The following is a 56,476-nucleotide window of genomic DNA, read 5'->3' as shown; positions in this document are numbered from 1 at the left end:
TTTTATCAAAAAACACAAACGAAAAGGCGATTGCAATACCAATAGCAAGATTGGTTCCCATACCACCACGACGTTTCATAGACGAAACCGCTACGGCAATAATTGTCAGGATAAAAGCAGAAACCGGTACACTGTATTTTTTATAAAGTACTACTAAATAAGTATTGATATTTCCTGAACCTCTTTTGCGTTCCTTTTCGATAAAATCAATTAATTTCCCTAACGGAAGCGTCTCAGCAATATAAACTACCGGAGTTAAATCCGCCAGTTCAAACTTAAAAGCCACATTCTTTTCAGGTACTTTTTCTATTTTATCGTTCAGTTCTCCAAGTGTTCTTTTTGTATAATCGTACAAAATATAGACCTTCTTTTTAGGATCCCATTTAATACGACTTGCAGTAATTTTATACGTTAACTGATCTTTTTCAAAATGCTCCAGCGTAAAATTAAAAGCCGTTTTAGACTCTTCGTTAAAGCTATTTACAAAAATAAAATCATTGTCGTTAAGCTGTCTGTACACGTTTGTATTTTCCCCACGCATCAGCTGTTTTCCGTTTCCTTTTAAGTAAGTATACCTAAAATTATTAAAACCTTCACTGGCTGCCGGAACAATAAAAAATCCCATTAAAAGCACAAAAACCGAAACGATAGAAGCACCAATAATATAAGGTCGTAAAAAACGCGTAAACGAAATCCCCGAACTTAAAATCGCAATAATCTCAGTATTATTTGCCAATTTTGAGGTAAACCAAATTACCGATAAAAACAAAAATATCGGAAACAGAGAATTCGCAAAATAAATCGTAAAATTATAATAATAGACCGCGATTGCCGTAAAAGGAATCTTGTTTTCAAGCATTTTATTCACCTTTTCAGAGACGTCAATTACAATTCCAATCGGAATAAATAATAAGATCATCACCGAGAAAGTGGCTAAATATCTTTTTAAAATATACTTATCAATTATTGTTAACATAGTAAAGTTTAATCGATTATTTGTTTAATCGTTTAACCGAATAAACGATTAAACAAATCAACATATTTTAAAGTCTTTGACTCATGTTTTTAACCATCATTTCTTTCCATGGTCTAAAATCTCCTGCTAAGATATGTTTTCTGGCTTCACGAACCAACCACATATAAAAACCAAGATTATGAATCGTTGCAATTTGTTTACCTAAATATTCATTAGCCGCAAATAAGTGGCGTAAATATGCCTTCGTATATTCAGTATCAACAAAAGTATGCCCCATTTCGTCGATTGGCGAAAAATCAGCTTCCCACTTTTTGTTTTTAATATTGATCGTTCCGTTTGCTGTAAACAACATTCCGTTTCTTGCATTACGAGTTGGCATAACACAATCAAACATATCAATACCTAACGCAATATTTTCCAAAATATTAATCGGAGTTCCAACACCCATTAGATAACGAGGTTTATCTTCCGGCAAAATTTCGCAAACCACTTCAGTCATCGCATACATTTCCTCCGCAGGTTCCCCTACTGATAATCCACCAATAGCATTACCCTGTTGTCCTGCATTTGCAATATATTCAGCTGATTGCTGACGTAAATCTTTATAAGTACTTCCCTGAACAATCGGGAAAAAAGTTTGCTCATACCCATATTTATAAGGCACTTTATCCAAATGGTTGATACAACGATCTAACCAACGGTGCGTCATGTGCATCGAGCGTTGCGCATATCTGTAATCACAAGGATAAGGCGTACATTCATCAAAAGCCATGATAATATCAGCCCCAATCGTACGCTGAATTTCCATCACACTTTCTGGTGAAAAAAAGTGATACGAACCATCAATATGCGATTTAAACTTTACTCCTTCTTCCTTAATTTTTCTGTTATTCGAAAGAGAATATACCTGATAACCACCAGAATCTGTCAAAATATTACGATCCCAATTCATGAATTTATGCAATCCACCTGCTTTTTCAAGAATTTCAGTCTGCGGACGTAAATATAAATGGTAGGTATTTCCCAGAATAATATCCGGATTAATATCATCTTTAAGCTCACGTTGGTGTACCCCTTTTACAGATGCAACCGTCCCAACAGGCATAAAAATAGGCGTTTCGATTACGCCATGATCTGTAGTAATACTTCCCGCTCTCGCTTTAGATTGCGGATCTTTTTTCAATAAATCAAACTTCATCTGTTTCTTTTTTCAGTCGGCAAAGATAGTCTAATTTCAGGGAAATTTAATTAATTAGAAAATTTGTCAATTAGAAAATTAGATAATGATTATCCCAACCACCAGTTTGGAGTTTGGACTCCAGCGCTAGCGAACAGGCAAAGCAATTTCAAAAAATTGGAATTTAAATATTTTGGGCGTTCCCTTCGGTCGCGCTATCCGCTGCAAGTCCTCGCACTTCCTTCGTCAGGCTGTGGGCCATCCGCTTCTATCCCTAACGCAAAAAGACGTGAGAGTTCCAAAAGAAATTTTTAAATTTGAATAAACCTTACTGTCAGGCTGAGCGGAGTCGAAGCCCGCGTGCCAACAACACAAACAAAATAAAATGAACTTAGCTCAAAAACTTGGATATCCTGAAAATGCAAAACTACTAATCATTCATGCCGACGATGCCGGATTATCACATTCCGAAAATCAAGCCACCATTCAAACCCTTCAAAACGGATTTGTAAACTCTTATAGTATAATGGTACCTTGTCCGTGGTTTTATGAAATGGCAACCTTTGCCAAAAACAATCTCAATTACGATTGCGGAATTCACTTAACCCTAACTTGCGAATGGGAAAATTATAAATTTGGTCCGGTTCTTCCCATTTCCGAAGTTTCAAGTTTAACAGATCAAAACGGATATTTTTATAAAACCAGAAAAGATTTTAAAGAACACGCAAAACCATCTGAAATAAAAAAAGAACTCACCGCCCAAATCGAAAAAGCATTACAATTTGGCATCCAGCCCACCCATCTCGATTCGCACATGTGCAGCGTTGGCGTAACTCCTGAAATTTTAGAAATCTACAAAGAATTAGATAGAACCTACAATTTACCAGTTTTCATCAATAAAGATTTTGTACAATCGATTAGTTTATCAGACGAAAAATACAATTTCGAAAACACACTTTTAGCCGACAATCTTTTAATTGGCTATTTTTCTGATTTCGAAAAAGGAGAACTAAGATCTTCTTATGCAAAAGCTTTAGACAATGTTCAACCAGGTTTCAATGTCTTTTTACTTCATCCTGCTTTTGATGATCGCGAAATGCAAGGCATCACGATCAATCATCCTAATTTTGGTTCAGCCTGGCGCCAAATCGATTTTGACTTTTTCACCAGCGAAGAATGCCAATCAAAACTAAAAGAAAACAATATTCAAATGATTACCTGGCGAGATATTCAGAGGTTTAAATAATTAAATAATTTGTCCATTAGAAAATGAGATAATTATCGAGATACAAAATCAATCTCCTTTAATTCCAATTTGGAATTTGGAATTTGAGATTAGAGATTTTGTATTTAAAATTGATGTGAATACTGCAATATCCTGATTCTAAAAATATAACATTTTGAAACAATTGATTTCGTAACTTTATAAAACACTTAAAATCAGAGATCATGATAAATTCAGAAGAAAAAAATCCTGTAGATTTAGATCAAATTAAAGATGATCAAATCGAGAAAAATCTGGAGAACTTAGATTATCCTTCCAACGAAGACATTTACAATCAGGAAGAAAAACTAGAAGACATAGATCCGGAAGGAATTTCCGGCGAAAGAACTATAAATCCAGACAACAACAATAACGAATGGAAACAAAATAGCGATAAACTCGGAAACGATTTAGACATTCCAGGTTCAGAACTTGACGACGAACAGGAAGAAATTGGTTCTGAAGACGAAGAAAACAATTTTTATAGCGAAGGCGATACTGAATAAACCCTTTTTACCCCCTTTTTTTATAAATTGATTTTTTGCCATAGATTATAAGACTTGTAATGATTTTAAATCACTCAATCTTTTAATCTGTGGCATTTTTTTAGACTAACCCCTCTTTTTATCATCAATAAAATCCATTTTCAAAGATTCTTCAAATCAATTCAATCATTTTATCGGGATTGTTATCTATAGTCGAAAACCTGTTTCACTAAACAAGATTCCTTTTTTTTCAAATTCAGTAAAAAAAAGCTTCAAAATTTAACAATTACACCAAACTAAAGCTAAAAATCATTTGTCAGCCCGCAAAATAACGATTACTTTTGCATCAGTTTAACTTTTACAAATAAAATGAAGCCTAACACACAACAATTAAGCGATTTAACTATCCAAGTAAGAAGAGATATCCTTCGAATGGTACATGCTGTCAACTCAGGCCACCCAGGTGGTTCACTAGGTTGTACTGAATTTTTGGTTACTTTATACCAAAATATTATGGAGCGTAAAGAAGGTTTTGATATGGACGGAATTGGAGAAGATCTTTTCTTCCTTTCAAACGGGCATATTTCTCCTGTATTTTATAGCGTATTAGCACGTAGTGGTTATTTCCCTGTTTCAGAACTTGCAACTTTCAGACTATTAAACTCCCGTTTACAAGGACATCCAACAACTCACGAAGGATTACCTGGAGTTCGTATTGCTTCTGGTTCATTAGGACAAGGTTTATCTGTAGCTCTTGGTGCTGCTCAGGCAAAAAAATTAAATGGTGATAATCACATCATTTACAGTTTACACGGAGATGGTGAATTACAAGAAGGTCAAAACTGGGAAGCGATCATGTATGCTTCTGCTAAAAAAGTAGATAACATTATCTCGACTATTGACCTTAACGGAAAACAAATCGATGGTACTACTGACGAAGTTTTACCAATGGGAAGTATTCGTGCTAAATTTGAAGCTTTTGACTGGGACGTTCTTGAAATTAAAGAAGGAAACAATATCGATGCTATACTTGCAGGTTTAAATGATGCTAAATCAAGAACAGGAAAAGGAAAACCAGTTTGTATCTTATTACATACTGAAATGGGTAACGGAGTTGACTTTATGATGCATACACATGCATGGCACGGTAAAGCACCAAGCAACGATCAGTTGGCAAACGCTTTAGCTCAAAACACCTCAACTTTAGCAGACTATTAAAAATTAGCTTTAAGCCTTAAGCAGTAAGCCTTACGCCTATTGCCTACAGCCTATTGCGTATAGCAAAAAAAACAAAATGAAAAAATACGAAAATACAGGAAGTAAAGATACCCGTTCTGGTTTTGGAGCAGGAATGACTGAATTAGGTCAAAAAAACGAAAATGTTGTAGCACTTTGTGCGGATTTAATTGGTTCATTAAAATTTGATGATTTCAAGAAAAATCACCCGGAGCGTTTTTTCCAAATCGGAATTGCTGAAGCAAATATGATTGGTATTGCTGCAGGTTTAACTATTGGAGGAAAAATTCCTTTTACAGGAACTTTCGCTAACTTCTCTACAGGAAGAGTTTACGATCAAATTCGTCAATCTGTTGCTTACTCTGATAAAAATGTAAAAATTTGTGCTTCTCACGCTGGTTTAACACTTGGTGAAGATGGTGCAACACACCAAATATTAGAGGATATCGGATTAATGAAAATGTTGCCTGGAATGACTGTAATCAACACTTGTGATTACAACCAAACTAAAGCTGCAACTCTTGCATTAGCTGATCATCATGGTCCTGCTTATTTACGTTTCGGTCGTCCGGTTGTACCTAACTTTACTCCTGCTGACGAACCATTCGTAATTGGAAAAGCAATTTTATTAAACGAAGGAACTGATGTTACAATCGTAGCAACAGGACACTTAGTTTGGGAAGCTCTTATTGCTGCTGAAGCATTAGAAGCAAAAGGAATTTCTGCTGAAGTAATCAACATTCACACAATTAAACCTCTTGACGAAGAAGCGATTCTTAAATCGGTTGCTAAAACGAGATGTATAGTTACTGCCGAAGAGCACAACTACCTTGGAGGTCTTGGAGAAAGTGTTTCTGGAGTATTAGCCCTAAACAACCCAACTCCGCAAGAATTTGTAGCTGTAAACGATAGTTTTGGTGAATCTGGAACTCCAGAGCAATTAATGGAAAAATACAAATTAAACAATCAGGCGATTGTTGAAGCTGTAGAAAGAGTTATCAAAAGAAAATAACATTTAATTTTCTTACTTTATATCAAAAACCCCGAAATCACTTTCGGGGTTTTTAGTTTGTACCAACAAGAAACATCAGTACAATATAAAGATCAGAAGAAAAACAGCTATCGGATTCGAACCTGAATGAACCAAATTCGACACCAGATAAATCTGAACCTCTATAACTTCAGAGGCTGAACGAATAATGGATGATACCCCCCAAGCACATCCTTATAAGTTAAATAAAAACCACTACTCAATCTACTTAGATTTATAGCTTCTTTCTATTAGCAGCCTCCTTGACTGATCCTTAATTTCAACAAAAGTCCTACTAAACTCTTGTTGCTTTTTTTTCAAGATTCGATCATTATTCCTACAAACCTACCATTTTGATTTAGATATTCATTACGGGAAAGCGTAAACCGATAAATTAATTTCTAAAATTTACACAGATTTAACACATGAGCTTTTTCCGACCACAAAAAAACCCCGAAATTACTTTCGGGGTTTTAATTATTATTAAATCAAAAAGTTAGTTCTTTTTAATTGGATATGTTTTATCAAGATGAATTCTTAATCTTCCTTGAGCTGTATAATCCTCTTCTGTAAAAGTTCCATTTACACCTGTTGGTTTTCTAGGAATTCCTCTAGGCTCAAATTCATTTACATTTGGAGTATTCGGGTTATCTGCAGTTGGATCCCATGGATAATACAATCTTGCTCCATAATTAAAAGGCTGTCCATTTAATGTTCCAAAACCAATTTCATTTGTTGGTTTCGTAAGTTCAAATCTTGTAGTAAAACCATCACCATCATCATCAAAATCTACAAAGTCAGCTACTCCATCTCCATCAGTATCATCAATCAATTCTTTCGGTGGTTTCGGATATTTAGTTGTATTTCTAAAATCATAAACGTAACCATCACCGTTTACGTCTTCTAGATAATCAGGAACACCATCTCCTAAAATAACAATTCCGCCTGTCGATGAAGAAATAGTATATTCATTATCCATTCTTTGCAGATCAAACAACTTAAAACTAAATACTATAGATGTATAAGCCGGAATAGTTCCTTTTCCTGACGCATAATAGGCTAAACCCGAAGGTATAAACATAACTCCCGCACCATAATTATCGTAAGTAATTACACCAGTTTCTGCATTCGTTGTAGAAGTACCTGTTCTAAATTGAGGAAAAATCTCAGACCAACCCTCAATTACACTACCTTCAGGCGAATATGCAAATAAGTTAAAAGTCCCTGCGCTTCCGTAAGAGCTATCAAACACAGTTCCGTTTAATAAATTACCTGAATAAGAAGCAACGATTTTATCCGTATTCATTGGCTTGCTTCCTGTTCCTTCTCTTAAACTTAAAAAATAAACTTCGTAATTAACATCATTACTATAAACAGGTCTGGTCTTCAAAGGATATTCCGTTTGATCCCAAATTGAAACATTTCCATCACCAGGAACTATTTTTTTTATCACGACATCCAGATCCTGCGGAGTTCCAGGAGCATGTATAACGGTCATATAATTACTCTTTAAATACTTAACAATAGAATCATTATCTGCTTTGTATTGTTCTTTATAGTCCCTTAGCGGCACAGTCACAGCATCGTCATCATCACTTTTATTACAAGACACAATAGCTATACCTGCAAGTAATAAAATAAAATAATATTTAAATTTATTCATTATTGTTAATTTTTTAGGTGCGCAAGATACAATATTGATTTATTTTTGTAAAGAATTTAACTTTGAATTTAGAAAAATTATGCGAATAGATAAATACTTATGGTGCGTACGTTATTACAAAACCAGAAATATGGTTACTGAAGCTTGCAAAAAAAACCATATTACAGTAAATGGGCAGGTTGCCAAACCTTCGAAAGAAGTCTTTCCAACTGATAAAATCACTTTTAGAAAAGATCAGATTACACAAATTATAACGGTTCTTGACATCCCTGAAAGCCGTGTTGGTGCAAAATTGGTAGATATATACCGAAAAAATGAAACGCCGGCCGAAGCTTATGCGCATTTAGAGCTATTAAAACTATCTAAAGAGCATTACAGAAAAACCGGAACCGGAAGACCAACAAAAAAAGACAGAAGAGATATCGACGAATACGGAAATGATATTATTGAGGAAGAAGAAACGGAATAAATTTCAATTCTCAAAACCCAAATTCCAAATTCTAAAATCAACAAATAATAAAACCTCAACATCTTTTTAAATTTCAGAGAATTAAAATCTAACATTGGAGTTTATAATTTGAAATTTAGATTTTTCACTATTGACATTTCCTTTTCAAATTTGGAATTTGGATTTTTTATATTGGACTTTTATTTAGTTATATTAGCAAAAAAATAAATCATGAGCAAAAACATCATCTTAACCAATCAGGAAATCGAACATAAAATAAAACGTATCGCTTATCAGATATACGAAACTTTTGTTGACGAGGAAGAAGTTGTGATTGCAGGAATCGCTTCTAACGGATCTATTTTTGCTCAAAAAATTGCTTTGGCCTTAAGCACGATTTCGACACTTAAGGTTTCTCTTTGCGAGGTTAAAGTCGACAAACAAAATCCGCAATTGCCTATCCAAACTTCTTTAACGAAAGAAGAATACGCAAACAAAGGATTGGTACTTGTAGACGACGTCCTGAACTCGGGCACTACATTAATCTATGCTGTTCGTCATTTCTTAGACGTTCCGTTAAAGAAATTCAAAACAGCAGTGCTTGTAGACCGAAATCATAAAAAATACCCTGTAAAGGCCGATTTTAAAGGAATTTCCTTATCGACATCTTTACTAGAGCATGTTCAGGTTGTTTTTGATGACAATGGCGACGATTATGCTTTTTTAAGCTAAAATTTCAAGAATATCCTGAACTGTTTCTTCGACAGCTTTATCATCAACCGAAACTTTATGTTGCGCATGGTTGTAATAATAGCTTCTGTCGAACAAATGCTTTGCGATAAATTCTCTCATCTCCTCTTCATTCATATTAGCGATTAACGGGCGTTTGCTTTTGTTATGAATTAATCTATTATATAAAGTATCTATTGATGCCTTTAAATAAATCGAAGTAACATCGTCTCTTTTTAATAATTCATGATTATTGGCATAACAAGGTGTCCCTCCACCTAAACCTATGATACTATTTTCTGAAGACTGAAGTAATTCTACAAACATTTCGTGTTCTAATTTTCTAAAATGGATCTCTCCAAACTGCTCGAAAATCTCATTTATAGATAAATTTGCTTTATTTTCAATGCATTTATCTAAATCTAAAAATGGAATATTTGTAATTTTTGACAAGTTTTGGGCAATTGTTGACTTTCCGCAACCCATATATCCTAATAATATAATCTTTTTCATTTTAATAAGAACCTAAAAATTAAGGTGTTGTAAATTTTGATTAAAAAAAGACAAATTTATAATAAATAAGCTTGCAAATATCAAAAATAACTCCTTATATTTGCACCCGCATTCAAGGAAAGAATATGACTCGATAGCTCAGTTGGTAGAGCACATCACTTTTAATGATGGGGTCCTGGGTTCGAGCCCCAGTCGGGTCACAAAATTTGTGATTAAACAAAATACTTTTCTTGATAGCATGACTCGATAGCTCAGTTGGTAGAGCACATCACTTTTAATGATGGGGTCCTGGGTTCGAGCCCCAGTCGGGTCACAAAAGGTCGAGTATTCATTTACTTGACCTTTTTTTATTTAAGGCCACGTGGAGAAACGGTAGACTTGCCATCTTGAGGGGGTGGTGCTCGTAAGGGCGTGTGGGTTCAAATCCCACCGTGGTCACTTAAAAAAGAAAAAGCCTGAGAATTTAGATTCTCAGGCTTTTTTTATTTTTAGCCTTCCAACTAACATATCATTTAAATATTTCACACTTAATAAAACCTCTATTAATCCTTTTTAAGTTAAAAACAATATATTTGAATTTAAACGAATCACAAAAAAATGGGATTAGATTACGACTACCGAATATACATCAAGAAAGAAAAACTTAAGAAGGCTCTAAAATTTGTTTATGAACATTCACAAAAAGAAAGAGTGTCATTTGAAATAGCTAATGACCAATTATATAAAATCGACAAATATGCTAATGGACAAACATCAGCTACTTTACTTGATAACTTTGGAATAAATCAAAGAATAGACACATGTATTGTAGTGGACGAAGACAATAGCATAATTGAATATTATTTATATGATTTAACTCAATATTATCAACCAGACTTTGCAGATGAATCTGACTTTATTGACTATTATAAGTGTATGAATAATAAATGGTGGATAGGCAATATTGAAATTCACATTAAAGATTACTCTTCAAAAATGGAGAATTACATAGAACTTCAATTCTGGGCAGTTACAAGCGATATGAGCAGACTTTTTGCTAAGTCACCTTCAATTGACAAATATTTTAAAGAATTATGCAGATCTATAGAAGCTGATTACGGATGCATTTACATGGAGGATAATGGATACAGACTTATATGGGCAAAAGGAAAAGAATATAATCTAACTGTTCCCATTCTTTGGAATAGTTTTGAAGAATATGGATTTATCAAAGTAATTAGCGACATTTTAAAAATATAAAAAGTCTTAAATCGGATTGACAATGCTCTTCCAGAAACTTTAAACACTCCCAAATCCCACATCATCCCATCACAAAAAAATAAAAACACATAAAAAACACATTTTAACATTTGTGTTTTCCCCTCTATTTCAATTCGTTAATCCAAAACAATACTTTTACATTAAATTAACTTTAAAAAAGGTAGTGATATATCTAAAATAACTCCTTATATTTGCACCCGCGTTCAAGAAAACATTATGACTCGATAGCTCAGTTGGTAGAGCACATCACTTTTAATGATGGGGTCCTGGGTTCGAGCCCCAGTCGGGTCACAAAAAAGGTCAAGTATTCATTTACTTGACCTTTTTTTATTTTAGGATCCTTCCAGAAGTGACAGACTTTCTGAAATATTTCTTTTTCAATTAAAATAAACCTCTTATCATATTTATTAATAATACTCGAAATATTGTTCGGCTATTTGATTAATTTCTCCTTTGTCATTATAAGAAGTACGCAGCAACCAATTACCATTACTATCATATTTATAAGTATAAGTGGTCGTTTCTTTACGACTAGAATTGATTTTCATTATAGGATTACCAAATTCATCATTTTTATACGTAACTACACTTTTAAGTATTGGTTGATCTAAATATCCCGGAGGACTAACACTCCAAAATGATTCTTTTATTCTATAATTATTAGCATCATATTCATAATGTTTTTCCATATTCAACTCTTCATCCTTACCATAATTCAGATGTCCAACTAAATTCCCTTTCTCATCACGAATGAAAACTGTTTTCGACTGCAAGACACTTCCCTCATAAAACCAATAACTTACTTCATTTTTGGCGGTATCCTGTTTTACAGTGACAAGAAGGGATTGGCTCATTTTTGTTGCCGGATAATAATAGTCAGACGCATTAAGAACACCATCTGTACCATAATAATATTTTATTTCAAGTACTTTAGCATTATAAGAAACAGAATTGAATGAAAGAAGAAAGCCTTTTTCATTATACGTATTACCAATTCCCATTTGACATATTTTATTATTATCTTTAGGTGAGATCAAAAGACCTTCGAGAAAACATTGACCAAATGTTTTTACATTCCCCTTCAGATTAACATCTTTTAAATCATTATGATTGGTTTGCGCCAATGCTATATTAAAAGTAAAAAACAGAAGACAGGTTGTTGTAAAGAATGTTTGCATTTTTATTATTAAGATTTCTAAGTGAGACCAAAATAAACAATCTCAAGTAAATCAAACCTATTCTGTAACTTTTTATGATTTATTTCTTCTAATAGAATAAGAGCAAAATTCTTTATGTATTAATTTAGAGTACATTTAGAACCATCTAAAATACCTCAGCACATTAAAAAAATAATGCTATTAATATGAAACATCTGCAAAGAGGCACATTTTACGGGCAAACCAATGAAACTATTTTACTAGACGGAATAACCTTAACAGATACGGTTTACACGCACAGTAAAGTCGATTGGCATTATCATGAAAACGCTTATTTTACTTTTATTCTGGAGGGAAATGTTATTGAGGGAAATAAAAAAGAGGTCTACAATTGTAATCCCGGAAGTTTGCTTTTTCATAATTGGCAGGAACCTCATTATAATATAAAACCTGACGGATTTACCAGAGGTTTTCATCTCGAAATCGAAAAACATTGGTTTGACACGATAGCACTATCAGACGACAATTTACAAGGAAGCATCAACATCGCAAAACCGGAAATTAAGTTTTTAATGTATAAAGTTTTCAGAGCGGCAAAAATTGAAGGTTCTGCTGTAGATTTTTCTACACAAACATTACTGATCGAAATCTTATCAAAACTAAGCGCTCATCGCGATTCATTATTATATAAAAACCCAAAATGGGTGCAAATTATTGATGAAATTCTTCACGACCAGATTGGAGATACTATTTCATTGGATTATTTATCTAAAATAGCCGGAATACACCCGGTGCATCTTTCAAGAGATTTTTCTAAATACTTTCATTGCACTTTAAGCGAATACATGAGAAAACTAAAGGTAGAAAAGGCACTTTCGCTTCTCTCTTTACAAAAACAATCCTTAACTGAAATTGCTTACGAATGTGGATTTTCTGATCAGAGTCATTTTACCAGATGCTTTAAAGAGGTAAACGGATTAAATCCTTCTGCACATTTAAAATTACTTTTAATGAAATAATGCCAAATGTTAATCTTGTACAATTTTTAATGCTGCGGGCAGAATAATTTTACACCTCAATCAAATCAATCAAAAAAAAATGACACGAACATTATTTCTATTTGCAATCAACTTATTGTGCTTTATTGGCTTTAGCCAAAATGCTGATCTTTTTAAAACTGAAGGAATCACGGGAGAACTGCACAAATCAAACATCGGCAAGGTTACTTTTATGAATGGCAACATTCCGTTAGACCAATATAAAAAATCTGATTTTCTTGAATCTTTTAAACTTGAATACAAATCAAACCTCAACATCAGGATTTTTCTGGACAACTCGATAACAAACTATTTACATCAATTAGCTCCTGATTTATCCGCCGAACAACTTATAGAAATGGGCAATCTTCAGTTTGCCTTTTATATTGATAACAAATTTATTTATAAAGATAATATTAACCCAGGCTGCAATTTTGGATACGGCAGCAGCAAAGACACCTCCACAACATTAAGAATTCCGCTTACCAGCTCAAAAGCCGAAAATCTTTGGGCATTGCATATGTGGGAACGTTTTAATCTTAATGGCGGCGAAAAAGCATTAACAAACGGAACTCACAATCTAAGAATTGAAGTTAGACCTTACATCATAACGAATAAAAGTAGCGACGCTATAGTGGGAAATTTAATGGCCAAAGGGCAAGTTAAATTAATAATAAAGACGCCGGAAGTAACTGCCAAACAAATGGAGATACAACCAATAGCACCAAACAGCGAATGGAAAGTTTCTGATTTTCAGTTTGACAAAAAGAAAATCGAATTGCTGAATAAAGAAATTGCTTCTTATAATCTAAAGGAAATCACAAGTGTTGTAGCGATTTATGATGACAAACTTTTGATAGAAGAATATTTTAATGACGCCAATAGAACTACCCTGCATGACACTCGTTCGGCAGGAAAATCTTTTGCCTCGACACTTATGGGAATTGCTATAAATGACGGATATATCAAAAACGAGAATCAAACCCTTAGTTCTTTTTACAACTTAAAAGAATACGCCAATTACGACATCAAAAAAGATAGCGTAAAAATAAAAGACCTGCTCACGATGAGTTCTTCTTTTGAAGGTTCAGATGCGCATAGTGAATCCCCTGGAAATGAAGAAAACATGTACCCTACAGAAAACTGGGTAAAATTCACATTGGATTTACCTACAGATCCTGCCAAAACCAATGGTGGCAAATGGGATTATTTTACAGCCGGCACTATTGTTTTAGGAGACATTCTGGATAAGAGTGTACCTAAAGGATTAGACAAATATGCCGATGAAAAGCTTTTTAAACCATTGAACATTACCAATTATCAATGGCAATATACTCCACAAAAAGTACCTAATACGGCTGGTAGCCTACAAATGACTTCATTAGATTATGCAAAATATGCGCAATTGTATAAAAACGATGGTGTATGGAATGGTAAACAAATACTTCCTGTAAACTGGGTAAAAAAGACGCTAACAAAGCAAATTCAGATTCCTGAACGCGACAATCAATTCTACAGTTATTTATTTTGGAATAAAACTGTTACTTATAAGGGAAAAAATTACGAAACTTATTACTGTGCTGGAAATGGCGGAAACCAGTTTATAATTTTCAAAGACTTACCACTTGTCGTAATCATTACCTCAAAAGCTTTTAATAAACCTTACGGACATCCGCAGGCAGATAAAATAGTTCACGATTACTTATTGCCGGCAATTTTGAAATAATTCTTAAGCCATTTTAAAAGCAATCATCAAAAAGGTAAAATACATTTTGTGTATTTTACCTTTTTTTAGCGCTAAACTTATTTTTACCTTTACTTAAATTAGATTAAAAGTTAAAAAAAATGAGCACAAACCTTACTTTCAGACTTGCTAAAATCGAAGACTTACCTGAAATTATAAGCATGCTTGCAGATGATATTTACGGGGCATCAAGAGAAAATGCATCAACTATACTTTCTAAGAAATACCTTCAGGCTTTTAGAAAAATTCAGGAAGATCCCAATCAGGAACTTACAGTTGCTGAGATTAACGGAGATATAGTCGCTACGTTTCAATTGACTTTTATTCAGTATCTTAATTTCGAAGGTACGTTACGCGCACAAATCGAAGCTGTAAGAACTCGTTCTGATTACCGCGGACAAGGAATTGGCACTAAGGTTTTAACCTACGCCATTAATCGTGCAAAAGAAAAAGGCTGTAGTTTAGTCCAGCTAACATCAGACAAAAGACGAACTGAAGCTCTAAAATTCTACGAAAAATTGGGTTTTAAAGCCAGTCACGAAGGTTTCAAATTAAAACTAGACTGATTGAAATCTCATAAAAAACCTCAGCTTACAACATTAATCCTGTTTGAATGATTTCAGGGTTCCATCACTATTAAATTGTATCGAATATCTCTCTCTGCTTCCGTTAATCGTTGTAGGATACCAATGCATTTCATTATCCCGAATAGAAACATAAGCACTTGTAAGCGGCTTAGCTCCTTCTATCTCTGCTGCCTTCTTATTATAAATTGCAGTGAGATTAGCAACATTCGAAAATTTAATTTTATCAAGCGGAATCAAACGTTTCTGGACCTCATCCCTAACGGATAACTGCAAAGGTTTAGGCTCAGACCATTTACCCTCTTTATATTCATATGTATCAACATATTTAGGATTTTCAGGATGCTGAAGCATAATATTGATGGTTCCATAATCATAAAAATAAAGAATCGAATACACAAAAATCTCTTTTCCGGCATATTGAGGCAATTTTCGCAAAGCCTGTTCTGCCTTTTCTAATTCGTTTGTATTTGTTAAAAAATCGAGAATCTTACCTTCAGTATGCGTATGGGTTTCTGAATGTGTTTCAATTGTAGTTTGTTCAACATTACTTTGAGTACTAACGGTTGTTTCAGGAGCTGCTTTTTCTTTCTGAACTATTGTATCATTGGGTTTTAATGTCTCATTGATACTTTTATTGATCTGCTCACAGCTTACAAAAAGCGAAAAGCAAATTAGCAGGATGATTCGTTTTTTCATTATTATTCAGAAGTATTTAAATCGCTGGCAAAAGCAATTTGATTGGGGTTTTCCGGCAGATAAAAAATCTCTATTTGTTCTTGTTTGGTAATATCAAGTTCCAGAAGTCTGATCACTTTTTTGAGACTATTGCGATGAACATGATGCTTATTATCGGTGTATTCGAGTTCAAAACGAACCTCCGGCTGATCATTAATATAAGTTCCTGTTTGACTTACTTTGATCAGTTTTGCCCAGGTTTTTATGCCTTTAAACTTAATCATAGACGAATCGCCACCTAAGCCTGCTAGTTTACTATAAATAAATTTCAGAAGAAATCTAATAAACAAAAGTACCATCGGACACACAATTAGCGGATGTCCAAAACTTATAAAACGCCAGCCCATACCATAACTTTCGGTTTGATACGCATAGATATAATAACCAATTACTGCGGCTACGAATAATAACCAACCCAAGATAATAAGCGCCACTCTTTTTATATCTATTCCTACTTCTGTAGTAGCGATAATAAAATGCGGAGCTTCTTTTGACTCTCGATCAAGTATTAAACTTAATTTTTTTCCAACTTCAAAACGACGTTGATGAGGTTTAGCATCGGTTACAATTGTTTTATTTGTGATTTCTGTATCTGCGAGGTTTTTAAACGAAAGTTCCAGTTCATACGTATTCAATTTGGCAGTAGGCTTGGATATTTTTACCGCTCTTAAAATTTTTGCTTCGCGTGATATTCCTCCCAATTTTAGTTTTTCTATCTTTCTTTTTGAAATAAAAATTTGAAGAATCCATTTGCGGAAATAGCCAATTAAAACAATTAACCAGAGAATTATCGAAATTGAAAGTATCGCCAAAGCTAACCACGGATCTTTGTCTTTCAGCGTATTTACATCAAATTCGCTATTTACAGCATAATAAATTATCATGGGAAAGGGAATTGCAAAAAACAGCACATAAAGCGCGCCAAAAGCAATTGCAAAATATTTTTTCATTTCTTTTAATTATTATTTGGGGTTACTAATTAAAATTTCTTCTTTAGAAAAAGTATTGTTTTTTTTTTCGAATATATCTTTAACTATAACATTGTTTTACAAAGAGATACTAATCAAATTTACACAAAATATTTTTGCATAACAGAAGTTAGAATAAAATATCCGTTAAGAAACTGATCCGTTTTGCCATAAAATTGCCCTTTCATTAAAACAAAAAGAGAAACCCTAAATCACATTTTACTTACATTAACTTATAAATTTTGTAACTAAAATCAATTAATTACGTCTTATTTTTAAACCCTGTAAACTCTTTTTAAATAGGTTTTCTAAAAATACTAAGAGTAATTATTTTTCGTTTGACATCGTAATGAAATTATATTTTTATTTTTCTCTCTTTTTTATCTTTCCGTATTTCTGCCAGGGGCAGATCGACACGACCTACATTAAACCATTTGAAAACAAACTTTCTCTACGAACTTATCTTTCGACAAAATTCATTTTGATGGAAAAAGAAGTCGACGGAAAAGTCAAAAATTTCACACCCAATACTCCTATGAGTTTAGGTTTTGGAGTTTCAATCAACAATACGATAATTAATTTGAGTTATGGTTATGGTTTAAACTTCATGAAAGATGACGATAAAGGACGAACAAAAGCGCTCGATTTTCAGATTCACAATTATGGACGAAAATTCATAATCGATCTTTTCATTCAAAAATATCATGGATTTTATACTTCTGATGATTCAGACAAAAACATAAAATTATATCCGGATTTAAACATTCAGCAATATGGTGCTTTCGGGCAATATGTTTTTAATAACAAAAAATTCTCTTATAAAGCGGCTTTCAATCAAAACGAAAGACAACTTAAATCAGCCGGAAGTTTTTTACTTGGCGGAGGGGTTTATTTTACTAAAATAGGTTCTGATAGTTCTTTCGTACACAAATCTAAAAATTCATTACGCAACTTTCAATTCGGAGTCAGCGGAGGCTATGCCTACACCTGGGCAATTAACCAAAGATGGTTTACCAGCGGATCTGCCACCATGGGAGTTAATCTTGGTACCGAAAGAATAAACGATTTTGGCAAAAGAAAAATAGAAGTCTACCCTACATTCTTCCCTAGAATATCGGTCGGTTATAATAAAGAAAATTGGTCTCTTGGTTTATCTTATATCAACAACCTTATATTTTCTTCTTTTACAGATAACAATACAGGAAATATTGGTTTAGCTTCCGGAAATTTACAAATTGGTTATATCTGGAGATTAAATTCTAATCCTTTTTCAGGCAAGAAAAGTTCAACTGAAACAATTCCTCCAGAGCATTAGACATTCTCTTTATTTAATCGTTAATAAATATTTTGCCACAGCATCATAAGCCGGCAAAGAATAAGGATCATTTACAGCATTACTCGCAAGAGGATTAGAGGCAAAACGCACAATCACCATATCTGCTTTTGGATCTACGTAAACAACCTGTCCGTGAACTCCGCGAGCACAAAAAGCACCATGATCGTTATTGGTAATCCACCACATATCGCGATAACTCCAACCTTTTAAAAGAGGATAACCTCCTTTGGCAAACGCTTTTTTACTTCCTCCTTTTCTAATATCATCAATGGCAGCTTTAGGAATAATTTGTTGCGTGCCTGATTTTCCATTATTCAAAATTAGCTGGCCAAAGCGAGCCATATCCCGTAATCCAAGATTAAGTCCACCACCAGCAAAAGGTGTTCCCACAGCATCTACAGAATAATAAGCATCTTGCTCTACTCCTAACTTTCTCCATATTTTTTCAGACAAAACCTCGTTTATTGTTTTTCCGGTAACTCTAGCTATAATCCATCCTAAAACATCTGAGTTTACGGTTTTATAACCAAAAGCTTCTCCGTGAACTCCATTTTTTTTAACCGTAGGAAGATATTCATAATAGGTTTTTGGTCCATCATAATCTTTGGGCTTCGGCAACGGATTACCAGCTGCAGAGAATTTCCATATTTCAGCATTCGGATCGGCATAATCTTCGCTAAACTGTAACGCGGTTGTCATATCCATCACTTGTCTTACCGTGGCGTCTCCAAAAGCCGAATTCTTAAGCTCCGGAATGTAATGAGAAACTAATTTTGTGGTATCAATCAAACCTTCTTTCACCAACATAATCCCTAAAGTTCCGGTAAACGACTTCGTAACCGACATTGCGCCGTGCTGTCCGTCAGGCGTTAATGCACCAAAATATTTCTCATAAACAATTTTTCCGTGATGCATAACAATTACACCATCAGCATAAACTTTTTGCAAAGATTCTTTCCACGTAATTGGTTTCGTTTCACCAAGAGAAACAAACTTAACATCATCGATTTTTTTAGTATCGTTTGTGATTAAAGCAACTGAATTCCCCAATCCGCGAGAAACATTTATAGTAGGCATAAGCTGGCGCATATGAGCAACACTCCATCTAAGAGCGGGAAACTGAAAAAAACTTCCATCATCAAAACGGGCAATTCGATCAGCTTGCGGCGGAGAACCAACCATCCAGCCCATTTTTACAGGATCACTTTGTTCCGCATCTAAATACTTTGGTTTTTCCTGCGCTTTTAAATTATTCCAGCATAATATCAAACAGAAAAACAATTGAGAATAAGAATAGACTTGTTTCATATTATTTTAATTTATGTTAATGACTAAATGAAGAGTAAATTTTCGAGAAGATATTCGTTCAACTATTAATTTATTGATCGAAAAATATAAGATTTTAGCTAAGTTAAGAACTTAAATCCGAATGAGTTACTATTATTAAAAATATAACAGAATAAAAAGAACAGAAAAATAATAGTAATTTCACAAAAGAACTTTACTTACAAAACAAAACTTTGCTAAATTCGTTTCCAGAATAAATTAACCTACTAACCTAATCCCAAATTGGTTTATGAAACACTTTTTAATCTTATCATTTATTATGATAACCTGCTCTACATGGGCACAATCTGCAACGGCCTATTTTGACAAAGCACTGAAAAAAGCCGAAGCCGGCAACACAAAAGGCGCAATCGCCGATTACACAAAAGCCATTAGTATGAATTCTAAATTTGTAGAAGCCTACCAAAACAGAGGCGTTGCAAAAGTAAAACTCAACGATCTAAAAGGTGCTCAGGCTGATTTTAGCAAAACAATAGAACTGGACAGCATGAATGCAGATGCTTTTACAGGACGAGCAAACGTAAATTACAAGTTAAACAACTTTAAGGAAACTATCGACGATTGCACCTCATCACTTGGCTTAAACCCAAAAGATTATATTGCTTACAATCTAAGAGCTTTGGCTTATAATAAATTGGGAGACAAAAAAAATGCCTGCAAAGATTTCTCTAAAGCAATCGAATTAGGCAGCCAGAGCGCCATAAAAAACAGAGCCACTTTTTGTAAATAAAGCGACATTAAAGTATTCAATATTAAAGCAATTTGTAAACATCGTTTTTACAAATTGCTTTTTTTTATTCCAAAAAATTCGATGTAATTTCATCTCAAAGTTATCCTTACATTTGTCCTCTAATCCAAACTTTAATGGCACTCTTAAAAAAGATAAACCAAAAAGCACAAACTGATAAAAATTCCGGTTTTGGTGTTAATGCAAACAGTTACGGAGGAAGATTTGTAAACAAAGACGGAACTCCTAATATCGAGAAAAGAGGTATGCACTTCTTTCGTCGCATAAGTTGGTACCATACTATGATCGACTTGCCTAATTGGAAATTCATGTCGATTTTGTTTATTTTTTACATTGTACTCAATTTTATATTTGCCGTTATTTATTACGCCATTGGTATTGAACATCTCGATGGAATAGAACAATCTCAAAGCGTTTTAACTCAATTTGGTCAGGCCTATTTTTTCAGCGCGCAAACCTTTACCACCGTTGGTTACGGGCATATTAGTCCAACCGGATTTTTAACCAGCGCACTATCAGCTGCCGAAGCTTTAATTGGATTATTAAGTTTTGCCATCGCAACAGGTTTATTCTTTGGAAGATTCAGCAAACCAACGGCCTTTTTAAAATTTGCAGACAATGCCTTAATTGGCCCTTACGGAGAAAACAAAGGATTAATGATACGTCTTGTACCTTTTAAAAATACCAACTTTACAGATGCCACAGCAAAAATGACATTAGGAATGAGTATAGAAGAAAATGGCGTACAAACCAATAAATTTTACAGCTTAGAACTCGAGTTAGATCGAATAAATGCACTTTCGTTAAGCTGGACTCTCGTACATCCTATTACCGAAGACAGCCCTTTATATAATTTTACCAAAGAAGATTTCGAGAAAATACAAGGAGAAATATTAGTATTCATAACCACATTTGATAATATGTACAGCAATACTGTTGCCGCCAGAACATCGTATACTTTTAATGAAATTATTTACGGAGCCAAATTCGAAACCATGTACAACCGAAGTAACGACAGCTCTAAAACAATTTTGCATTTAGACAAATTAAATAAATTCTCCAACATCAAATTCGAGTAATTCTCTAATCTTAAGAAGATTTTAAGACAAATCTCGGATTTTATTTTATTTTTGTTCACCAAATAGCCAGTAATGATAAACAATATTAAGACTGTTTTCAGCATAAAAGACCTCGAAAACTTATCAGGAATAAAAGCACACACCATTCGTATCTGGGAGAAAAGATACAATATCCTAGAGCCAATGCGTACTGATACCAATATTAGGCTCTATAATCTTCAAAATTTACAAAAGCTTTTAAACATTACTTTATTACACGAATACGGATATAAAATTTCTAAAATTGCAACATATCCTGAAGAAAAGATTCCGCAATTAGTACGTGAAATCATTTCCAAGAAAAATTCTCAGAATTACGCCATAACTTCATTCAAGATGGCGATGATGAATTTTGACCAGGAAATATTCTTCAATACATTCGATTGGTTAATTTCTGAAAAATCATTCAAAGAAGTTTTCAAAGATCATTTCCTTCCTCTATTAAAAGAGCTGGGATTATTATGGCAATCCGAAACCATAACGCCTGCAAATGAACATTTCATGAGTCATTTGATCAAGCAAAAAATATTAATCTATACAGAAAGCCTTCAAATATTAAGACCAAGCAAAACCAATAGAATCTTTGTGCTTTCGTTACCGCTTAATGAAATTCACCAGATAGGTTTATTATATCTGCAATATGAAATTTTATCGCACGGCTATAAAACCATCTATCTTGGCGAAAGTATGCCCATCGAAAACCTTCAGGATTTAACCAAACATTTCGAGAACATTACCTTTGTCTCTTTCATGACGGTTCAGCCAGATCGTAGTGTTATCAATCAGTATGTAAAATCTATGGGGCAAAAACTACTTCAAAAAAACAACGAAATTTGGCTTATGGGAAATATGGTCGAAAACATTGACCAGAAAATGCTACCCGAAAGAATACGAATTTTCGATTCTATGGAAGAAACAATTAGCATGCTATAATTCATTTTGTTTAAAGTTTTTGTACATTTGTTAAACAAATGAAAAAAACAATCGCAATAATAGGATCAGGCTTCTCTGCATTAGCCGCTTCATGTTACTTGTCACAGCAAGGAAACAAAGTAACTATTTATGAAAAAAACGAAACCATTGGCGGCAGAGCGCGGCAGTTTAAAGCAAATGGTTTTACCTTCGATATGGGACCAAGCTGGTATTGGATGCCAGATGTTTTCGAACGTTTTTTTCAGGATTTTGATAAAAAAACAACCGACTATTACGAGCTTATAAAACTAAATCCTGCGTACAGGGTATATTTTGGAGTAGATGATTTTATTTCGATCTACGATAATCTCGAAGAAATAAAAACCACTTTTGAAACTATAGAAAAAGGAAGTGGTCACGAACTCGAAACTTTCATCAATCAAGCCAAAAGCAATTATGATATTGCCATTAAAGATTTGGTGTACCGCCCCGGAGTTTCTCCATTAGAATTAATTACGCTCGAAACGACCAAAAAACTCGATCAGTTTTTTAGTACTGTGAGTACAGATATTCGCAAGAAATTCAAAAACGAAAGACTAATACAAATTCTGGAATTTCCCGTTTTGTTTTTGGGCGCAAAACCTACCAAAACACCTTCGTTTTATAATTTCATGAATTATGCCGATTTTGGCCTAGGAACCTGGCATCCCAAAACCGGAATGTTCGACGTTGTTCGCGGCATCGAAAAACTAGCTATCGAACTTGGAGTCAAGATTGAGACTAATTCATCTATCGAAAAAATAATAGTAGAAAACAAAACCGCGACTGCAATTGTCATTAACGGAAAAACAATACAAGCCGATATTATTTTAAGCGGAGCCGATTATCATCATACCGAAACTTTACTAGACACAGAACATCGTGCCTATTCAGAGAAATATTGGGAGAGTCGTGTTTTAGCGCCCTCTTCACTCCTATTCTTTGTTGGGTTCAATAAAAAAATGGAGAACATTTCGCATCACGCTTTATTTTTTGATGTCGATTTTAATCAACACGCAGCAGATATTTATGATGAACCAAAGTGGCCTGACGCACCTTTGTTTTACGCCAACTTTCCATCAAAAACAGATCACACTGCAGCGCCCGAAGGTCAGGAAAGCGGATTTTTCCTCATTCCTTTAGCACCCGGAATAAATGACAGCGAAGCACTTAGAGAAGAATATTTCGAAAAAATCATTACTCGTTTTGAGCAACTTACAAAACAAGAGATTAAAAATAATATTATCTTTAAGAGATCATTCTGCAAAAATGACTTTGTAACCGATTATAACGCTTACAAAGGAAACGCTTACGGAATGGCCAATACCTTATTGCAAACGGCTTTTTTACGACCAAAACTGAAAAGTAAAAAAGTGCGTAATTTATATTTCACAGGACAATTAACAGTTCCTGGCCCAGGTGTTCCGCCTGCTTTAATTTCAGGAAAACTAGTAGCCGAGTTAATTCAAAAATCTTTTAGATCTTAAAAAATGAAATCACTATTCGACACCGTTTCTTTCAAATGTAGCAAATTGGTCACCCAAAACTACAGCACCTCTTTTTCGCTAGCGGTAAAAATGCTTTCTCCAAGCATTCGCGAAGCGATTTACAGTATTTACGGATTCGTTCGTTTTGCTGACGAAATTGTCGATTCATTTCAGGATTACGACAAAGAAAATCTCATCAATGATTTCGAGAAAGAATATTATAAATCGATAGAATATGGCATTAGTCTAAATCCTATTCTCAATTCGTTTCAGCATACTGTAAAGCAATACAACATTACAGACGATCTTGTTCAGGCATTTCTAAAAAGCATGAAACTAGACCTCATCAAATCTACATACAACTCTCAAACCGAATACGAAGATTATATTTACGGTTCTGCCGATGTTGTGGGTTTAATGTGTCTCAAAGTTTTCGTAAAAGGAAACGAGCACAAATACGAGCAACTCAAAAACGAAGCTATGCGATTAGGATCGGCCTTTCAGAAAGTCAATTTCCTGAGAGATCTCAAAGACGATAATTTGGTTTTAAACCGAAATTATTTTCCGGGAGTAGATCTTAATTCTTTCGACGAAAATGCCAAAACCACTATCATCAACGAGATCGAAGAAGATTTTAGAGTTGCTTATCAGGGAATTGTAAAATTACCTATCGAAGCACAATTTGGCGTTTACACTGCATACGTGTATTACAAAAAACTGCTAAAAAAACTAAAAAACACCCCGTATTACGAAATTGGAAGTTCAAGAATCAGAGTTTCAAATTACACCAAAGCCGGGCTTTTAGCGCAATCTTTTGTAACTTACAAGTTAAAGTTGGTTTAGATTTACCCGCAATGTTTTGTCATTGCGAGGAACGAAGCAACCGAATTTGCTAAATCAAACTTTACGTCTTACGATAGTAAGATTCCTCAAGAACAAACGATTATCATAATAATTCAAAACATAAAAAATGATTTCTTTTTTAATCTTTTTAGGCGTTTTTCTCTTCATGGAATGTGTAACCTGGCTTACGCACAAATACATCATGCACGGACTTATGTGGTATTTTCACGCAGATCACCACCAACCCAAATACGAACATACATTTGAGCGCAACGACATTTTCTTCGTCATATTTGCCATTCCAAGTATTGTGCTTTTTTATTTTGGCGTTCAGGGCGGATTCAATTATTTGTTTTTCATCGCTTGCGGAGTCACGACTTACGGCGCTTGTTACTTTTTAATTCACGACGTTTTAATTCACCAACGCTTTAAATGGTTCAAAAACACCAAAAATAAATACCTGATTGGTTTACGAAAAGCGCACAAAATTCACCACAAACATTTAGGAAAAGAACACGGCGAATGTTTCGGAATGTTATTCGTGCCCTTTAAATATTATAAAATGTAGCATTATTTGGGCGTTACCCAAGGGTCGGGCTTTCCGTTCCCGCTTCCCGATGAAAAATCGGGAGAGCTCCACTGCAATCCCTAACGCAAACGCATCTTAGAACCGGCTGTAATAATCGATTTTATGAAAGTATATAAACTAGAAACCGTACAACACTTAAACGCGAGTATCGAAAAATGTTGGGACTTTTTCTCGAGTCCGCAAAACCTTAAAACGATCACACCCGACGATATGAGTTTCGTTATTCAGGATTTCGATGGCAAACGCATGTATCCCGGACAAGTGATTACCTATACTTTAAAACCACTTTTGGGCATTACTATCAACTGGATGACGATTATAACCGTTTCTTCAGAAAACCAATATTTTGTAGACGAACAACGTTTTGGTCCCTATGCTCTATGGCATCACAAACATTTTTTTGAATCCACAGAAAACGGTACAAAAATGACCGACGTGGTACATTATGCTTTACCCTTTGGTATCTTAGGACAACTCGCCAATAAAATAATGGTCAAAAATAAACTAAAATCCATTTTCGAATATCGTCACAAAAAAATCGAAGAAATATTCAATTCAAAAGCATAATTATAAAAATATTTCGCCACAGATTAAAAGATTAAACAGATTAAGAAATCCTTTAAAAATCTTTTAATCTGTGGCAAAAACAGAATCCATTATAATGACAAAACAAAAAGCAACCTTTTTCTGGTTTCGACGTGATTTACGTCTTGATGATAATATCGGGTTATTCAATGCCCTGCAATCTGATTTTCCGGTAATTCCGTTATTTATTTTCGACGAAGATATCTTAGAGAATCTTCCTAAAGATGATGCACGTGTTAGTTTTATCTACGATTCACTTCAAAAAATAAACGAAGAATTAAATACAATCGATTCTTCCATCCTAATCAAAAAAGGAAAAACTTTCGACGTTTGGAAATCACTCACAGAAGAATTCGACATTCAAACCGTTTTCTTTAATAAAGATTATGAACCATACGCCATAAAACGCGACATGGCCATTGTCGACTTATTACAACAAAATAATATCAAAGTCACTTCATTCAAAGATCATGTAATCTTCGAAGAAAAAGAAATCACAAAAGCTGATGGACTTCCGTACACGATTTATACGCCATACAAAAACAAATGGCTCGAAAAATACCATCTTTCAGGTCAGGCTCTGGAATATGATACAAAACCTGTGCTTGTAAATTTTGCCAAAAACAATTTCAAGTTTCCTGAATTGCCTCAAATTGGTTTTGAAAGAAGTACCATAAAAGTGCTTCCGCACAACTTAACTCAAATTGGCAATTATAAAGAAATACGCGACTTTCCTGCTTTAGATGGCACATCCTATCTTTCGCCACATTTACGTTTTGGGACTGTGAGTATTCGAAAATTAGTCAATTGGGCGAATAAGAAAAACCAAACTTTTTTAAGCGAATTAATCTGGAGAGAGTTTTTTATCCAGATCCTGTTTAGCTTTCCTAATTGTGTCAATCACAATTTTAAGTCAGCTTACGACGGAATTCAATGGCGTAATAACGAAGATGATTTTAAGCGCTGGTGTTCCGGAACTACCGGTTACCCAATGGTCGACGCCGGAATGCGCCAACTTAACGAAACCGGATACATGCACAATCGTGTGCGTATGGTTGTTGCAAGTTTCTTGTGCAAACATTTATTGATCAACTGGCAATGGGGCGAAGCTTATTTTGCCGAGAAATTACTAGATTTCGAATTAGCATCAAACGTAGGAAACTGGCAATGGGCAGCAGGAACAGGTTGTGATGCCGCGCCCTATTTCAGGGTTTTTAATCCCGAAATTCAACAAAAGAAATTCGACGAAAAAGCAATCTACATCCGCAAATGGATTCCTGAATTTGATTTGGGATATAACGAACCAATGGTCGATCACGCTTTTGCAAGAGATCGCGCAATTGCAACTTATAAGGCGGGAATAATTAAATAAAATTCCAAAAATTTAAATCCCAAATTCCAATGTTTTTCGAAACGTTTAACCACAATTTTGTCATCCTGAGAAACGAAGGATCACACTAGAAATTCCATTCCTAAAAGTAAACCCGGCAGGTTTAAAAAACCTGTCGGGTTTGTTATTTTAATAAAGAAAAATTTATACCGCTCAATCTTTGTCGAGTTACGAGTGTGATCCTTCCTCCGTCAGGAGGACAAGATTGCGAGTACGCTTTGTAAGTAAATAATAAAATCCGTATTAATCCGTGTTTTCGCGAAGCGAATCCGTGTCATCCGCGTGCCATATGCGTCCTAAACCTACTTAATCAATTTATTAAGCATTCCGTTGAAGATAAAACCATGAAACGGCAAAACGGAGTACCAGTACAATTTTCCTAAAATACCTTTGGGCTTAAAGGTTGCTGCCTGATATAACGTATTATGAATGATCTTGAATTCTAACCAGGCTTCACCGGGTAATTTCATTTCGGCGTATAGAATTAATTTCCCTTCTTGCTTGTTAGCGTACAAAACACGCCAAAAGTCTAACGCATCTCCGGAATGTATATCATGTTTATTGGTTCGGCCACGGCGAGAACCTACTCCGCCGAATAGTTTATCGATAAAGCCACGTAAACTCCATAGCCAATCGCCATAATACCAACCGGTTTCACCACCAATAGACCAAATTCGATCAATAGTATATTCGCGGTTTTCAATTTCTTTTTTTCTGCGATCGATGTAGCAATCTTTTTTTGGAACTTTTAAATGTTTTGAAATGTTGCGAGTAAAACGTCCGCTAATCAAAGAATCTTTCCAACTTGAAGCTACTTTATCTTCTTCTACTTTTATCAATGCCCTCGAAAGTGCTTGCTTGTAAGTCATTGGTTTTACACTTAAAAGTTCGTTGATGCGATGATCGTTACAAATAACTTCGACTTTCATGCTGCTCACTAAAGCTGACGCCAGTTTATACGAAGTCGAAGTAACAAAATAAAGCCAATACGACGACAATTTTGGTGTCATGATCGGAATGGTAAAAATGTACCGTTTGAGTTTTTTTGCTTCGGCGAAAGACAATAACATTTCTTTGTAAGTAAGGATGTCCGGGCCGCCAATATCAAAACTCTCATTGTAAGTAACGGGATTTAAAAGTGATTTTGACAAAAACTCTAAAACATCGTTTATCGCAATAGGCTGGCATTTTGTATTGAGCCATTTAGGCGTAATCATTACCGGAAGTTTATTGACCAGATCCCGAATAATTTCGAAAGATGCACTCCCCGATCCTACAATGATTCCGGCCCTTAAAGTGGTAAGCTCTACTTTTGATTTCGCTAAAATACTTTCTACATTTTTGCGGGACGCCAAATGTTTAGAAAGTGATTTATCATTTACGATTCCGCTTAAATAGAGGATTTGCTGTGCTTCTGTCTCATTTATTCTTTCGATAAAATTAGTCGCCGAAATACTTTCGAGTTCATCATAATTGGTATCAGAACCGGACATGGAATGAATAAGGTAAAAAGCGGCATCAATATCTGAAGGAATTGCCTCTAAAGTTTCTTTTTCTAAAAAATCAACTTCGATAACCTGCACTTTTTGCTGAAAATCTTCTGGTATATAAAATCTATTTTTATCTCTTACACAACAAATAACCTGATGTCCTTGCGCTACTAAAATGGGCAAAAGACGTTTGCCAATGTAACCTGTTGCACCTGTTAAGAGGATCTTCATAGTGTCTAGATTTTAAAAGTCACCAATCCATAATCCATTTCAAAAATTTGACCTGAAATAGAATTCGCTTTTTCAGAAATCAGAAAATCTACCATATTAGCAACTTCCTGAGGTTTTAAATAGCTTTTTAGAGGATGGCGGTCGATCATGTTTTCTTTCATGCGATCGTTTCGTAAAATCGAAGCCGAAAGAGATGTCTCGGTTATAGTAGGCGCAATGGCATTGACACGAACTAAAGAAGCCAATTCAGCCCCGAGTGATTTTGTCAAACCTTCGACACCCGCTTTTGCTGTTGCAATACTGGCATGAAAAGGCATTCCTAATTTTACGGCAACGGTACTGAATAAAACGATTGAAGGTTCATCACCTTTTTTTAAAACAGCCAAATATTTCTGAATTGCTTTTACAGCGCCAATGACATTGATTTCGAAATCATTTCTAAAATCATCAACACTTAAATTCGAGATGGGTTTTAGGGTAATAGAGCCTGGACAATAGACCAAAGAATCTATTTCGACTATGTCAGGAAGTTCATCCTTTAATACATCTAAACCAAAATGAGTAAGATTAGGATGCGTAAGTTCCGGCGCACTCCTACTGATATTATATACCCGATTGGTTTCGAGTTGTTGCAATAAAACAGCACTTCCGATGCCTTTACTTCCTCCGATAATTAGAATATTTCTCATTTATTGAATGTTTAATTTTTTTATCATCGGAGTGCTGTTTTAACTCCTAATACTTTATATAGTTCGAAACGACAATCTTCGCTTTCAAATCAAACATTAAATTATACAAACCAAAGAAAGTACGGTTCATGTAAATAAAGTGTTTAGAACCACGATTTCCGTTCATTTTTTTAAGGTTGGTATCGTTGGAGAAACGTTCGCCTAATTTGGCAATGCTGTCAAAGAAAGTCTCATCGGCAAAATCGAAAGTTTCGTTTTGAAATGGTTTCGTAAAAAGTGATAGCAAATCATGAAACATCTCAGTAAAATATTCAATCTCTGACGGTGAATCATCCGGACGAAGAATTTCTAATTCGAACAACTTCTGATTGAAAAGTGCTTTATCTGTGATTACGTTTTTATTGATTAACTCAAAATACGGCACATAAAACTCTTCGGGAATTTTTTTCATACAACCAAAATCTAGTGCAATCAGATTGTTTTGATCGTCGACCAAAAAGTTTCCGGGATGCGGATCGGCATGAACTTTTCTAAGAACATGAATTTGATACATGTAAAAATCCCAAAGTGCCTGACCTAACTGATCACCAACTGCTTTATCTGTATTTATTGCCGTGAATTCAGAAAGATGAATTCCAGTCATCCAATCCATTGTGATGATTTTCTCTGAAGAAAACTCAGGATAATAACGCGGAAAAAGTATGTTTTCGATTTTGCTGCAAGCTTCGACAACTTCCTGACTTTGCTGCAACTCAAGTAAATAATTGGTTTCTTCGATCAGTTTATCTTCGACTTCTTTAAAATATTTATCAGAGTCTTTTCCCTGAAGATTAAACATTCTGATCGCGATGGGTTTTACCAAAGCCAAATCTGACGAAATACTATTGGCCACTCCGGGATACTGAATTTTAACGGCTAACTTTTTGCCGTCTTTTACTGCCAAATGTACCTGACCAATACTGGCCGCATTTACAGAATTGGCATTGAACTCGTCGAAGATTTCATAAGGCGTTTTACCAAAATTAGTCTTGAATGTTTTTAAAACCAATGGCGCTGAAAGTGGCGGAACAGAAAATTGCGATAACGAAAATTTCTCAACATACGCCTGCGGCAAAAAGTTTTTGTCCATGCTTAGCATTTGGGCTACTTTTAGCGCGCTGCCTTTCAGACTTTTTAGTCCGTCGTAAATATCCTCAGCGTTGTTTTCATTCAATTTATCGCGTGTTAAATCAGGATTTACTATTTTTTCGGCATAATGCTTTACATAGTTTACCCCTATTTTTGCACCGGTTTGTACCAACTTACTGGCTCTTTCTATTTTTGAGGTTGGGATATAATCGATTGTTTTCATTGTTTGCTGTATATTTTTTCTTTGAACAAGAATTTGCTCAAATCGATAAGGTGATTGAGCGGCGCAACATTCATTAACTCAAATGAAGCATTAACCGATTTTTCGATAAAAATATCTGTTTTCTCAAAAGCCGCTGATTCATCATCGACCCAAAATTTTATAGTGAGCATTAATTGCAGCCAGGCTGATTCCTGAATTCCTTTTTCCTGAAACTTTTGCAATTTTTCCTGTTCTAATCTGTAATCATCGGTCAGGATTTCTGAAACGTATTCTTTAAAACTATTTCGAAGTGTAGTAAGCTGCACTAAGTTTTTTAACGGATTTCGGTCGAATTTTAAAGATTGTAAAACATAACTTCTGTTGGCCGTTAGAATTTCGAAAAAGGTGAAATAAAAACTCAGCATTTTGTTTTTCATATCATATTCCAGATATTCTGAGTTTTTGTTTAACAAATCGATTGTGTTGGCAAAAAATAATCTGAATATTTCTTTTTCCAAACCTTCTAAGGTTCCGAAAAAAGCATAAAATTCGGCTTCGGTAAAATTATTTTCTTTGACGAAATGATAAACTGATTTTGGCTTTTGTCCTTTTTCCAGAACTTCTTCCATGTATATTGAAACGATGTCTTCCTTACTGATTGTCTTCTTTTTAGCTTCCATCTTATTATTTTTTTAATTTGCCTTAAAGGTAATCAATGTTTAATTATCTTTACTTATCGTTAAACAGAAGAAGCTGTTAAATAAATTATAAACTATCATGGCAAAAAATATTTTATTAACCGGAGGAACGGGCTTTATAGGCAAACACTTAACCGATTTGCTTATTTCTAATGGTTTTGAGGTATCGATTTTAAGCCGTTCTGATAGAAAAAACACTTCTTCGATCACCTACTACAAATGGGATCTTACCCGTAATTATATTGATGAGGAAGCAATATTGAAAGCAGATTACATTATTCATCTGTCCGGCGAAGGAATTGTAGAAAAACGATGGACAAAAAAACGTAAAAAAGAAATTCTCGAAAGCCGCACACAACCTATTGATCTTATTTTTTCGGTGCTCAAGAAAACCAATAAAAAGCTGGATGCTTTTATCTCAGCATCGGCCGTGGGTATTTATGGCGCCTATACCAACCAAAATATATGTACCGAAAATACGACGCCTGCCAATGACTTTTTGGGCATTACTTGCCAGGAATGGGAAAAAGCGGTCGATCAAATCAACACGCTAGGTATTCGAACCGTAAAAGTGAGAACCGGAATTGTTTTGGGTAAAGACGAAGGTTTCCTGAAAAAAGTTGTTCCGAGTTTTAAAGCTGGTTTTGGCTCTATTTTAGGCACAGGAAAACAATATGTTCCGTGGATTCATATCGAGGATTTATGTAATATTTATTTAAAAGCCATTGTAGACGAGAAAATGTCGGGGCCTTATAATTCCTGCGTGACAGACAATACTACAAACGCCAGTTTATCCAGAATTCTGGCTCAATTATTCGGATACAAAATCTGGCTTCCTAAAGCGCCTGCATTTGTCCTTAAAATAGTTTTAGGCGAAATGAGCGTAGCCGTTTTAGAAGGCCAGAGAGTTTCATCTGAAAAAATACAAAAGATGGGATTTGATTTTCAATTTACTGATTTAGAAAGCGCTCTTATAAGTTGTCTGAATTAAATTTTATTTTAAAGTAAGATACATTTGCTCGTTTGTTTTCACAACTCCTATTAATTCGGTATTGGCCGTTTTAGAAATTTTCGCAGCTATTTCTTCCGGAATTTGTATGTTAAAATCAGAAACAGCAATAGGAAAATCAGATACAATCTGAATTCCGTCTCCTACTCTCTTAATTAAAGCACTTACGATTACATCCTTCGATTTTCCCCGCAAAACCAATTTTCCCTTTATTTGATATTGTTTTTCAATTTCATCTACATTCTTTAAATCAAATTTTTCAATTTTTCCTTTAAAGACAGCTTTAGGATAACGGCGGCTTTGCATGTAGTTTTCGTTAAAATGCTGTTGCATCATGTCTAGCTTAAAACGAAAATCTTTCACAATCACAGTACAAATAAATGTACTTGTTTTAGGTTCCAGAATAATGGCAACCTGTCTGTTTACAGCTTTTATTTCTTCGAAGAAAGGTACAGAAGCTTCAAAATTAATAGTTCCTGTGTTGGTGGAAAATTTATCCTGTGCAATAACAGAATAGGCTGTAAATAGCAAAATAAAAAAAGTAGTTTTTTTCATAATCGTCAATAATTAAACAATTATGTCATTCGATTTTTTTTATTTTAAGAAGAGAAAAAAACTGGACTTAATATAAGTTTTAAAAAATTGAATGGCAGTACTCCGTTAAAAAGTGATAACCAAATGTTTATACTTAAAGTTACGAAATTTTAACCGACAAGGTTGCCGATTTTTGCCAAATATTTGTGAAATGTTTTCTTTGTTTTAAAAGGTAAAATGTGAGTTGTAAAATAAGAGATGTTGTCCCTACGGGACATTTATATTTGGGGTCATAATTTCTACCAACATGTAATCTCTCCGAGATACATTAAATACGTACATTTTATTTTTATAAAATTATCTCGTAGAGATTGCATGTTGGTAAAGAAGAAGATAGAACCACCTTTTTTGTCCCGTAGGGACTATATCTGCACAAATTATTTACCCTTGTACTTCGGTACAAATCTCAATTAAAAAACCGTCAACATCCCTAACATAGGCTACTATTTGACCCCATGGTTTTTGTGTTGGTTCTTTTATTAAAACGGCGCCAAAAGAAGTTGCTTTTTGTACCAGCTCGCCAACATTATCTGTAATAAATCCTAATTCGATTGCAAAAGGCTTATCTTCTAAAGTACTTTCTATAAACCCATCTGGTAGATTTTGGGCAGCTAATTTTTTCGAAGCAAATGAAATTGTAGTTTCGCCGGTACTTAATTCTCCGTAATCATTTTCAGGAGTTACAAATTTTCTTGAAAAGCCAAATACATTTTCATAAAACGCAACTGACTTTTCTACATCTTCTACATATAATATTGTATATCCAAACTTTACCATATTTATTACTTTTAAGTGAGAGAATTATTCTAGCTAATTTCTAATAATACGTTGTATTTAGCTAAACCTGCTAAATCTTCAATAGAACTTACATTGGTTACTTTTTCGTGTTCTTCGACCTCTTTTCTAAGTTCAATGTGTTTAATTGCTTTTCTAAAACGACGAACTTCATCAAGGTTAGATAAAATCAATCCCGGTACAGGAACACTTTTTCCGTCTTTATCTTTAGCCACCATAGTAAAATAAGAGGAATTACAATGTTTAATTGCTCCGCTCTGAATATTTTCGGCTTCAACACGAATACCCACAACCATTGAGCTTCGGCCCACATAATTTACAGAAGCTTTCATCGTTACCAATTCACCAACCTCGATTGGTTTTAGAAAATTCACCGTATCAACAGAAGCTGTTACACAGTAATTTCCTGAAAATTTTGAAGCAGAAGCAAACGCAATCTGATCCAGTAATTGCAAAATATAACCTCCGTGAATTTTACCGCTAAAGTTAGTATGCGATGGAAGCATTAGCTCTGAAATACTAATTTTTGATGAGGAAACCGGTTTAAAATCTGTTATCATGTTTAAGTTTTATAGGGTATATAATTTGTTTTGTTTGGGATCAATTTTAGTTCAATAAAGAATTTTCATCTTCATTTGCGGCTCTTGCAACTATATTTTCAGGAAGTGACTTTTTAGCCTTTGCTCCCATTTTCTTCAATTTTTCGACACTTGAAATTAAATTTCCTCTACCATCAACGAGTTTGCTCATAGCGTTTTCATATTCGGTTTTAGTGTCTTTTATTTTGTTTCCAATTCTAACAAGATCGCTAACAAAACCTTCAAACTTATCGTATAATGCTCCGGCTTGTCTGGCAATTTCGAAAGCATTTTCCTGTTGTTTCTGGTTCGCCCACATACTATCAATCGTTCTTAAAGTCGCCAGCAAAGTACTAGGAGTTACAATTACAATATTACGGTCAAATGCTTTGTTATAAAGCGCTGAATCTTCGTTTAAAGCAATGGCAAAGGCGGGTTCTATCGGAATAAAAAGTAATACAAAATCAGGACTTTCGATTTGGTATAAATCATGATAGTTTTTATTGCCCAATTGTTCTACATGTCTTTTTATAGAATTTACGTGTTCTTTTAAATATTCTATTTTAAGAATTTCAGATTCTTCGTTAATCCATCTTTCGTAAGCAACCAGAGAAACTTTAGAATCAACAATCATTTTTTTACCATCCGGCAAATTGATCACAACGTCAGGAAAAACACGATTGCCTTCGTTATTGGTAAAGCTTTGCTGAACTTCGTATTCTCGTCCTTTTTCTAAGCCTGATTTTTCTAAAACGCGTTCCAGAACCAGTTCGCCCCAATTTCCCTGCATTTTACTATCACCTTTTAACGCTTTTGTCAGGTTTAAGGTTTCTTTGCTCATTTGAGCGTTCATCTCGCTTAATCCTATAATTTGCTGACGAAGTGCTGCATGATAGTCGATACTTTCTTTGTGCGTTTGATCGACTTTCTTCTCGAATATCTGAATTTTATCCTGCAAAGGCAACAGGATATTTTTCATGTTTTCGCTATTTTGTTCGGTAAACTTTGCCGATTTTTCTTCAAGGATTTTATTGGCCAGATTTTCAAACTCTTTGGTGAATTTTTCCTGTAATTCGGTTATTTCGTTTTTTTGTTCTTTATGACGTTCCCATAAATTTTCGAAATCAACTTCTTTTTTAGAAAGCTGAATCGCTAAACTGTCTTTTTCTGTACGAATGTTTTCTTTTTCGGCAGAAGCAAAATGAACTTGTTTTTCAAAATTATTTCTTTCCCTTTCATATTGTTCTTTTTGCAATTGCAATTGATTTACAGTGGCACTTAATCGCTCTTCGAGACTGACTTTTTCTGACTGAAATTTAGCCGAAAAAAGCAGCTTACCCAAAAAAACGCCCAGAAATAAAGCCACAACAAAAGCCACTAAATAGGGAAGAAAGTCGAACATAATTGAATTTATTTTTTAAAAAGTAAAAGTAATCAATAATACGAAGTGCTTAATTTTTAAAATCGAAATTTCACATTTTAATACTCAGTCAGAATTTAAAAAACATTCTGAAAATTATTCTTATCTAAAAAAAACTTTTTTTTTAACGCAACCATTTCAAAATATGCACATCTACAGTATATATAACCTATTAAAATTTTATTCATGAAAAAATTAATGTTAAGCTTATTGATAGCTTTTGGATTCAGTGCGTGTTCGCTTAATAATGACGATATAAAAACAGATTGCGGACCAACAGTAGAATCAGCATTTACAGGAACTCCTCTTTTATGCGCATACAATGTAAAAACTTATCCAACTGTTCCAACTTATATATTAGTTAATACAGATGAAAAATTACAAAGTTTCTTTACTAAACGTGATGGGGTGAGTGCTTGTCCAAACGCAGGCGATCTAACTGTCGATTTTACTAAAAACTATTTAGTGGGTCTTTTCTCTGGTCTTAAAAACACAACAGGTTATGGCATAAAAATAACCGGTATGGTAGAAAATCAATGTGAAATTCTGGTTACGTATTATGAAAAAGCACCTCAACCAGGAGAGCCTATTACTTCGACGGTAAACTATCCTAGCGATTTTATCTTAATTCCAAGAACCTCAAAACCAATTCTTTTTAATAAAACAAATGAGAATCCTGATAACATTGTAGTAGGAACTTACTTTAATCAATGTACAGGTGGAACAGATTGCAGAAAATTCTATCAATTGAATGATTACAATATCTTAAAATTCCAAAATGTTGCTGCAAATGGTTTTGATTTTAACCAATACAAATATACTGTAGCAAGCAAAAAAGGAGATTATACACTGTTCTTAAAAAGCGTACCTACAGAAATTTTAAATTTAAAAGGACAAACAAAAACTTACGGTACACCAGATGCTGCTAACCAGGGAGGTACTTATTTTGAACTTCGTCAGGCGGGAATTGTAACTAAAATTTTTATTGATAACAACGATACTAGCGATCAGAGTTCTGAGATAAAACTTTTCAAAAAAGCAATTCAGGATAAAGTTGCAGCTCAAAAATAATTAATCATGAAAAAACAATTTTTATTATTGATTGTTGTGTGTTGTCTTTTTTCGACTGTTTATTCAGTAGAATCAACAACCCTGAATTCAGGATCTATCGTGAATACGTGGGTCTGGCAAAAATCGATTGGCGGTGGCAGTAACCCATACACGGCGACTCCTAAAACTATCGGATTTACAAAGAAGGTCGTTTTTACTCATGACGGAAGAGTGATTACTTACAAAAACAATGTAGAAATTAGAAATAGTGCTTATCAAATAGAAAAAGGCAACAGCTTTTTCGACCAGTCAGAAAATGACCTGATTACTTTTGAAGGCAAGACTTATATCATCGAAAGTCTTGACAATCAAAATCTAACGATTGTGAGCAATAACCAGGATGCGACCCGTACTATTTTTAAAAGGTAGTTTTATAAGCTTATAAAAACTATTTTTGCAAAACCAAACAATACCACTTTTTTGAAAGACGATTTAGAAAAATACATTCTACTGTGCATAAAAAATGACAGAGAGGGACAACTGAAAATTTATCAGTTGTTCTCTCCTGTTTTATATGGTATTTGCCTAAAGTACATGAAGAATGAAGATGATGCAAAAGATGTTTTTCAGGAAGCTTTTGTAATTGTCTTTCAAAAAATAAGTCAATATAAATTTGAAGGAAGTTTTGAAGGATGGCTTAAACGTATCTTCATTAACAAACTAATCGAAACTTTAAATAAAAAGAAAAAGGAAAGTTTCTTTTTGGATGTTTTTGATCCTGATACTGATTTTGTCGAAGAGGAAGAATTAGAAACTCTCCCCATTGAACAGGAAAAACTACTAGAATATATTCGCGATTTACCAGATCAATACCGGACGGTTTTTAACTTGTATGTTTTTGAAAAAATGAAACATCGGGAAATTGCAGAATTATTAAACATTTCAGAAGGAACTTCAAAATCAAATTTAAATAGGGCCAAGCACATTTTGCAAAAAAAAATACTGAGCATAAAAAATTTTAAAATAGCATGAAAAAGCAAAATATAGAAGATATTTTTTCATCAATGGAGGACTTTTCAAGTGTTCCACCTCTTGAATTATGGGGCGAAATTGAGAAGAAATTAGACAAACCTAAAAAGAAGAAAAGGGTTATTCTTTGGTGGTCGGCTGCGGCATGCTTATTATTAGGCTTACTGCTCCCTTCTGTTTTACATTTTACATCGAATTCAGGAATTAAAACCATAAAAACTGATTCTCAGCAAAATAATAGTGTAGTTCTTGACGAACAAAAAAATAATTCCGGAACAGACAGCACAATCCTAAATGAGAAAAACAAATCAGAAAAAATTATTACGGAGAAAGAATCTGATGTTGTTAATGACAATACATCTCTAAAAGACAAGGCTAATCAACCTCAACATTCTCAAAAAAATCAAAATCAAAAAACGGCAATTGCTCATACAGACTCAAAAAACACTAATAATACTGATGGTTTAAATTCAAAAACAAATACTGAAAAACCAAACAACAATCAGGCTGTAGCCGAAAAAACATTTGTTACGGATCCTAAAAACGGATTTAACTCTGATTCAAAACATCAAATGGCAAATGCGGATAAAAACGTTTCGAATCAAACATCAACCGAAAAAACTAATATTTCAGGTAAAGCAGCAAATCCAAATACTAAAGTTCAACCTTTAAGCGATAAGAAATTTTCGAACAAAGCGTTGGCTGAAAAAGCTTTGGCTCCGGCTAAAACAAACGGATTTAATTCAGTTGCTAAAAGTCAGATGGCTAATGCAGACAAAAAAGCCAGCGATCAGATCTTAGCCGAAAAAACGTTTTCAGCGGGTAAAGTCAATCCGTTTAATCCAAGTTCAAAAAATCAAGTATCGAAATCAATTTTTGACCATCAATCGACTTCAAAAAACAATAATGCTATTGCTCTGAATCCTACATTATCAAATGTAAATGGCAATCAAAAAGCATTATACGAAAGTCAGGCAAAACAAAACAATGCAGCTTTATCATCAGAAAAACAATTGGCAAATAATCAAAAAAGCAATTCGAAATTTAATGATGTTTTAAGCAAAAAAGATTCTGCACAACTGGCAGAACTTCAAAATTTAGAAAAAGGTATACTACCGGAAGACAAAAAAGAAAAAGAAAGCAAAAATAGACTTGCTGCCAACGATGAAAAATGGGCAGTTGAAGTTTTTGCCGGAGTTGCCAGTTCTGAAAATTATAAAAACGAAAAAACGCTGGGCAATACAAATGATTCCAGACAAAGTAATAGTTATGGAGTAAAAACCAAATACAAAATCAACAAGAAATGGGCAGTTGCTTCTGGTTTAAAAATTAACGAATTAGGGCAAAGCGTTGCAAATGTTTCGTACATAAGTGCAAAAAACAATGCGTTTTTTAGTTCAAGCGACTATTTTAATCAAAGTGCTTCTGCGGCTTTATCAGCTCCTATTACAGCCAATGATAATTATGTGTTTGTTCCTAATTCAACCAGCGATGCATTCAAGCAAAATAATATCGAAAATAACAATCTTAAAAATGGTAATCTCGATCAAAACTTGCGATATATTGAAATGCCATTAGAGGTTTCATATGCTATTTTTAGCATGAAGAGAGCCAGTATTAATTTAAATACCGGTGGTTTTGTAGGGAAACTGATTTCTAATAATGTAGCATTAGATGGTAATTCGATTGGCCAGAACGTAAATGCAAATGATTATGTTTATGGTTCTACATTGAGTAGTACTTTGCAATATCGTGTTTACAAAAAAACAAATGTTTTTGTTGAACCGGCTATGAATTATTATATCAATCCTTTAAGCAATCAGTCGTTTAATCAGTTTCAATGGGGATTGAATTTTGGTTTGAATGTTTCTTTTTAAAGTTCTTATTATGGTAATTTTACCCAAAATAACCTAATAGAAATTTCCCTAAAATGACAATCAAAAACAATTGGAACGATCAAAAGTCACTATCTGAAGATTTAATCATTGCCAAAGAAACAGTTTATGATTGTTGTAATTTTGAAATTACTCTACTTGAGCCAGAATCTGAAAGTGCCGATTATGAAGCTTATCGTTTTTATTTGAACGGAAAGTCTATTTGCTACAGAAAAGCGAAAATAACACCCACAAAAACCGGACAGTTTGTAACTTTATGGAAACGCAATACAACCGGAATTACAGCACCTTTTGATTTTTTGGATGCTATTGATTTTGTAATTGTTAGTGTTCGAAAAGATGATTTACTGGGACAATTTATTTTCCCGAAAAGTATTTTACTTGAAAAAAGAATCTTTTCTACAACCACTAAAGAAGGAAAAAGAGCGACAAGGGTTTATCCTCCTTGGGATGAAACAACAAGTAAACAAGCTCAGAAAACTCAAAAATGGCAGCTGGATTATTTCTATGAAATAACGCCTAACCCAAATTTAAATACATTTAAAGCTTTATTTTAAAACATAAAAAAAGGCATCCGTAGTTTTTACGGATGCCTTTTATCATAATAAAAAGAAATCAATTTTTAGATCGCTGTATATCCACCATCGGCAATGATGTAACTTCCGGTTGTGAAAGAAGATTTTTCAGAACTTAGAAATACTACTAATTCTGCAATCTCTTCAGCAGTTCCTAAACGATTCATAGGTGCTTTTGCCGCAACGGCATTCATAGCATCTTTATTTAAATTATCTTTTAGTAAAGCCGTTTCGATGTAACCTGGTCCGACAGCATTACAGCGAATATTTTTTAAGGCATATTCAGCCGCAATGTTTTTAGTTAATCCTACTACTCCATGTTTTGATGCAGTATAAGCAGGACTAAGTGGCGCTGCAACCTGACCGTGTATCGATGCGATATTTACAATACTTCCTCCGCCATTTTTTTCCATTTGGTCTAACTCATATCGGCAGGCATAAAAAACACCGCTTAAATTCAGCGCAATTACTTTATCCCAGGCTTCGGGTTCGTATTCTCCTGTTGGTTTTGCCGGACCTCCCATTCCTGCGTTATTGCATGAAATGTCAAGTCGGCCGTATTTTGAGACGGTTACTTCAATCATACGTTTATTGTCGCTTGCGTTTGATGAATCTCCTTTTACAAAAAAAGCTTCTCCACCTTTATCCTTTATAAATTTTACGGTTGCTTCTCCGTGTTCTACGTTAATATCTGAAAGTACTACTTTTGCTCCTTCTCGAGCGTAAGCTTCTGCCACTGCACGTCCAATTCCTGAACCTCCACCGGATACAAAAGCTACTTTGTTTTCTAAAAGTGCCATTTTTAATATATTTTAAATTATACTACAATTTACGAAGAACTACAGGGACGACAAACCTCACAAGCAAGTTTAGAATAACATTAACGCCGTTTGCCAATCAAATGTTATTTTAGATAAAAAGCCTTAAAATCAGGGATTTTTTTAGTATTTAAAGATAGAATCTACTCTTCGTCTAATTTCATATTTCCGCGATCTTCATGACTTTCCGGATCAGAATTAGGATAACGATTGGGCGTGATATCAGAATTTCGGTCTTTATTCTCTACCGTTTTTTTAGCTTCTTCATCTGATGCAACTCCCCTATTGGCATTTGCGCCTTTAGATTTCCCATCATCTTTTACTTCTTTGATATCTTCATTTTCATTTCGGGCTCTTTCCACGACTTTTTTGTTTCCTTCAGTATCTGTAACGACCTCTTTTTTTAAATTCGGATCATCTGATTTTCCATCATGCGAAATGTTTTTCCCTTTAGATTCATCTATATTTTTTTGTACTCCATTTATCTTTTTCGATCCTAAATTATTAGTTTCCATAATTTTGTATTTTAGTGTTAGTCTTATAATATTACGAATTCTATAGCGGAAAAGTAAGCTCTTTAACATTGCTTTTGGTTTCTTTAATAATTCTAGAAATCAAACTAAAAACAAATAACAATATCATTTTCAAAACGTTAACCCAATATTATCGTAAATTAGATTCTAAAATTCAAAAAACTCATATTATGAACTTTTTCAAAATCAAAACCACCTGGACTAATGCTGAGTTTATTATAATAAAGCTCTGCATCGCTTCAGCTTATCTTTTCATTGGAAGTTACTTTCATAATTTCATTCAGTATTATTACGTGCCTTTATTGGTGATTTTTGTGGTAACGGTAATTTGGTTCGTGTATTTATGGTTGAAGAAAATGAAAAACGAATGATCATAATAAGTTGGAATTACTTCTGAAACAAAACTATCTTTGCATTCAAAAAATACGGCATGCATCAACATTTTATTCTTTTTAAACCTTACGGCTATCTGAGTCAATTTATTTATGAATTGAAAAGAAAGAAAAAGCTTTTAGGAGAATTACACGATTTTCCGGAAGGAACAATGGCGATTGGCAGACTTGACGAAGATTCTGAAGGACTACTTTTACTCACAACCGACGGAAAAGTGAGCGAGCAAATAAGAAGCAAAAAAGTTGACAAAGAATATTATGTTCAGGTTGATGGCGTAATTACTCCTGAAGCGATTGAACAATTGCAAAATGGTGTCGAAATTGGTTTTGATGGAGGTAAATACAAAACCAAACCCTGCTCTGCTTTTATCGTGACTGAAATTCCAGATTTTGGGCCAAGGGCAAAAAAAATACGCGACGAACGTCATGGGCCAACTTCATGGGCATCGATAACAGTAAATGAAGGAAAGTTTCGTCAGGTTCGAAAAATGACTGCCGCAGTTGGTTTTCCTACTTTAAGATTGGTTCGCGTTCGTATAGGAAATGTATATTTGCAAGACTTAAAAGCGGGAGAAGTTCGAGAGGTTGATCATTTTTAATTAGATAATTTGGCAATTAGAAAATTAAATAATTTTTGGAAACTCAATAATTTATAACTCATAATTCATAACTCAAAAAAATGCTAAACGTTGTTCTTGTAGAACCTGAAATACCAAATAACACTGGAAATATTGGAAGATTGTGTGTAGGTACTGAAAGTAGATTGCACTTAATTCATCCGTTTGGATTTGTGATTAATGATAAAAACCTGAAACGTTCGGGATTGGATTATTGGGTACATCTTGATGTTACTGAATATCAAAATATAGAAGAATGGATCGCAAGGATTCCGGATCAATCACGTGTTTTCCTGATGAGTTCTCATGCTGAAAAATCATATCTTGAAACTGATTTTCAGGATGGAGACTGGTTGGTTTTTGGGAAAGAAAGTGTTGGATTAAGCGCAGCAATTTTAGCTCGTTTTGAAAATCATTTAACGATTCCAATGTCGAAATTAATCAGAAGTTTTAATATCGCAAATTCTGTAGCTTTTGTGGTTGGTGAGGCTAAAAGACAAATTGGGTTGAAGAGTTAAAATGGAGAGAGAAGTTACAGTCAATGAAGCATTAGCTAAAGGAAAAGGGCAACTGGTTTATCTACCCATGTTTGTCACTTTTACATTCATCGTTGCTAGTATTGTTTTGAGTGTTTATGAAATAGTTTCCACTTGGATTATTCTAATCGGTTTTTTTTCTGGTTTTTTATTCGGCTGGCTTACCTGGAGTTATTTTGTAAATAGATGGAAAGTCTGGGCATTTGAAAATGTCCGAAATGTTCGTGAATTAAAACGAAAAGCAATTGAGCAAAAATTAATCTGGAACAGTGACAGTTGGTTCGAAAAAACAGAATTTAAAAGTCTTGAGCAAAAAACAAAACTGAAATCACTGGAAAAAAAATTCCTTGAAAAAGATGTTTATGAAGATGACATCAATATCCCCAAAGAAACTTTAATTTATTATTCGAAAACTACGTTAGTATTTTTATTAATTATTAGTGTAGGCATGATCTCTCTTGGAATATATTTTCTTTTAGATAACGATTATTTCATGTCCATTCTGGTTGTGGTTGGTTTATATCTTGGCTATGATCAAACTAAAAAATTAAGAGACAGCGATCCTCAAATCACAATTAATGCTAAGGGAATAAAATTAAAAAATAAGAAAATGGTTTCCTGGGATAAAATTTATGACGATAGAGTGTTTACACAAAACAGCGGAAAAAGCTCTACAAATTATCTCGCATTTAATAATGAGATGATTAACATTGGTGAATTAACTGTAAAATTTGAAGAATTAGAAAAATTACTTCAGGTTTACAGAGTACGCTTTGAGAACAACAATTAAGTTATTATAAACTTGCCTTTCTCCGCATCAAAAGCGATGTGTTCGTCTTTGAACAAATTTGCAAAACTTCCGTTTGAGATAAGATGACAAGGTTCATCCTGAACAATTACTTCCGGTGTCATGATGATCATTTCGTCGCTTAACTGAATCGCCAAATCGATATCATGTGTCGAGAATAAAATACACTTTTGAGTTTCTTGTGTGAGTTTTTTCAGTAATTTAAACAGTGAAACTTTGTGCAGTAAATCGAGATGGGTTGTGGGTTCATCCAAAATAATAAGCGGGGTATCTTGTGCCAAAGCTCTGGCGATTAATACTTTTTGCAATTGTCCGTCGCTAATTTCGAAATGTTTTTTCTGTGCTAAATGTTCGATTTGAGTCAGCTGTAGTGCTTCCTGAACTTTCTCGATGTCGGTTTGGGTCAAAGTGCCTATCCAGTTGGTGTAAGGCTGGCGGCCTAGTGCCACTAACTCAAAAACGGAAAGATTACTTGGTGGTAGTTTTTCGGTTAAGACCAAACTTAGATTTTGTGCTAAATCTAAAGGATTGTAGGTGTTGATGCTTTTTTCATTCAGAAAAACATTTCCTGATAATGGTTCCTGAATTCCTGTAATGGTTCGCAATAAAGTCGATTTCCCAATTCCGTTTGCTCCTATTAATGAAATGAGTTTCCCTGCAGATAAGTTCAAATTAAGATTCTCGGCAATAGTCACAGTTTCTTTCTTGGACTTATAGCCAATGCTTAAATTTGAAGTTTTTAGGATGGTGCTCATTGTGGTTTGTTTTTTAAACACATAGAAACATAGGATTTTCTTTTTCGTAAGAGTTATATTTTAAATTTACTCGTAAATTACACATAGTTCAAATTATTTAAAACTTTGGGAATAAGTTGAAATATTCATTTACAAATGTTTTTTGACCTTCTTTAAATATATTAAAACAATTAAAATTAATTATAATTCCTTTTGGAGCTTTTAAAAGCTTCATATAAGTTAAGAGCTGTGCTTTATGAACCGGATTTATTTCAGAAACGGTTTTTAATTCAACAACCAGACAATTTTCAACAAATAAATCACATCTAAAATCTGTAATCAATTCTTGTCCTTTATATGTTATCGGCACTTTCATCTCTGTGAAAAAATTTAATTTTCTTTGTGAAAGTTCTTCTTTCAGGCATTGGTGATATACATTTTCAAGCAATCCTTTTCCAATTATTTTATGTACTTCTATAGAAGCTCCAATAACTTCATAAGTTAATTCGTCTAAATACTTTTGCGTAATCATTAATTTTTTTAATTGAAATAAAAACTATGTTTCTATGTGTTTAAAAAATAAAAGTAATAATTTTCTTAATATTTTACTGAAAATTTCTTTTTCGCATTAATAAATATACAACAACTGGCGCCCCAATTATTGATGTTATGGCATTAATTGGCAATGTGGTATCTAATCCCGGTAATTGCGAGGCAATATCACAAAAAAGCATAATAATACCTCCGTAAAAAAAAGTACTCCAATATAAAACCGCGTGATTGCTGGTTTGAAATGTTAGTTTTGCAATATGCGGAACAGCTAAACCAATAAAAGCAATTGGACCGGCAAAAGCAGTAACGCTGCCGGCTAAAATACTAGTAGCAAATATGATAACCAATCTTGCTTTTTTATAATTCAATCCCATGCTTTTAGCATAGTTTTCGCCTAAAAGCAATGCATTTAAAGGTTTGATGCTACTAGCACTTAAAAGCAAACCAAAACTAACACAAACTGCCAAAATCGAAATAGATGTCCAGGAGAGATTTCCTAAGCTTCCTAATGACCAAAAGGTAAATTTTTGCAATTGTTCTGCCGAACTAAAATAAGTTAAAACCCCAACAATCGCGCTGGTAAAACTACCAAACATAAGTCCCACAATTAAAATTGCCATCGTATTTCGCAAGCGTTGTGCTACTAACAAAACCAGCATTAAAACCAAAACACTTCCTAATGTTGAAGCAAATACAATTCCGTATGGCGATAATAAAATTACGTTTAGAAATGTCGGCAAAAAGCCCGCTCCTAAAATTACAATGGCTACGGCCAAAATTGCTCCGGAACTTAATCCTAAAACATCTGGTCCCGCCAACGGATTTCGAAATAAGGTTTGCATTAATAGTCCGCTTATGGATAATCCCACGCCTACTAACATTGCTGTAATCGCCTTTGGCAAACGATAGTTGATGATGATATATTCCCAGGTCGATTTGCTGGCATGACCGCCCGTTAAACTCGTATATACTTCTTTGAACGGAATGGTGATTGACCCCAAACTAATGTCCAGAAAAAACATAAATAAAAGTGCCAGGGCAAGTACCGAAAACAGGATTATATTTCGCTTTTTATTGATCAATACGCTTAATTTAATTTTGATGCAAAAGTAAATTCATAGCTTGGCAATAAGTCAGGATGAAAAATCTTGATATAATCTTTTAGTACTAAATCCGGGCGACTTGGTGCTAATTCATAATAAACAGTTCCACCAGTTGCTCCTACTTTACCTTCGAAAGTATAAACGGTTTTATTTTTAAAAGCATCAAATTGACTGTAATGCGGATTCGTTTTTCCAAATTCTTCTAACGTTTTGAATGATCCTGAAGCAATCCAGAAATTGGCCGTTTTGGCTTTTACCAATACTTTTTCAAAAGACAAACCTTCGCTTCCGGTTCCTTTTAAGTCTGACCATAAATAATTGGCCTGAGCATCTTTCATAAACTGGGCAACCCAACTATTTCCTTTGGCTACATACCAAACATCTTCATACATAGAGCCATATAAAACAGTTGAAGTCGCAGGTTTATCTGCCACTAATTTTTTGGCCTGATCGTAGCTTAATACAATTTTATCAAACAATTCTTTGGCTTTGTCTTCTTTACCAAATAAAGCTCCGTAAAGTTTGATCCATTCTGCTTTTCCTAGTGGAGATTGCTCCATCCAATCGGCTTGGATCAGTACGTTTAGTCCGCTTTTCTTTAAATTATCCAATGTTGGATTGTTGTTGTCTACACCAAAAGTTACAATCAGATCCGGAGATAATTCGATTAATTGCTCGATATTTAATTTTTCGTTTTCACCTACATTTTTAACGGAGCCTTTGTCGATTAAAGCTCTTGTTTTTTCTGATGAAACGTAATCAGTATGAGGAAAACCAACCAATTTATCTTCTATTTCTAACATTTCAAGAAACGGAATATTGGTTGTTGAAGTTACCACAACAGATTCTAAAGGTACTTTTATGGTGGTGTATTTTTGTAAACTGTCCGGAACTTTAGCTTCTTTTTCTTTTAGGACATAAGTAAATTTTGCATTGGCATTTGGCCATGGTTCTGTTACGGTTACTATTGAATATCCTTCGTGTTTAACAATAGAAAGCCCGGATGCATATTCGATACTATTTTTTGCATTAGTATCTTTTGCAACGGTTTCAGTCTCATTTTTTTTACATCCAACAAGAAGAAAAAGAGGTAAAATAAAAATTAATTTAGGGAATAATTTTTTCATAAATAGGTTATCTTATTTTAAGGAATAGTTTTTGATTTCTGGATTTTGACGTTTAACTTAAATCATGACCATTTCGTAATTTGCATTTTGATAGTGACAAAGGTAAGGCAATTTCTATTTTTTTTATTTATCTTTATTCTTACAAAAAGCAATAAATACTACATTTAACCTATGAATAGCATAAAAACAAAAGTTTGTTCCAGCTGTGAATCTTCTTTTACTTGTGGAGATATTTCAGCAGAAAGCAAATGTTGGTGCAATGATTTCCCTCCTATTTTTAACCTTTCTGATGGTGGCGATTGCCTTTGTCCGGTTTGCTTTAAAGAAGCTTGCGAAGACAAAATTGATGCTTATGTAGAAACGATTACGCCTCAAAAAGCGCTTAAAAACAAAGCCATAACTTTACCCAAACAAGAAAAACTAATTGAAGGAATTGATTATTATATCGAAAATGGAAATTATGTTTTTAAAACCTGGTTTCACTTAAAAAGAGGTTCTTGCTGCGGAAATGACTGCAGACATTGCCCTTATTAAATTGTTATGAGTTATGAATTATTAGTGATAAATTTATAACTGTTTTTCTACGATTGGTCTTTTGCGTTAGGGATAGTAGCGATATCCTTTTATTTTTTTCTTTAAAAAATAAAAGATATAGTGGATAGCCCGACCGTAGGGAACGTCCTAACAATTTACATTTCACAACTAACAATTCACAATTAAAATGATTTACTTAATTACCGGCGGCGAGCGATCAGGAAAAAGCAGTTATGCTCAAAACTTGGCGTTGCAACTTTCAAATTCGCCTATTTATGTGGCAACGGCGAGAAAATGGGATGCTGATTTCCAGAACAGAATCGATCGTCATCAGCAAGAACGTGATGAACGATGGACGAATACTGAAGAGGAAAAATATTTAAGTAAAATTGATTTTACCGGAAAAGTAGCGTTGATCGATTGTGTGACGCTTTGGTTAACCAACTTTTTTACTGACCATCAATATGATGTGAATTTAAGTCTGGAAGAAGCTAAAAAAGAATTTCTTTCGATCGCGAATCAGGAAAATGCTACCTTAATTATTGTAACCAACGAAATTGGAATGGGCGTTCATGCCGAAACTCACATTGGCAGAAAATTTACCGAATTGCAAGGCTGGATGAATCAGTTTTTGGCATCTAATGCTGATGAAGTGGTATTGATGGTTTCTGGAATTCCAGTTAAAATTAAATAATTAAATTCCAAAATATAAACTCCAAATTCCAAAACTGGAGAGGAAATTCCAAACTTTTAAATTCCAAATTCGAACGTGATAGCTTATCTTTACTTAAATCTTTAAATTTTTTAAATTCTTTAATGAGATTTCTGTCAAATTGGAATTTGGAATTTAAAAGTTTGGAATTTTCAACCAAATTGGAATTAAACAATGAGTTATTTAGATGATATTTTAAAATCACGACGAGACACCCGACATTTTACTGCTGATGAAGTTCCGGATGAAGTGATCGAAAAAGCTTTGCAGGCCGGACATTGGGCGCCATCGGTTGGGTTGACTGATGCTACGAGATATTTTATCATTAAATCTAATAAAGTTAAAACGGCGGTAAAGAATCTCTTTTTAGATTATAATAAAAAAGCTGAGGAACTTACTGATAATCCGGAACAAAAAGAACATTACAAATCTTTGAAACTTGAAGCGATTGAAGAAGCGCCAATCGGGCTTATTATTGCTTATGACAGATCTGTCCTTAATCAGTTTACGATTGGGACTGTGGGTAGTAACGAAGCGGTAAAATTTAGCTCAGTTTGTGCAGCACAGAATATTTGGCTTTCGCTAACAGAACAAGGTTATGGAATGGGTTGGGTTTCAATTTTGAATTATCACCAATTCAAAAAGATTCTTGATTTACCTGACAATATTGAACCGTTGGGTTATTTCTGTATAGGAAAACCGGCAACGAATTATGATAATCAACCAATGTTGCAACAGTTGCATTGGAAACAGAAATCTGAAGCTCCGATTTGTACCGAAATTAAAAATGTTACTGAAGATGTTGTTTTAGATTTTGACTTGAAAATCGAAAAGTCATCTGAATCTAAACCTGATTTTAGGAGACTTTTGCAAGAAAAAATAGATTCTAAAACAAAACCTATTGGTTCTTTAGGCACTTTAGAAACGCTGGCTTATCAGATGGCGACGATTTTTGAAACGCTGAATCCTAAAATAATAAATCCCAGTATAATAGTTTTTGCCGCAGATCACGGAATTGCAAATCATGGTGTGAGCGCTTATCCGCAAGATGTTACGCGACAAATGGTGGGTAATTTTCTGGAAGGTGGTGCGGCGATAAACGTTTTTTGCAATCAGAACGAGATTAAATTATCGATTGTTGATGCGGGAGTTAATTATGATTTCCCAACGAATGCTAATTTAATTAATGCCAAAATCGCAAAAGGAACGCAATCATTTTTGCATATTCCTGCGATGAGCGAAACTGAATTGCAATTGTGTTTTGAAAAAGGCAAATCGATTGTTGATGAAGTTGCTCAAACAGGTTCTAATTGCATTGGTTTTGGCGAAATGGGAATTGGAAATACTTCTACGGCTTCGGTTTTAATGAGTCTTTTAACGGGTTTACCTATTGAAGATTGTGTTGGAAAAGGAACCGGAGTTGAAAATGAAAAACTATCTCAGAAACAGGATATTCTAAAAAAGGCAATTGAAAATTATTCCGGTCAAGCCGAATTAAAACAGCAACTCGCCTATTTTGGGGGTTTCGAAATTATACAAATCGCGAGCGGAATGTTAGCAGCTTACGATAACAAAATGCTGATTCTAGTTGACGGTTTTATTTGCAGCGTCGCTTTTTTGATTGCTTCGAAAATTAATCCTGATATTAAAGACAATGCTCTTTTCTGTCATTGTTCTGCCGAAAAAGCGCACGATAAATTATTGAATTATTTAGGCGCAAAACCTATTTTAAATCTTGATTTACGCCTGGGCGAAGGAACAGGTTGCGCGATTGCTTTTCCTATTTTAAAATCGGCAGAAGCTTTTTTGAATGATATGGCAAGTTTTGAAAGTGCGGGGGTTAGTAGGAAGTAATTTAAGTTGTGTTTTTTCGTTAAGTAAGAAAAAACACTATAATTATGCCATTGATAAAAGTATACATCCATTTTGTTTGGAGTACAAAAAACAGATTTCCATTTTTAAATTCAGTCGAATTAAGACAAAAAGTTTGGAATCATATTAGAGAGAATGCAAAAGAAAAAGGAATTTATGTTGATTTTATAAATGGATATTCAGATCATTGTCATTGCATAATTTCTTTAGGTGTTGATCAAAATATTAAAAAAATAATACAATTATTAAAAGGCGAATCTTCATTTTGGATCAATAAAAATAAATTAACAAAAGAAAAATTTGAATGGCAAGATGAGTATTTTGCAGTTTCAGTTTCAGAATCTTTAATAGATAAAGTCAGAGATTATATTAAAAATCAAGAAATACATCATAAGAAAAAAACTTTTAAAGAAGAATATGATGAGATTATCAGCAAATTTGGATTTCAAAAGGTAATGAATAAATAGAATTTGGCTAAAGCCTCTTCTGATTATAAATTTTATACCCCATATAAATCTGGGGGCTATACAAAAAAATACATTATTATTAATACATAAAGTTTTTTGCACAATCTAAATTGAATAGACAACATCTTTAGATGTTGGAACATAAATTGGCAATCAAAAATGGCTTTAGCCAAATAATTCTACATCATTTAAATGAAAAAAGAACTACATATTTTCTTTACCTCTCTAATGTTTTACACCCGAATTCCGTGTCCTAAAAACATTGATCACCATTCTGATTATTTAAACAAAGCCACTCGATATTTCCCTTTAATTGGATGGATTGTTGGCAGTATATCATTTTTGGCTTTTTATCTTTTTTCTCTTTTTCTTTCAACAGAAACTGCGGTGATTTTTGCGCTGATTATTTCTGTACTTACTACGGGAGCTTTTCACGAAGATGGCTTTGCTGATGTTTGCGATGGTTTTGGCGGAGGATGGACCAAAGAGAAAATCCTGATAATTATGAAGGATAGCGCTATTGGCGCTTACGGAGCAATTGGTTTGGTTTTACTTTTTTTACTAAAATTTAAATTACTTTCAGAATCTCTTGCGCTTTTTAAAGGAGATAATGCTATGGCGCCTATTCAGGTTTACCTTTTATTTATTTCGGCTCATGCTTTAAGCCGTTTGGCGGCAATCTCTATTATTTTTACGCATGAATATTCCCGGGATGATGCGTCGAGCAAAAGCAAACCCATTGCTAAGAATCACACCTGGAAAGAAATTTCAGGTTCATTTTTCTTCGGGTTAGTTCCGTTATTAGTTTTCTCGTATTTCCATTATCAATTTCTTTTGACTTTGGTTCCGGTTTTTATCATGCGTTATTTTTTAGCTCGTTATTTTCAGAAATGGATTGATGGCTACACAGGAGATTGCCTTGGTGCGACACAACAAGTTTGTGAAGTTGTTTATTATTTAAGTATTCTTTTTATATGGAAATTTATTTAGTTCGTCATACCGAAACAATTTGCGAAAAAGGGGTTTGTTACGGACAATCTGATGTGGGTCTGGCAGAACCTTTTGATTCGGTTTTTGAAAATATCGTTTCGCAATTACCTTCTGAAGCGATCATTTTTTCAAGCCCTTTAAAACGTTGCGTTATTTTAGCCGAATACATTCAGCAAACTATTAAGACAATTTCATTTGAAAAAGAAGATCGCTTAATGGAAATGAATTTTGGCGATTGGGAAATGAAAAACTGGAACGAAATCCCGCCAGAAGAACTCAATCCCTGGATGGAAGATTTTGTAAACATTAGTGTTTCAAACGGTGAATCTTTTATTGCGTTGCACGAACGTGTGGGTGACTTTTTTTCTCAACTTTCAAAAGAAACAACTACGCCAATAATTATTGTAGCCCATGCCGGAGCGATTCGCAGCATTTTATGTCACCATACTTCTTTACCCTTAAAAGATGCTTTTAATAATAATGTAGATTTTGGCGAGGTAATAAAAATAGTACTTTAAATGGCCTTTTGTTGAGAATATCTTCTTTATAATCAAACAAATTAGAAAAATCGACATTTTTAACTTTATCTTTGCAAACAATTAAGGTTGTGTTATTTCGAAACACATTAAAAGGGAATCAAGTTATCAGTAGAAAATCTTGAGCTGTACCCGCAACTGTAAGCTTAGTTCTGAAAAGAATGTTTGTTGTTATCTCCAATACCACTGCTCGCCCCGGCGAATGGGAAGGTAAACAGCAAAACGCAAGCCAGGAGACCTGCCTTTGTAACCAATATCGAACTCTCGGGAAAAAGAGTGCAGAAATTATGACTTTAAAAAAGCTTTTCGCGTTTTGTTTATTGCTATTGTGCCAGATTGTTGTGGCGCAGAATGATTCTATTAATAAGTTAAAAGAAGTCATCGTTTCTGATGCGAATCTTAAAAAATACTCTGCCTCACAATCGGTTCAGGTATTAAATGATTCCGTTATCAATAAAAACGCCTCTTCTTTAACATCTCTTTTAAATTTCAATACTGTCATTTATTTTAAAGAAAATGGTCTTGGTATGACATCCGGACCTTCTTTTAGAGGAACTACTGCAGCACAAACAGCAGTTATCTGGAATGGCATCAACATTAATTCACAATTTTTAGGTCAAACTGATTTCAACACCATCGGAACAAGAGATTTTAATTCTATCTCTGTGAAAGCCGGTGGAGGAAGTGTTTTATACGGAAGCAGTGCCATCGGCGGAAGCATTCACCTAAATAATGATTTGAGATTTAAAAATGAATTCTCTAATCAGGTATTTTTTAGCTTAGGAAGTTACAATGCTTTGAGTGCCAACTATCGCATTAATGCCTCTTCTGAAAAATATAGTTTACAAGTCAACATCTCCAGAAATAGCTCTGATAATGATTTTAAATATCCCGGCACAAAAGATGAGAGAAACATAAATGGTGAATATTATAACACCAGCATGAATACCACTTTTGGATATAAAATAGATGCTAAAAACACCATAAAAGCATACAGTCAGTTTTATGATGCAGAACGTCATTTTTCTTTAATTGTACCCACAGAAACCAAAACAAAATACAACGATTTTAATACCCGAAATTTATTAGAATGGGAAAGTGTATTGAATCGTTTTACATCAAAATTGAAATTAGCCTATATTGGAGAATCGTATAAGTATTTTGCTAATATAGATTCTGAACTATTTACGTACGGAAAAGTTGAAACTTCTATCATAAAATATGATTTGGCTTTTGATGTAAATGATAAAATCAAACTGAATGGTATTGTCGATTACAATCGTAATAAAGGATATGGTTCGAGCATCGATCAGGCCAAAAGAGAAGTTGGTTCGGCTAGTTTACTGTTAAGTCATTTGGTTACCGATAAATGGGATTATAATGCCAGTATACGTCAGGAAGTAACGGATAATTTTGGAAATCCATTCCTGTTTTCTTTTGGAACACGTTATCAATTCACTGATTTTTATCGTTTGAAATTTAATGCTTCAAAAAATTTCAGAATGCCTACATACAATGATTTGTTTTGGGAAGGAAGTGGTAATCCTGATCTAAGACCTGAAACTTCTTATCAGGCAGAAATTGGTAATGAGTTTTTTACAAAGAATTTCTCTGTCTCTCTGACAACTTATTATAATTCGATCAAAGACTTATTACGCTGGGTTCCTACTGAAGGAAGCGGTGGTGCCTGGGCGCCTGAAAACACAGATAAAGTAAGAGCGTATGGTGCCGAAATACTTTTAGAATGGAAACCAAAAATAGGCAACAATAATTTTACGGTAAACGGAACTTATGCTTACACGGTTTCTGAAAGTAAACAAATGATAAAAGGAGAATCTGTTTATAAGCAATTGATTTATGTTCCTTACCATAAACTAACAGGATCGGTTTCTTATAATTGGAGAAAAGTATCTTCTTATTTTCAATATTTATACAACGGAGATGCTTATACAACACCTTTTAATAATCCTGCAACCAAAGTAAAAGATTATAATATTGGTAACGTTGGTGTTGATTACGATTTTGGAAAAAAGAACAGTTACAAACTTGGTGTTCAAGTTTTAAATATCTGGAATGAAAATTACCAACCCGTTTCTAACAGACAAATGCCGGGAAGAAATTTTACAATATACATAAACCTTAATTTTTAAATACAATGAAAAGATTTAACAAACTATTTTTAACTGTCATATTAAGCTCGGCATTTTTTGTGTCATGTAGCAGCGATAATGATGATACAACACCGGAACCACGTGGCAATTACGAAGGGGGATTATTTATTGCAAATGAAGGTCAATTTTTGAAATCGAATGGAAATGTATCTTATTTATCAGATGATTTAAAAATTGAAAACAATATTTTTTCTTTATTGAATCCTGAAAAAACAAAAAACGACATTATCCAATGCATTGGTTTTAACGGAAACTTCGCTTATTTGATTGTAAATAATACGAATAAAATTGAAGTAGTAAACAGATACACTTTCAAAAGCGTTGCGACTGTTACTACAGACATCAAAACCCCAAGATATATTGCTTTTGCAAACGGAAAAGGATATGTTACAAACTGGGGAGACGGAAATGATTCAAAAGATGATTATGTAGGGATTCTTGATCTTACTACAAACACAATTACATCTAAAATTTCTGTAGTTGAAGGACCTGAAAAAATAATTGAAAACGGTGGTAAACTTTATGTTACTCACAAAGGAGGTTACAACTTCGGAAATTCATTAACTGTAATTAATGCTGCAACTAACTCGGTAGTAACTAACTTTGAGGTAGGTGACATGCCTGCAGGATTGGTAAAAGACAATGGAAGCTTGTATATTTTATGCGAAGGATATCCTTACTATGCTGAGAAACAAACAGCTGGTAAATTGGTAAAAGTCAGTCTAAGCACGAATACTATTACTTCAACTCTTAGTTTTGACGGTATAACACATCCGGGATATTTAGATATTGAAAACGATAAATTATATTACACTATCGACAGTAATATTTATTCTCTTGCTACAAGCGCTACAACTTTACCAACCGCTCCAATTTTCAAGGCTACTGAGGTTACCTCACTTTACGGACTGGCAGTAAAAAACAGCAAAATATATGTTGCAGACAAAGTAAATAATGTAGATAACGGAGATATTTATATCTATTCTCTAACAGGAAAACTTACTAATGAATTTAGCGTAGGCGTTAATCCAAACGGATTTTACTTTAATAATTAATTATTAATTTATTTTAGAATTTGTTTTTGGAATATTGAGTAGTCCTAAATAATCGATACAGATTATTAAACAAATTATATTTAATTAAACACCTGTAATATTTTTTATTGCAGGTGTTTTTCTTTTATAAGTT

Annotated in this window: 59 protein-coding genes, 4 tRNA genes and 1 riboswitch (1 of these 64 cut by a window edge); of the genes, 41 read left to right on the top strand and 22 right to left on the bottom strand. The window is 34.0% G+C overall.

All coding sequences use genetic code 11. The annotated features are described in order from the left end of the window. Together FLACOL7796_RS12905 and tgt are read right to left on the bottom strand one after the other, a co-directional pair. Positions 1-976, bottom strand: the 5' portion of a protein-coding gene (locus FLACOL7796_RS12905; RefSeq protein ID WP_173971183.1) for an LptF/LptG family permease. It extends 113 nt beyond the left edge of the window; the window shows 976 of its 1,089 coding nt (coding positions 1-976); its start codon is at positions 974-976; its stop codon lies off the left edge, out of view. Positions 977-1,043: 67 nt separating this feature from the next. Continuing rightward, complete coding sequence (tgt, locus tag FLACOL7796_RS12900; protein ID WP_173971182.1) at positions 1,044-2,174, bottom strand: tRNA guanosine(34) transglycosylase Tgt; 1,131 nt, start codon at positions 2,172-2,174, stop codon at positions 1,044-1,046. 364 nt (positions 2,175-2,538) lie between these two features. Here tgt and FLACOL7796_RS12895 point away from each other — a divergent pair, with 364 nt between their 5' ends. From FLACOL7796_RS12895 to FLACOL7796_RS12880, 4 genes are all read left to right on the top strand, one after another. Beyond that, positions 2,539-3,399, top strand: a complete 861-nt coding sequence (locus FLACOL7796_RS12895) for a polysaccharide deacetylase family protein (protein WP_173971181.1) — start codon at positions 2,539-2,541, stop codon at positions 3,397-3,399. 203 nt (positions 3,400-3,602) lie between these two features. Then, positions 3,603-3,923 carry a hypothetical protein gene (locus tag FLACOL7796_RS12890; RefSeq protein ID WP_173971180.1) on the top strand — a complete coding sequence of 107 codons (321 nt, stop codon included), beginning with the start codon at positions 3,603-3,605 and terminating at the stop codon, positions 3,921-3,923. Positions 3,924-4,271: 348 nt separating this feature from the next. Continuing rightward, positions 4,272-5,120 carry a transketolase gene (locus FLACOL7796_RS12885; protein WP_173971179.1) on the top strand — a complete coding sequence of 283 codons (849 nt, stop codon included), beginning with the start codon at positions 4,272-4,274 and terminating at the stop codon, positions 5,118-5,120. A gap of 76 nt (positions 5,121-5,196) precedes the next feature. After that, positions 5,197-6,150 carry a transketolase family protein gene (locus tag FLACOL7796_RS12880; RefSeq protein WP_173971178.1) on the top strand — a complete coding sequence of 318 codons (954 nt, stop codon included), beginning with the start codon at positions 5,197-5,199 and terminating at the stop codon, positions 6,148-6,150. A gap of 514 nt (positions 6,151-6,664) precedes the next feature. On the opposite strand, the gene FLACOL7796_RS12875 is transcribed toward FLACOL7796_RS12880, so the two are convergent. Next, positions 6,665-7,831, bottom strand: coding sequence for an FKBP-type peptidyl-prolyl cis-trans isomerase (locus FLACOL7796_RS12875; RefSeq protein WP_173971177.1), 1,167 nt, complete (start codon positions 7,829-7,831; stop codon positions 6,665-6,667). A 79-nt stretch (positions 7,832-7,910) separates the two neighbouring features. Here FLACOL7796_RS12875 and FLACOL7796_RS12870 point away from each other — a divergent pair, with 79 nt between their 5' ends. Both FLACOL7796_RS12870 and FLACOL7796_RS12865 read left to right on the top strand, forming a co-directional pair. Next, positions 7,911-8,300: an RNA-binding S4 domain-containing protein gene (locus FLACOL7796_RS12870; RefSeq protein ID WP_173971176.1), complete on the top strand. Its 390-nt coding sequence runs from the start codon at positions 7,911-7,913 to the stop codon at positions 8,298-8,300. A gap of 210 nt (positions 8,301-8,510) precedes the next feature. Continuing rightward, positions 8,511-9,011, top strand: coding sequence for a phosphoribosyltransferase domain-containing protein (locus FLACOL7796_RS12865; protein ID WP_173971175.1), 501 nt, complete (start codon positions 8,511-8,513; stop codon positions 9,009-9,011). Here FLACOL7796_RS12865 and FLACOL7796_RS12860 read toward each other — a convergent pair. Beyond that, positions 9,003-9,521 (bottom strand): shikimate kinase, encoded by a 519-nt coding sequence (locus tag FLACOL7796_RS12860; RefSeq protein WP_173971174.1) that lies wholly within the window; start codon positions 9,519-9,521, stop codon positions 9,003-9,005. The two genes, FLACOL7796_RS12865 and FLACOL7796_RS12860, sit on opposite strands and share 9 nt — an antisense overlap. Before the next feature lie 127 nt (positions 9,522-9,648). Here FLACOL7796_RS12860 and FLACOL7796_RS12855 point away from each other — a divergent pair. The 5 genes from FLACOL7796_RS12855 (at position 9,649) to FLACOL7796_RS12835 (ending at position 11,072) form a co-directional block, all read left to right on the top strand. Further along, positions 9,649-9,721 (top strand) — tRNA-Lys (locus FLACOL7796_RS12855). Positions 9,722-9,761: 40 nt separating this feature from the next. Then, positions 9,762-9,834: transfer RNA gene (locus FLACOL7796_RS12850), tRNA-Lys, on the top strand. Positions 9,835-9,876: 42 nt separating this feature from the next. Beyond that, a tRNA-Leu gene (locus FLACOL7796_RS12845) sits at positions 9,877-9,959 on the top strand. Between the two features lie 159 nt (positions 9,960-10,118). Then, complete coding sequence (locus FLACOL7796_RS12840) at positions 10,119-10,760, top strand: hypothetical protein (RefSeq protein WP_173971173.1); 642 nt, start codon at positions 10,119-10,121, stop codon at positions 10,758-10,760. Positions 10,761-10,999: 239 nt separating this feature from the next. Next, positions 11,000-11,072: transfer RNA gene (locus tag FLACOL7796_RS12835), tRNA-Lys, on the top strand. A 116-nt stretch (positions 11,073-11,188) separates the two neighbouring features. On the opposite strand, the gene FLACOL7796_RS12830 is transcribed toward FLACOL7796_RS12835, so the two are convergent. Continuing rightward, positions 11,189-11,959, bottom strand: coding sequence for a hypothetical protein (locus FLACOL7796_RS12830; protein WP_173971172.1), 771 nt, complete (start codon positions 11,957-11,959; stop codon positions 11,189-11,191). Between the two features lie 185 nt (positions 11,960-12,144). Between FLACOL7796_RS12830 and FLACOL7796_RS12825 the strand changes: the two genes are divergently transcribed. The 3 genes from FLACOL7796_RS12825 to FLACOL7796_RS12815 all read left to right on the top strand — a co-directional run bounded on the left by FLACOL7796_RS12825 (position 12,145) and on the right by FLACOL7796_RS12815 (position 15,285). Beyond that, entirely contained in the window at positions 12,145-12,957 is an 813-nt protein-coding gene (locus FLACOL7796_RS12825) for a helix-turn-helix domain-containing protein (RefSeq protein ID WP_173971171.1), read from the top strand. Between the two features lie 79 nt (positions 12,958-13,036). Next, positions 13,037-14,701 carry a serine hydrolase domain-containing protein gene (locus FLACOL7796_RS12820; protein WP_173971170.1) on the top strand — a complete coding sequence of 555 codons (1,665 nt, stop codon included), beginning with the start codon at positions 13,037-13,039 and terminating at the stop codon, positions 14,699-14,701. Between the two features lie 119 nt (positions 14,702-14,820). Then, complete coding sequence (locus FLACOL7796_RS12815) at positions 14,821-15,285, top strand: GNAT family N-acetyltransferase (protein ID WP_173971169.1); 465 nt, start codon at positions 14,821-14,823, stop codon at positions 15,283-15,285. Between the two features lie 33 nt (positions 15,286-15,318). Here the strand turns inward: FLACOL7796_RS12815 and FLACOL7796_RS12810 are convergent, their stop codons facing one another. Beyond that, entirely contained in the window at positions 15,319-16,002 is a 684-nt protein-coding gene (locus FLACOL7796_RS12810; RefSeq protein WP_173971168.1) for a hypothetical protein, read from the bottom strand. Between the two features lie 2 nt (positions 16,003-16,004). Beyond that, positions 16,005-16,991 carry a hypothetical protein gene (locus FLACOL7796_RS12805; protein ID WP_173971167.1) on the bottom strand — a complete coding sequence of 329 codons (987 nt, stop codon included), beginning with the start codon at positions 16,989-16,991 and terminating at the stop codon, positions 16,005-16,007. Between the two features lie 367 nt (positions 16,992-17,358). Between FLACOL7796_RS12805 and FLACOL7796_RS12800 the strand changes: the two genes are divergently transcribed. Further along, positions 17,359-18,324 carry a DUF4421 family protein gene (locus FLACOL7796_RS12800; protein WP_173971166.1) on the top strand — a complete coding sequence of 322 codons (966 nt, stop codon included), beginning with the start codon at positions 17,359-17,361 and terminating at the stop codon, positions 18,322-18,324. Positions 18,325-18,333: 9 nt separating this feature from the next. Here FLACOL7796_RS12800 and FLACOL7796_RS12795 read toward each other — a convergent pair whose 3' ends face one another. Further along, positions 18,334-19,653 carry a serine hydrolase domain-containing protein gene (locus FLACOL7796_RS12795; RefSeq protein WP_173971165.1) on the bottom strand — a complete coding sequence of 440 codons (1,320 nt, stop codon included), beginning with the start codon at positions 19,651-19,653 and terminating at the stop codon, positions 18,334-18,336. A 268-nt stretch (positions 19,654-19,921) separates the two neighbouring features. Between FLACOL7796_RS12795 and FLACOL7796_RS12790 the strand changes: the two genes are divergently transcribed. The 8 genes from FLACOL7796_RS12790 to FLACOL7796_RS12755 all read left to right on the top strand — a co-directional run bounded on the left by FLACOL7796_RS12790 (position 19,922) and on the right by FLACOL7796_RS12755 (position 27,385). Continuing rightward, positions 19,922-20,422 carry a tetratricopeptide repeat protein gene (locus FLACOL7796_RS12790; protein WP_232067369.1) on the top strand — a complete coding sequence of 167 codons (501 nt, stop codon included), beginning with the start codon at positions 19,922-19,924 and terminating at the stop codon, positions 20,420-20,422. A gap of 134 nt (positions 20,423-20,556) precedes the next feature. After that, on the top strand, positions 20,557-21,519 hold the full coding sequence (locus FLACOL7796_RS12785) for an ion channel (protein ID WP_173971164.1): 963 nt from the start codon (positions 20,557-20,559) through the stop codon (positions 21,517-21,519). Between the two features lie 72 nt (positions 21,520-21,591). Next, positions 21,592-22,491 (top strand): MerR family transcriptional regulator, encoded by a 900-nt coding sequence (locus tag FLACOL7796_RS12780; protein ID WP_173971163.1) that lies wholly within the window; start codon positions 21,592-21,594, stop codon positions 22,489-22,491. A gap of 38 nt (positions 22,492-22,529) precedes the next feature. Further along, positions 22,530-23,996 (top strand): phytoene desaturase family protein, encoded by a 1,467-nt coding sequence (locus FLACOL7796_RS12775; RefSeq protein ID WP_173971162.1) that lies wholly within the window; start codon positions 22,530-22,532, stop codon positions 23,994-23,996. 3 nt (positions 23,997-23,999) lie between these two features. Next, the gene (locus tag FLACOL7796_RS12770) at positions 24,000-24,839 is read left to right on the top strand and encodes a phytoene/squalene synthase family protein (RefSeq protein ID WP_173971161.1); all 840 of its coding nucleotides are present in this window, start codon (positions 24,000-24,002) and stop codon (positions 24,837-24,839) included. A gap of 127 nt (positions 24,840-24,966) precedes the next feature. Beyond that, the gene (locus tag FLACOL7796_RS12765) at positions 24,967-25,407 is read left to right on the top strand and encodes a sterol desaturase family protein (RefSeq protein ID WP_173971160.1); all 441 of its coding nucleotides are present in this window, start codon (positions 24,967-24,969) and stop codon (positions 25,405-25,407) included. A 123-nt stretch (positions 25,408-25,530) separates the two neighbouring features. Further along, positions 25,531-25,995, top strand: a complete 465-nt coding sequence (locus tag FLACOL7796_RS12760) for an SRPBCC family protein (RefSeq protein ID WP_173971159.1) — start codon at positions 25,531-25,533, stop codon at positions 25,993-25,995. 94 nt (positions 25,996-26,089) lie between these two features. Next, the gene (locus tag FLACOL7796_RS12755; protein WP_173971158.1) at positions 26,090-27,385 is read left to right on the top strand and encodes a cryptochrome/photolyase family protein; all 1,296 of its coding nucleotides are present in this window, start codon (positions 26,090-26,092) and stop codon (positions 27,383-27,385) included. Positions 27,386-27,705: 320 nt separating this feature from the next. On the opposite strand, the gene FLACOL7796_RS12750 is transcribed toward FLACOL7796_RS12755, so the two are convergent. From FLACOL7796_RS12750 to FLACOL7796_RS12735, 4 genes are read right to left on the bottom strand one after another with little or no spacing between them, the layout of a single operon-like run. Then, positions 27,706-29,124, bottom strand: coding sequence for an SDR family oxidoreductase (locus tag FLACOL7796_RS12750; RefSeq protein ID WP_173971157.1), 1,419 nt, complete (start codon positions 29,122-29,124; stop codon positions 27,706-27,708). 5 nt (positions 29,125-29,129) lie between these two features. Continuing rightward, positions 29,130-29,813: an SDR family NAD(P)-dependent oxidoreductase gene (locus FLACOL7796_RS12745; RefSeq protein WP_173971156.1), complete on the bottom strand. Its 684-nt coding sequence runs from the start codon at positions 29,811-29,813 to the stop codon at positions 29,130-29,132. Between the two features lie 46 nt (positions 29,814-29,859). Next, complete coding sequence (locus FLACOL7796_RS12740) at positions 29,860-31,164, bottom strand: ABC1 kinase family protein (RefSeq protein WP_173971155.1); 1,305 nt, start codon at positions 31,162-31,164, stop codon at positions 29,860-29,862. Further along, positions 31,161-31,823, bottom strand: a complete 663-nt coding sequence (locus tag FLACOL7796_RS12735; RefSeq protein WP_173971154.1) for a TetR family transcriptional regulator C-terminal domain-containing protein — start codon at positions 31,821-31,823, stop codon at positions 31,161-31,163. Before FLACOL7796_RS12735 ends, FLACOL7796_RS12740 begins: the two co-directional genes overlap by 4 nt. Before the next feature lie 97 nt (positions 31,824-31,920). Between FLACOL7796_RS12735 and FLACOL7796_RS12730 the strand changes: the two genes are divergently transcribed. Next, positions 31,921-32,832, top strand: coding sequence for a TIGR01777 family oxidoreductase (locus tag FLACOL7796_RS12730; protein WP_173971153.1), 912 nt, complete (start codon positions 31,921-31,923; stop codon positions 32,830-32,832). A 3-nt stretch (positions 32,833-32,835) separates the two neighbouring features. Here the strand turns inward: FLACOL7796_RS12730 and FLACOL7796_RS12725 are convergent, their stop codons facing one another. From FLACOL7796_RS12725 to rmuC, 4 genes are all read right to left on the bottom strand, one after another. Beyond that, a complete protein-coding gene (locus tag FLACOL7796_RS12725; protein WP_173971152.1) occupies positions 32,836-33,405 on the bottom strand; it encodes a YceI family protein in 570 nt (189 codons plus the stop codon). A 420-nt stretch (positions 33,406-33,825) separates the two neighbouring features. Beyond that, a complete protein-coding gene (locus FLACOL7796_RS12720; RefSeq protein WP_173971151.1) occupies positions 33,826-34,221 on the bottom strand; it encodes a VOC family protein in 396 nt (131 codons plus the stop codon). Between the two features lie 29 nt (positions 34,222-34,250). Next, on the bottom strand, positions 34,251-34,799 hold the full coding sequence (locus FLACOL7796_RS12715) for an acyl-CoA thioesterase (protein ID WP_173971150.1): 549 nt from the start codon (positions 34,797-34,799) through the stop codon (positions 34,251-34,253). A 46-nt stretch (positions 34,800-34,845) separates the two neighbouring features. Then, positions 34,846-36,219, bottom strand: a complete 1,374-nt coding sequence (gene rmuC, locus FLACOL7796_RS12710) for a DNA recombination protein RmuC (RefSeq protein WP_173971149.1) — start codon at positions 36,217-36,219, stop codon at positions 34,846-34,848. Positions 36,220-36,423: 204 nt separating this feature from the next. On the opposite strand from rmuC, the gene FLACOL7796_RS12705 reads away from it, so the two are divergent. Genes FLACOL7796_RS12705 through FLACOL7796_RS12685 form a run of 5 tightly spaced genes read left to right on the top strand, consistent with a single transcriptional unit; the run spans position 36,424 to position 40,768 of the window. Continuing rightward, on the top strand, positions 36,424-37,308 hold the full coding sequence (locus tag FLACOL7796_RS12705; protein ID WP_173971148.1) for a protease complex subunit PrcB family protein: 885 nt from the start codon (positions 36,424-36,426) through the stop codon (positions 37,306-37,308). 6 nt (positions 37,309-37,314) lie between these two features. After that, positions 37,315-37,716 (top strand): hypothetical protein, encoded by a 402-nt coding sequence (locus FLACOL7796_RS12700; protein WP_173971147.1) that lies wholly within the window; start codon positions 37,315-37,317, stop codon positions 37,714-37,716. Positions 37,717-37,767: 51 nt separating this feature from the next. Then, positions 37,768-38,319 (top strand): RNA polymerase sigma factor, encoded by a 552-nt coding sequence (locus FLACOL7796_RS12695; protein ID WP_173971146.1) that lies wholly within the window; start codon positions 37,768-37,770, stop codon positions 38,317-38,319. Next, complete coding sequence (locus FLACOL7796_RS12690) at positions 38,316-40,193, top strand: hypothetical protein (protein WP_173971145.1); 1,878 nt, start codon at positions 38,316-38,318, stop codon at positions 40,191-40,193. The genes FLACOL7796_RS12695 and FLACOL7796_RS12690 overlap by 4 nt, the downstream gene beginning before the upstream one ends. 53 nt (positions 40,194-40,246) lie before the next feature. After that, positions 40,247-40,768 carry a MepB family protein gene (locus tag FLACOL7796_RS12685; protein ID WP_173971144.1) on the top strand — a complete coding sequence of 174 codons (522 nt, stop codon included), beginning with the start codon at positions 40,247-40,249 and terminating at the stop codon, positions 40,766-40,768. Positions 40,769-40,833: 65 nt separating this feature from the next. Here FLACOL7796_RS12685 and FLACOL7796_RS12680 read toward each other — a convergent pair whose 3' ends face one another. Together FLACOL7796_RS12680 and FLACOL7796_RS12675 are read right to left on the bottom strand one after the other, a co-directional pair. Then, complete coding sequence (locus tag FLACOL7796_RS12680) at positions 40,834-41,586, bottom strand: SDR family NAD(P)-dependent oxidoreductase (RefSeq protein WP_173971143.1); 753 nt, start codon at positions 41,584-41,586, stop codon at positions 40,834-40,836. 161 nt (positions 41,587-41,747) lie between these two features. Next, positions 41,748-42,119 carry a hypothetical protein gene (locus FLACOL7796_RS12675; protein WP_173971142.1) on the bottom strand — a complete coding sequence of 124 codons (372 nt, stop codon included), beginning with the start codon at positions 42,117-42,119 and terminating at the stop codon, positions 41,748-41,750. A gap of 188 nt (positions 42,120-42,307) precedes the next feature. Here FLACOL7796_RS12675 and FLACOL7796_RS12670 point away from each other — a divergent pair, with 188 nt between their 5' ends. The 4 genes from FLACOL7796_RS12670 (at position 42,308) to FLACOL7796_RS12655 (ending at position 44,472) form a co-directional block, all read left to right on the top strand. Next, positions 42,308-42,508, top strand: a complete 201-nt coding sequence (locus FLACOL7796_RS12670; RefSeq protein WP_173971141.1) for a hypothetical protein — start codon at positions 42,308-42,310, stop codon at positions 42,506-42,508. Positions 42,509-42,567: 59 nt separating this feature from the next. Continuing rightward, positions 42,568-43,128 (top strand): pseudouridine synthase, encoded by a 561-nt coding sequence (locus tag FLACOL7796_RS12665; RefSeq protein ID WP_173971140.1) that lies wholly within the window; start codon positions 42,568-42,570, stop codon positions 43,126-43,128. Between the two features lie 80 nt (positions 43,129-43,208). Further along, positions 43,209-43,664, top strand: coding sequence for a tRNA (cytidine(34)-2'-O)-methyltransferase (locus tag FLACOL7796_RS12660; RefSeq protein ID WP_173971139.1), 456 nt, complete (start codon positions 43,209-43,211; stop codon positions 43,662-43,664). A gap of 1 nt (position 43,665) precedes the next feature. Continuing rightward, on the top strand, positions 43,666-44,472 hold the full coding sequence (locus FLACOL7796_RS12655; protein WP_173971138.1) for a hypothetical protein: 807 nt from the start codon (positions 43,666-43,668) through the stop codon (positions 44,470-44,472). Here FLACOL7796_RS12655 and FLACOL7796_RS12650 read toward each other — a convergent pair. From FLACOL7796_RS12650 to FLACOL7796_RS12635, 4 genes are all read right to left on the bottom strand, one after another. Then, on the bottom strand, positions 44,469-45,245 hold the full coding sequence (locus FLACOL7796_RS12650; protein ID WP_173971137.1) for an ABC transporter ATP-binding protein: 777 nt from the start codon (positions 45,243-45,245) through the stop codon (positions 44,469-44,471). The two genes, FLACOL7796_RS12655 and FLACOL7796_RS12650, sit on opposite strands and share 4 nt — an antisense overlap. Positions 45,246-45,342: 97 nt before the next feature. Then, positions 45,343-45,756, bottom strand: coding sequence for a GxxExxY protein (locus FLACOL7796_RS12645; protein ID WP_173971136.1), 414 nt, complete (start codon positions 45,754-45,756; stop codon positions 45,343-45,345). A gap of 73 nt (positions 45,757-45,829) precedes the next feature. Then, entirely contained in the window at positions 45,830-46,858 is a 1,029-nt protein-coding gene (locus FLACOL7796_RS12640) for an iron ABC transporter permease (protein ID WP_232067368.1), read from the bottom strand. A 5-nt stretch (positions 46,859-46,863) separates the two neighbouring features. After that, the gene (locus tag FLACOL7796_RS12635; protein ID WP_173971135.1) at positions 46,864-48,006 is read right to left on the bottom strand and encodes an ABC transporter substrate-binding protein; all 1,143 of its coding nucleotides are present in this window, start codon (positions 48,004-48,006) and stop codon (positions 46,864-46,866) included. A 171-nt stretch (positions 48,007-48,177) separates the two neighbouring features. Here FLACOL7796_RS12635 and FLACOL7796_RS12630 point away from each other — a divergent pair, with 171 nt between their 5' ends. From FLACOL7796_RS12630 to FLACOL7796_RS12595, 8 genes are all read left to right on the top strand, one after another. Next, positions 48,178-48,540 (top strand): DUF5522 domain-containing protein, encoded by a 363-nt coding sequence (locus FLACOL7796_RS12630; protein ID WP_173971134.1) that lies wholly within the window; start codon positions 48,178-48,180, stop codon positions 48,538-48,540. Positions 48,541-48,727: 187 nt separating this feature from the next. Then, complete coding sequence (gene cobU, locus FLACOL7796_RS12625; protein ID WP_173971133.1) at positions 48,728-49,234, top strand: bifunctional adenosylcobinamide kinase/adenosylcobinamide-phosphate guanylyltransferase; 507 nt, start codon at positions 48,728-48,730, stop codon at positions 49,232-49,234. 192 nt (positions 49,235-49,426) lie between these two features. After that, positions 49,427-51,106 (top strand): nicotinate-nucleotide--dimethylbenzimidazole phosphoribosyltransferase, encoded by a 1,680-nt coding sequence (gene cobT, locus FLACOL7796_RS12620; protein ID WP_173971132.1) that lies wholly within the window; start codon positions 49,427-49,429, stop codon positions 51,104-51,106. A gap of 44 nt (positions 51,107-51,150) precedes the next feature. Continuing rightward, complete coding sequence (tnpA, locus tag FLACOL7796_RS12615) at positions 51,151-51,591, top strand: IS200/IS605 family transposase (RefSeq protein ID WP_173971131.1); 441 nt, start codon at positions 51,151-51,153, stop codon at positions 51,589-51,591. A gap of 192 nt (positions 51,592-51,783) precedes the next feature. Next, entirely contained in the window at positions 51,784-52,581 is a 798-nt protein-coding gene (locus FLACOL7796_RS12610) for an adenosylcobinamide-GDP ribazoletransferase (protein WP_173971130.1), read from the top strand. After that, positions 52,566-53,099 carry an alpha-ribazole phosphatase gene (gene cobC, locus FLACOL7796_RS12605; protein ID WP_173971129.1) on the top strand — a complete coding sequence of 178 codons (534 nt, stop codon included), beginning with the start codon at positions 52,566-52,568 and terminating at the stop codon, positions 53,097-53,099. The genes FLACOL7796_RS12610 and cobC overlap by 16 nt, the downstream gene beginning before the upstream one ends. Positions 53,100-53,166: 67 nt before the next feature. Beyond that, positions 53,167-53,377, top strand: a riboswitch (cobalamin riboswitch). A 27-nt stretch (positions 53,378-53,404) separates the two neighbouring features. After that, entirely contained in the window at positions 53,405-55,267 is a 1,863-nt protein-coding gene (locus tag FLACOL7796_RS12600) for a TonB-dependent receptor plug domain-containing protein (protein WP_173971128.1), read from the top strand. Between the two features lie 5 nt (positions 55,268-55,272). Next, positions 55,273-56,343 carry a YncE family protein gene (locus FLACOL7796_RS12595; RefSeq protein ID WP_173971127.1) on the top strand — a complete coding sequence of 357 codons (1,071 nt, stop codon included), beginning with the start codon at positions 55,273-55,275 and terminating at the stop codon, positions 56,341-56,343. Positions 56,344-56,476: the final 133 nt, after the last annotated feature.

The organism is Flavobacterium bizetiae (assembly GCF_902804475.1).
Taxonomy (GTDB): domain Bacteria; phylum Bacteroidota; class Bacteroidia; order Flavobacteriales; family Flavobacteriaceae; genus Flavobacterium; species Flavobacterium bizetiae.
The sequence above is the reverse complement of the archived record's forward strand: the minus strand, read 5'-3'. Positions and strand labels throughout refer to the sequence as shown.

Bases quoted from the DNA above. Each gene is read 5' to 3' on its own strand.
- tgt (WP_173971182.1), bottom strand. From the start codon at position 2,174: ATGAAGTTTGATTTATTGAAAAAAGATCCGCAATCTAAAGCGAGAGCG.
- FLACOL7796_RS12895 (WP_173971181.1), top strand. From the start codon at position 2,539: ATGAACTTAGCTCAAAAACTTGGATATCCTGAAAATGCAAAACTACTA.
- FLACOL7796_RS12890 (WP_173971180.1), top strand. From the start codon at position 3,603: ATGATAAATTCAGAAGAAAAAAATCCTGTAGATTTAGATCAAATTAAA.
- FLACOL7796_RS12885 (WP_173971179.1), top strand. From the start codon at position 4,272: ATGAAGCCTAACACACAACAATTAAGCGATTTAACTATCCAAGTAAGA.
- FLACOL7796_RS12880 (WP_173971178.1), top strand. From the start codon at position 5,197: ATGAAAAAATACGAAAATACAGGAAGTAAAGATACCCGTTCTGGTTTT.
- FLACOL7796_RS12875 (WP_173971177.1), bottom strand. From the start codon at position 7,831: ATGAATAAATTTAAATATTATTTTATTTTATTACTTGCAGGTATAGCT.
- FLACOL7796_RS12870 (WP_173971176.1), top strand. From the start codon at position 7,911: ATGCGAATAGATAAATACTTATGGTGCGTACGTTATTACAAAACCAGA.
- FLACOL7796_RS12865 (WP_173971175.1), top strand. From the start codon at position 8,511: ATGAGCAAAAACATCATCTTAACCAATCAGGAAATCGAACATAAAATA.
- FLACOL7796_RS12860 (WP_173971174.1), bottom strand. From the start codon at position 9,521: ATGAAAAAGATTATATTATTAGGATATATGGGTTGCGGAAAGTCAACA.
- FLACOL7796_RS12840 (WP_173971173.1), top strand. From the start codon at position 10,119: ATGGGATTAGATTACGACTACCGAATATACATCAAGAAAGAAAAACTT.
- FLACOL7796_RS12830 (WP_173971172.1), bottom strand. From the start codon at position 11,959: ATGCAAACATTCTTTACAACAACCTGTCTTCTGTTTTTTACTTTTAAT.
- FLACOL7796_RS12825 (WP_173971171.1), top strand. From the start codon at position 12,145: ATGAAACATCTGCAAAGAGGCACATTTTACGGGCAAACCAATGAAACT.
- FLACOL7796_RS12820 (WP_173971170.1), top strand. From the start codon at position 13,037: ATGACACGAACATTATTTCTATTTGCAATCAACTTATTGTGCTTTATT.
- FLACOL7796_RS12815 (WP_173971169.1), top strand. From the start codon at position 14,821: ATGAGCACAAACCTTACTTTCAGACTTGCTAAAATCGAAGACTTACCT.
- FLACOL7796_RS12810 (WP_173971168.1), bottom strand. From the start codon at position 16,002: ATGAAAAAACGAATCATCCTGCTAATTTGCTTTTCGCTTTTTGTAAGC.
- FLACOL7796_RS12805 (WP_173971167.1), bottom strand. From the start codon at position 16,991: ATGAAAAAATATTTTGCAATTGCTTTTGGCGCGCTTTATGTGCTGTTT.
- FLACOL7796_RS12800 (WP_173971166.1), top strand. From the start codon at position 17,359: ATGAAATTATATTTTTATTTTTCTCTCTTTTTTATCTTTCCGTATTTC.
- FLACOL7796_RS12795 (WP_173971165.1), bottom strand. From the start codon at position 19,653: ATGAAACAAGTCTATTCTTATTCTCAATTGTTTTTCTGTTTGATATTA.
- FLACOL7796_RS12790 (WP_232067369.1), top strand. From the start codon at position 19,922: ATGAAACACTTTTTAATCTTATCATTTATTATGATAACCTGCTCTACA.
- FLACOL7796_RS12785 (WP_173971164.1), top strand. From the start codon at position 20,557: ATGGCACTCTTAAAAAAGATAAACCAAAAAGCACAAACTGATAAAAAT.
- FLACOL7796_RS12780 (WP_173971163.1), top strand. From the start codon at position 21,592: ATGATAAACAATATTAAGACTGTTTTCAGCATAAAAGACCTCGAAAAC.
- FLACOL7796_RS12775 (WP_173971162.1), top strand. From the start codon at position 22,530: ATGAAAAAAACAATCGCAATAATAGGATCAGGCTTCTCTGCATTAGCC.
- FLACOL7796_RS12770 (WP_173971161.1), top strand. From the start codon at position 24,000: ATGAAATCACTATTCGACACCGTTTCTTTCAAATGTAGCAAATTGGTC.
- FLACOL7796_RS12765 (WP_173971160.1), top strand. From the start codon at position 24,967: ATGATTTCTTTTTTAATCTTTTTAGGCGTTTTTCTCTTCATGGAATGT.
- FLACOL7796_RS12760 (WP_173971159.1), top strand. From the start codon at position 25,531: ATGAAAGTATATAAACTAGAAACCGTACAACACTTAAACGCGAGTATC.
- FLACOL7796_RS12755 (WP_173971158.1), top strand. From the start codon at position 26,090: ATGACAAAACAAAAAGCAACCTTTTTCTGGTTTCGACGTGATTTACGT.
- FLACOL7796_RS12750 (WP_173971157.1), bottom strand. From the start codon at position 29,124: ATGAAGATCCTCTTAACAGGTGCAACAGGTTACATTGGCAAACGTCTT.
- FLACOL7796_RS12745 (WP_173971156.1), bottom strand. From the start codon at position 29,813: ATGAGAAATATTCTAATTATCGGAGGAAGTAAAGGCATCGGAAGTGCT.
- FLACOL7796_RS12740 (WP_173971155.1), bottom strand. From the start codon at position 31,164: ATGAAAACAATCGATTATATCCCAACCTCAAAAATAGAAAGAGCCAGT.
- FLACOL7796_RS12735 (WP_173971154.1), bottom strand. From the start codon at position 31,823: ATGGAAGCTAAAAAGAAGACAATCAGTAAGGAAGACATCGTTTCAATA.
- FLACOL7796_RS12730 (WP_173971153.1), top strand. From the start codon at position 31,921: ATGGCAAAAAATATTTTATTAACCGGAGGAACGGGCTTTATAGGCAAA.
- FLACOL7796_RS12725 (WP_173971152.1), bottom strand. From the start codon at position 33,405: ATGAAAAAAACTACTTTTTTTATTTTGCTATTTACAGCCTATTCTGTT.
- FLACOL7796_RS12720 (WP_173971151.1), bottom strand. From the start codon at position 34,221: ATGGTAAAGTTTGGATATACAATATTATATGTAGAAGATGTAGAAAAG.
- FLACOL7796_RS12715 (WP_173971150.1), bottom strand. From the start codon at position 34,799: ATGATAACAGATTTTAAACCGGTTTCCTCATCAAAAATTAGTATTTCA.
- rmuC (WP_173971149.1), bottom strand. From the start codon at position 36,219: ATGTTCGACTTTCTTCCCTATTTAGTGGCTTTTGTTGTGGCTTTATTT.
- FLACOL7796_RS12705 (WP_173971148.1), top strand. From the start codon at position 36,424: ATGAAAAAATTAATGTTAAGCTTATTGATAGCTTTTGGATTCAGTGCG.
- FLACOL7796_RS12700 (WP_173971147.1), top strand. From the start codon at position 37,315: ATGAAAAAACAATTTTTATTATTGATTGTTGTGTGTTGTCTTTTTTCG.
- FLACOL7796_RS12690 (WP_173971145.1), top strand. From the start codon at position 38,316: ATGAAAAAGCAAAATATAGAAGATATTTTTTCATCAATGGAGGACTTT.
- FLACOL7796_RS12685 (WP_173971144.1), top strand. From the start codon at position 40,247: ATGACAATCAAAAACAATTGGAACGATCAAAAGTCACTATCTGAAGAT.
- FLACOL7796_RS12680 (WP_173971143.1), bottom strand. From the start codon at position 41,586: ATGGCACTTTTAGAAAACAAAGTAGCTTTTGTATCCGGTGGAGGTTCA.
- FLACOL7796_RS12675 (WP_173971142.1), bottom strand. From the start codon at position 42,119: ATGGAAACTAATAATTTAGGATCGAAAAAGATAAATGGAGTACAAAAA.
- FLACOL7796_RS12670 (WP_173971141.1), top strand. From the start codon at position 42,308: ATGAACTTTTTCAAAATCAAAACCACCTGGACTAATGCTGAGTTTATT.
- FLACOL7796_RS12665 (WP_173971140.1), top strand. From the start codon at position 42,568: ATGCATCAACATTTTATTCTTTTTAAACCTTACGGCTATCTGAGTCAA.
- FLACOL7796_RS12660 (WP_173971139.1), top strand. From the start codon at position 43,209: ATGCTAAACGTTGTTCTTGTAGAACCTGAAATACCAAATAACACTGGA.
- FLACOL7796_RS12655 (WP_173971138.1), top strand. From the start codon at position 43,666: ATGGAGAGAGAAGTTACAGTCAATGAAGCATTAGCTAAAGGAAAAGGG.
- FLACOL7796_RS12650 (WP_173971137.1), bottom strand. From the start codon at position 45,245: ATGAGCACCATCCTAAAAACTTCAAATTTAAGCATTGGCTATAAGTCC.
- FLACOL7796_RS12645 (WP_173971136.1), bottom strand. From the start codon at position 45,756: ATGATTACGCAAAAGTATTTAGACGAATTAACTTATGAAGTTATTGGA.
- FLACOL7796_RS12635 (WP_173971135.1), bottom strand. From the start codon at position 48,006: ATGAAAAAATTATTCCCTAAATTAATTTTTATTTTACCTCTTTTTCTT.
- FLACOL7796_RS12630 (WP_173971134.1), top strand. From the start codon at position 48,178: ATGAATAGCATAAAAACAAAAGTTTGTTCCAGCTGTGAATCTTCTTTT.
- cobU (WP_173971133.1), top strand. From the start codon at position 48,728: ATGATTTACTTAATTACCGGCGGCGAGCGATCAGGAAAAAGCAGTTAT.
- cobT (WP_173971132.1), top strand. From the start codon at position 49,427: ATGAGTTATTTAGATGATATTTTAAAATCACGACGAGACACCCGACAT.
- tnpA (WP_173971131.1), top strand. From the start codon at position 51,151: ATGCCATTGATAAAAGTATACATCCATTTTGTTTGGAGTACAAAAAAC.
- FLACOL7796_RS12610 (WP_173971130.1), top strand. From the start codon at position 51,784: ATGAAAAAAGAACTACATATTTTCTTTACCTCTCTAATGTTTTACACC.
- cobC (WP_173971129.1), top strand. From the start codon at position 52,566: ATGGAAATTTATTTAGTTCGTCATACCGAAACAATTTGCGAAAAAGGG.
- FLACOL7796_RS12600 (WP_173971128.1), top strand. From the start codon at position 53,405: ATGACTTTAAAAAAGCTTTTCGCGTTTTGTTTATTGCTATTGTGCCAG.
- FLACOL7796_RS12595 (WP_173971127.1), top strand. From the start codon at position 55,273: ATGAAAAGATTTAACAAACTATTTTTAACTGTCATATTAAGCTCGGCA.